The following is a 40439-nucleotide window of genomic DNA, read 5'->3' as shown; positions in this document are numbered from 1 at the left end:
GCAGCTTTTCATGGCCGCTTACATCGCTGCTCTCCGACGTCACCCGGGTCCTCTCCGAGAACCACGTGAACATCCTCTCGGCCTCCGTGAACACCACCCGCGACCGCGTGGCGATGAGCCGGTTCGTCTTCGAGATGGGCGACCCCCGGTTCCTCGGCCACGTGATCGACGCGGTGCGCCGCATCGACGGCGTCTTCGACGTGCACCGCACCTGAGCCTCCCGGCCTCAGTCGGGGACGTCCAGCGCCGCCAGCAGCGCGCCCAGCCGGCGCCGGGCCGCCACGACGCCGGCACGGCGGGTCCGGCGGGCCAGCCGCTCCCGCAGCCCGGCGGCGCCGTGGGCGCCGATCACGGCGGCCGCGCGCCGCGCCGCATCCGGGTCGGCGCTGAGCAGCAGGTCTTCGACTGTCCGGGCGGGCGTCGTGACCCGCACGGGGCCGAAGCGGAGCACGTCGTGCTCGGCGGGGGCGACGCCCGTGGCATCGGCCGCGACGTCCGACTGCGTGAGCGTCCAGGGCAGCAGGCCCCCGCCGGCGGGGCGCCGGTGGAAGTGCGGCACGGCCGCGTGCAGCCGCCCGGGCGCCGCGCCGCCGGCCAGGATCCAGGCCGCCGACGGGCCGATCGCGGTCCAGCCGGCGGCCAGGAGCGGGCCGCCGAGGGTCCACAGGGCAGCGGCCCGGACCGCGGGATCGTCCGCGGCGTCCGGCCGCGCCCACACCCCGGGCAGCAGCGGCCGCACGGCGCCCCGCGCGCCGAGCGCCTGCAGCTCCGGCTCCGTGAAGGGGTCGCCCGCCAGCACGAGTGCCCCGGTCGGGGCGGTCTCCTCGATCGTCACGGTCGTCATGCCCGGATCCTGCCAGAGACGGGGACGCCCCCGCGGCCGCCTGTGGACAGGCGGGCCGCGGGGGCGTGCTCGAGACGGGTGGGGCTCAGCGGAGCTCGGAGGCCGAGGCCTCGAGGGCCTGCTTCCACTGCAGGCGCGCGTCGAGCGCCTCCTGGGCCTTCTTGACGGCGCGCTGGTCGCCCCGGGCCTGGGCCCGGGCGAGATCCGCCTCGAGCCCCGCGATGGTCTCCTCGAGCTGCGTGAGGGCGGAGTTCGTGCGGGCCTTGGTCTCCGGGTCGGTGCGGCGCCAGTGCTCGTTCTCCGCCTGCTTGAGGGCGTCCTCGAGCTTGCGGAAGCCCTCCTCCATCCGGCGGACGTCCCCGCGGGGCACGCGGCCGGCATCCTCCCACCGCCCGCGCAGCTCGTTGAGCGCGCGCCGTCCGGCCTTGACGTCCGTGAACGGGAGCAGCTTCTGGCCGTCGGCGAGGATCTGCTCCTTCACCTTCAGGTTGGCCCCGTACTCGCGGTCGATCTCCTGGTTCGCGGCCTTGCGGGCGGCGAAGAAGACGTCCTGGGCGGCGCGGAAGCGGGCCCAGAGGGCGTCGTCCTCCTTGCGGGAGGCCCGGGGGGCGCGCTTCCACTCGTCCATCAGGTCGCGGTACTTGCCGGCGGTCACGCCCCAGTCGGTGGAGGTGGACAGCTCCTCGGCACGGGCGATGAGACGCTCCTTGACCTGCTTGGCCTCGGCCGAGGCGGCGTCCAGCCGGGAGAAGTGGGCGCGGCGGGTCTTGTCGAACGCGGTGCGGGCGCCGCGGAAGCGCTTCCACAGGTCGTCCTCGACCGACTTGGCCAGACGCGGACCGGCCTTCTGGGCGGCCTTCCACTCCTCGAACAGCTCCGTCATGCGCTTGGACGCGGTCTTCCAGGGCATCCGCTCGGCCGGGGTCTGGGCGAAGGTCTCGGCCTCGGCGACGATGGCCTCGCGGGTGGCCAGCTGCTCGGCCTGGGCGGCCTGCCGGGCCTCCTGTTCCGCGGCGCGGTAGTCGCCCAGGAGGGTCTCCAGGGCCGCCAGGCGGGTGCGGAGGGCGTCCATGTCGCCGACCATGTGGCGCTCGTTCACCGCGGTCGTCATCTGACCCAGCGCCCGGCCCAGCTCACCCGAGGGGGCGCCGGCGGCGATGCGCTGCTCGAACAGGGCCATCTGGGCGCGCACGTCGTCGTACTTGCGCACGAAGTACGCCAGCGCGTCCTCGGTGCTCGCGTCCGGCACCTGGCCGACCGCGTGCTCCTCCTGCCCGTCCAGCAGCGTGACGTGGCCGTCCTCGCTCACCCGGGCGAACCTGGCGGCCTCCTCCACCGGGGTGGGCGGCACGGTCGGGGCCACGACGGGGGCCGGGGCGACGGACGCGGCGGCGGGCGTCGCGGGGCGCACGGCGGCCGGGCTGGCCTTCTTCATCGCGGCCGGGGAGGGCACGGCGGGCGTCTCGGCGGGCTGGGAGGAATCACCGTGCGCCGGGGCGTCGGGGACGATCTCGGGGACGGGCCGGGCCTCGGCGGGCACGGTCGTATCGGCGGCCTCGGCCGACGCGGGGGTGGACTCGGTGGCGGGGGACTGCTGGTCGTCGGGCTGCATGTGATTGGTCACCGCTGGAACTCTCCCTGACTGCGCCGGCACGCAGTCGTCGAGGGATGCGGCCGGTCGGGATGGACACGAACAGGGCCAGCGTACCGGGCCGGACAGCGCCCGCGCCTAGAATGGGCCGGTGCGCCGGCGGGGGACCGTCGCGCGTCCCCGCCGTCGTCGTCTCGAAGGATCGCCATGTCCCGCAAGGCCTCCCTGTCCGGTTTCCACGAGTGGCTGCCCGCCGAGCGGCTCGTGGAGCAGCACGTGCTCGACACGCTGCGGCGGACCTTCGAGCTGCACGGGTTCGCCGGCATCGAGACCCGTGCCGTGGAGACCCTGGGCCAGCTGCTGCGCAAGGGCGAGGTGGACAAGGAGGTCTACGCGGTCTCGCGCCTGGCCGAGGACGAGGAGGTCGCCGCGGGCCTGCGCGATCCCAAGGACCCGGCCGACCCCAAGCGCCTGGCCCTGCACTTCGACCTCACCGTGCCGTTCGCCCGCTACGTCGTGGAGAACGCCGGCCACCTCGCCTTCCCCTTCCGTCGCTACCAGATGCAGAAGGTCTGGCGCGGGGAGCGCCCTCAGGAGGGCCGCGCCCGCGAGTTCACCCAGGCGGACATCGACGTCGTCGGCGACGGCGCCCTCTCGCCCCGGTACGACGCCGACGTCGCACTGGTGATGGCCGAGGCGCTCGGCGCCCTGCCGATCGGCGACTTCCTCATCCGCGTGAACAACCGCAAGCTCGCCGAGGGCTTCTACCGGGGCATCGGCCTGGAGGACACCGCCGGCGTGCTGCGCAGCATCGACAAGCTGGAGAAGGTCGGCCCGGAGGAGGTCGCGCGGCTGCTCCAGGAGGAGGTCGGCGCGAGCCCCGAGCAGGCTGCGCAGGCGCTGGCCCTGGCGGACATCCGCACGTCGGACACCTCGTTCGTCGAGCGGGTCCGCGCCCTGGGGGTGACCCACGAGCTGCTCGAGGAGGGGCTGACCGAGCTGGCCGACGTCGTCGCCACCCTGCACCGCCGCGCCCCCGGGCGCGCCGTGGCGGACCTGTCCATCGCGCGCGGCCTGGACTACTACACGGGCACCGTCTACGAGACCGTCCTGGTGGGCCACGAGCAGCTCGGCTCGATCTGCTCGGGCGGCCGCTACGACGCGCTCGCGTCCAAGGGGAACCGCGTGTTCCCCGGTGTCGGACTGTCCATCGGCGTGACGCGGCTGGTGATGCGCATGCTGTCCCAGCAGATGGCCGTGGCCTCCCGCTCCGTGCCGACCGCGGTGTACGTGGCGCTGACGGCGGACGAGGACTGGTCCGAGGCCCAGGACGTCGCGGCCCTGCTGCGGGAGCGCGGCATCCCCGCGGAGGTCGCGGTGTCCGCGGAGAAGTTCGGCAAGCAGATCAAGTATGCGGACCGCCGCGGCATCCCGTTCGTCTGGTTCATGGGTCGGGACGACGCCGGCGCGCGGGTCCACGAGGTGAAGGACATCCGCTCCGGCGAGCAGCACGCCGCGGACCCGGCCGACTGGACCCCGCCGGCCGAGGACCTGCTGCCGCAGGTCGCCCGCGCGCAGGACTGAGCGGACGCGGCCGCTATGCCGGCCCCGGTGTGCGGCGGCGGTGGGTGTCTGCGCGTCGGGTCACCGGCCCCGGCGCCCGGCCCGCACGAACGCGCGCCCGCCCACCCCGATCAGGAACACGCCCGCCATCGCGGCCACGGACATCGGCGGCAGGCTGAGGGCGAGCAGCAGGCACAGGGCCAGGCCGAGGACGTTGACGGCGCGGGGCACGCGCAGCGGGCGCGGCCGGGCCGGGCGGCGGCCGTCGTCGTCCCCGCGCAGGGTCAGGGCGGACAGGTTCGCCACCGCGTAGTAGACGAGCACGCCGAACGAGCTGAAGCCCACCACGGTGAGGATGTCCGTGGTGAGCAGGAGCAGGATCACGGCCGCGGCCACCGTCAGCTGAGCCGTCCACGGCGTGCCGGTCCCCGCATGGACCCGTGCCAGGGGGCGGGGCAGGTCGGACTCGCGGGCCATGGCCAGGGCGGTGCGGGAGATGCCCGTCAGCAGGTTGAGCATGGCCCCGGCCGCGGCGAGGGCGGCGCCGGCCACCGCCACCCAGCCCCAGCCGGAGCCCAGGGCGGTCTCGAGCAGGTCGCGCACGGGCGCCGGGGACCGGGCCAGCCCGGAGGTCCCGAGGCCCGAGATCAGCGCCGTGGCGAGCAGCAGGTACAACGCCACGGTCACGGCGAGGGCGATCAGGATGGCGCGCGGGATCGTGCGTGCGGGGTCGATGACCTCCTCACCCATGGTGGCCACGCGCGCGTAGCCGGCGAACGCGAAGAACAGGACGCCCGCGCCCATGAGCACGCCCTGCACGGGGGAGTCGACGCCGAGCGCCGCGGCCGAGCCCCCGGGGGCCTCGCGCGCCAGGCCTGCGCCGATGGCCAACACGAGCACGGCGAGCACGGGCACGAGGATCGCCAACGTCGCCTGCGCGGTCCGCGTCACGCCCGCCATCGCCACCCCGGTGAGCACGACGACGGCGGCCACGCCCGTCCACCGGGCCGCGGCGGCGTCGTCGGGGAAGAGGTACAGGCCGAGGGTGGCCGCCATCGCGGCCACCGACGCGGTCTTGCCCGTGACGAAGCCCCAGCCGGCGACGAAGCCGGCCCACGGGTGCAGCTGCCGCCGGCCGTAGACGTAGGCGCCGCCGGACTCGGGGTGGACGGTGGCCAGCTGCGCCGTGGACAGGGCGTTGCACAGGGCCGCGACGGCCGCGACCGCCAGGGCCCCGTACAGCAGGCCGGGGTGGCCGCCGGTGAGCGCGGCCGCCAGGCCGATCGCGGTGAACACGCCCGCGCCGATCATCGAGCCGAGGCCGATCGCGACGGCGTGGAGCAGGGTCAGGCGGCGCTGCAGGGCGGCGGTCATGACGGGGTCCTCCTGGGCTGGGGCAGTGTGGACGGGGCACTAGACTGACGGGAACGGCGCGCGCCCGCCCCGCAGGCGTATCACACGGCGTCGACCATCACATGAACCCCGCACATCGTCCGGCGACCGGACGGAGAGGATCCTCGTGCTGCGCACCCACTCCCTCGGCGAGCTCAACGCCTCGCTCATCGGCCAGACCGTCACCGTCACCGGCTGGGTGGCGCGGCGGCGAGACCACGGCGGCGTGGCCTTCGTGGACCTGCGCGACGCCTCGGGCTTCGCCCAGGTTGTGGTGCGGGACGAGGCGGACTTCGACCCGCTGCGCAACGAGTGGGTTCTGCAGGTCACCGGCACGGTCGAGCGCCGCCCCGAGGGCAACGAGAACCCGAACCTTCCCTCCGGTGAGATCGAGCTGATCGCGGAGACCGTGACGGTGCTCAACACCGCCGCCGCGCTGCCGTTCCAGGTGGACGAGCACGTGGAGGTCGGCGAGGAGGCCCGGCTGCGCCACCGCTACCTCGACCTGCGCCGCCCGCAGCCCTCGCGCATCATGCGCCTGCGCTCCGAGGTCAACCGGACGGCGCGCGAGCTGCTGCACGGCGAGGGCTTCGTGGAGGTCGAGACCCCGACCCTCACGCGCTCGACGCCGGAGGGCGCCCGCGACTTCCTCGTCCCGGCCCGCCTGGCTCCCGGCTCCTGGTACGCCCTGCCGCAGTCGCCGCAGCTGTTCAAGCAGCTGCTGCAGGTGGGCGGGATCGAGAAGTACTACCAGATCGCCCGCTGCTACCGGGACGAGGACTTCCGCGCGGACCGTCAGCCCGAGTTCACCCAGCTGGACATCGAGGCCTCCTTCGTGGAGCAGGATGACGTGATCGCCCTCGGCGAGAAGATCGTCAAGGCCCTGTGGGCCCTCGTGGGCGTGGACGTGCCGACGCCGATCCGCCGCATGACCTACGCCGAGGCCATGGAGAAGTACGGCTCGGACAAGCCGGACCTGCGCTTCGGCCTCGAGCTGACGGACCTGACCGAGTACTTCAAGGACACCCCGTTCCGCGTGTTCCAGAACGAGTACGTGGGCGCCGTCGTGATGCCGGGCGGCGCCTCCCAGGCCCGCCGCACCCTCGACGCGTGGCAGGAGTGGGCCAAGCAGCGCGGCGCCAAGGGCCTGGCCTACGTGCTCATCCAGGAGGACGGCGAGCTGACCGGTCCGGTGTCCAAGAACATCTCCGAGGAGGAGAAGGCCGGGCTGGCCGCCGCCGTGGGCGCGAACCCGGGCGACTGCGTGTTCTTCGCCGCCGGCAAGCCGAAGGAGTCCCGCGCGCTGCTGGGTGCGGCCCGCGTGGAGATCGGCCGTCGCTGCGGGCTGTTCACCGACGCCGGTGACGGCGTGGCCGCGAAGGACGCCGACTGGGCGTTCGTGTGGGTCGTGGACGCGCCGATGTTCGAGCCGGCGGCCGACGCCGTGGCCTCGGGCGACGTCGCCGTGGGCGCGGGCGCCTGGACCGCCGTGCACCACGCGTTCACCTCGCCCAAGCCGGAGTTCGCGGACACCTTCGACACCGACCCGGGCTCGGCCCTGGCCTACGCCTACGACATCGTGTGCAACGGCAACGAGATCGGCGGCGGTTCCATCCGCATCCACCGTCAGGACGTGCAGGAGCGCGTGTTCGAGGTCATGGGCCTGTCCCCGGAGGAGGCGAACGAGAAGTTCGGCTTCCTGCTCGAGGGCTTCAAGTACGGCGCCCCGCCGCACGGCGGCATCGCGTTCGGCTGGGACCGCGTGGTCGCCCTGCTGGCCGGCACCGACTCGATCCGCGAGGTCATCGCGTTCCCGAAGACCGGCGGCGGCTTCGACCCGCTGACGGCCGCACCGGCGCCCATCACCGCCCAGCAGCGCAAGGAGGCCGGCGTCGACGCGCAGCCGGAGCCGAAGCAGGCCGAGGCCGAGCCGGGAGCCTGATCCGGGCCCGCGGCGGGCCCGCCTCAGCCGCGCCGCGGACCGGCCAGCTCGTCCGAGTCCACGATCAGCGTGAACGGCCCGGAGTTGGTGAGGGAGACGTCCATCTTCGCGCCGAACACCCCGCGCTCCACGCGCACGCCGGCGGCCTCGAGCTCGGCCGTGAACCGCTCGTAGAGCGGCTCGGCCTGGTTGCCCTTCGCCGCGCGCGTCCAGGACGGCCGCCGGCCCTTCCGCACGTCGCCGTACAGCGTGAACTGGCTGACGACGAGCGCCGGGGCACCGGCGTCGGTGAGGGACCGCTCGCCGTCGAGCATGCGGAGCCCGGCCACCTTGCGGGCCACCTGGACGGCCTCGGCCTCGGTGTCGTCGACGGTCACGCCGAGCAGGATCACCAGCCCCTCGCCCTCGAAGGAGCCGACGACTTTGCCGTCGACGGTCACGGACGCGGAACGGGCGCGTTGCAGAACGGCTCTCATGCAGCCATTCTGCAACGCGCCCGGAACCGGTCCGCGTCAGCGGATCACTGACGACGGGTCGGATTCACCTCGTACACGGTGGTCGAGCCGGAGACCTCGTTGGCGACGATCAGCAGGGCGGTGCCGGAGGGGGACTCGTCGGCCGGCACGAAGGTCAGGCCCTCGGCGCCCATGTCACCCAGGCCGGCCGTGGCGTCGTCGCCCGCGGCATCCCAGTCACGGTCGTTGACGTAGTCCACGTAGGTGGCGTTCCGCGGGTCGGTGATGTCGAAGACCACCACGCCGCCGATGCGCTCGAGGCCCACGAACGCGTAGGTGCGGCCCTGGATCGTGCCCACCACTACGGACTCGGGCTCGGGGCCCTTGTCATCCGAACGGGAGTCCCCGGACGGGGTCTCGTCGTTGTTCGCGTTGAACGCGTGCTCCGGCAGCTCGCCGGCGGCCACGAGCCGGGCGATCTGCTCCTCGATCATGCCGGCGGAGTCGAACAGGCGGGTGCCGTCCGCGGTGTAGATGGAGAAGGACCGGCCGCCCAGTGTGGTCAGGGAGGAGTGGCACTCGCGCTCAGAGTCGTAGCCGAGGTCGGTGAGCACCTTCAGGCGGCCCAGGGCATCCTTCTTCTGCAGGGCCTTGGCCCCCGGGAACTCGGCGGCGCACAGGTCCAGGTCGCTGACGCGCTCGGAGTCGTTGAAGTCGCCCCACTCCCGCCCGTCACCCTCGTTGGCGGTGACGACCAGGTTCTGACCGCGCCAGCGGTACGTGTCGATGCCGTCGGGCATGGGCAGGCCGTCGACCGGCCAGTGGCCCAGCTCGATGCCGCCGTCCTTGTCCGAGGCGTCCAGCACGCCCTCGGTGGACCAATCGGTGGGCGTCAGCGCCCAGAGGTCCTCCAGCGTGGCGGACTTCAGGTCCACGACGGCGACGGCGTTGGCCTCCTGCACGGACACGTAGGCGGTGCGTCCGGTCGGGTCGACGGTGACGTACTCCGGCTCGAGGTTGCGAGCCACCCGACCGGCGGGCTCGTGACCGGCGGGCACCGCCATATCGGGGCCGGAGACGCGCACGCCGGCGGGCAGGGCGGTGCCGGCGTCGTAGGCACGGAAGTCCACGGTGCGCACCGCGTCCTGGGTCAGGCGGGAGAACTGCCGGGCGTTCTTCGGTACGGAGACCACGGAGATCGTGCCCTCCGGGTCGACGGAGAAGTCGTCGGCCGGTTCGCCCTCGTTGGCGACCACCACGTACGCCCCGTTCGGGGAGAAGGCCAGCGAGTCCGGCAGGGCACCCACCCGCACGCCGCCGAGGTAGCGCAGGGTGGTGGTGTCGAAGAACACGACCCAGCCGTGGTCGGTCTTCTCGGCGGCCTCGACGGCGACGGCCATCACACCGCCGGAGACAGCGACGGAGTTCACCGTGGCGCCCTTGTCCGTGACGGAGCCGTCCGCGGTGCGCAGGCCCTCGGCGGAGAGGGTCCGCTCGGCCACGGGGGCGGCGTCGGCGCCCAGGCGCATGACGTCGACGGCGCCGCGCTGCGCATTCACCACGAACAGGCGGCCGGAGACCGCGTCGAAGGCCGGGATCTCGGCGGCGGACTCGCCGAACACGCCGGTCTCGTGGGTGCCGGCGCGGGTGAGCTCGATGCTCTTGCCGGACGGGTTGGCGGCGATGGCGGCGCGCTGGGCCGTGGCCGAGTGCGGGGCGGGCGCGCTGAGGGAGGCCGGGGCGAGGAAGGCCGTGGACAGGGTCGCGGCGGTGACGGCCGTGGCGAGGCGTGCGAGGCGAGGCATGGATGCTCCAGTCAGGGCAGGGAGGCGGAGGACGGGGTCACCCCATCGCACGGATGTGAACGGTCCGTGACGTCCCGGCCAGCGCGCGGTGTCCCGCGGGTGTCGACGCCCCGGACGCCCCGCGTGCCGTCCGCCGAGGTCAGTCCTCGCTCGGCAGCCCCGCGAGCACCCGCACCGTCGTGAGGTTCCGGGCCGTGCCGCGCACCCCGAGCGCCCGGTCGAGGCGGGCCGGAGTGAGCGGGGAGTCGGCGACCCCCGCGGCGCAGCGCATCCACAGCAGCCGTCCCTCCAGGGCCGTGCGATCCGGCCCCGCGGGTCGGTCGTCCCCGTGGTCGAGCGCGGCCAGGGCGGCGGCCGCCTCGGGTGCGGGGTCGTCCTCGAGCACGGTGAGCTGCGTGCGTTTCGGCTCGCCGCCGGCCCAGGGGAGCGCGTCGTGCAGCTCCAGGGCGCGCCGGAGCGTGCCCACGTCCACGAGGACCACGGGGACGTCGAGGCCGCCCTCCTCACGCGCCCGTCGCGCGAACCCCTGCCGCACGCCCTCCGCGGCTGCGTCGGAGGACGCCCGGAACAGGACGTTGCCGCTGGCCAGGTGGGTGGTGACCGCCTCCCCGCCGGCGGCCTGGGCCCAGCGGATCAGCGTGTCCTTGCCGACACGGTTGCTCCGCCCCACGTTGATCCCGCGCAGCAGCAGGACGTGGGTGTGGTCGGTGCGCGGGGCGGCGGGGCTCATGCGGCCATGATGCCACCCACGCCCCCGCGGGCCGAGGACTACCCTGGACCCGATGGACGACCTCTTCAGCGCCGCCCACAACGGGGCCGACGACGACGGCCCGGCCGGCACCGTGGCCGCCCCGCACCCCGGCGCACCGCTGGCCGTGCGCATGCGCCCGCGCACGCTGGATGACGTGCTGGGCCAGCGGCACCTCATGCGGCCGGGCTCCCCGCTGCGCAAGCTCGCCGAGCCCGATCCGGACTCCGCCGCGGGACCGAGCTCGGTCATCCTCTACGGGCCTCCGGGCATCGGCAAGACGACGCTGGCCCACGTGATCGCCCGCGCCCCCGGGCGCACGTTCACGGAGCTGTCCGCGATCACGGCCGGTGTGAAGGACGTGCGGCAGGTGATGGAGCAGGCCCAGCGCGAACGGGACCTCTACGGGCGCACCACCGTCCTGTTCCTCGATGAGATCCACCGCTTCTCCAAGGCGCAGCAGGACGCGCTGCTGCCGGGCGTCGAGAACCGCTGGGTCGTGCTGGTGGCCGCGACCACGGAGAACCCGTCCTTCTCCGTGATCGCACCCCTGCTCTCCCGGTCGCTGCTGCTCACGCTGCGTCCCCTCACGGACGACGACATCGTCGGGCTGCTGGACCGTGCCGTGACCCAGGAGCGCGGGCTCAACGGCGCCGTGGTGCTCCAGGACGACGCGCGGGACTACCTGGTGCGGATGGCCGGCGGCGACGCGAGGCGGGCGCTCACGGTGCTGGAGGCCGCGGCCGGCGTCGCCCTGGACAAGGCGCGCGAGGCCGGCCGGGCGGGGGAGGGCGCCGTCGCGGTCACGGACGAGGACGCCGCGCAGGCGATGGACCACCACGTCCAGCGCTACGACAAGGACGGCGACCAGCACTACGACGTGATCAGTGCCTTCATCAAGTCCATCCGCGGCTCGGACGTGGACGCGTCGATGCACTACCTCGCCCGGATGCTGGAGGCGGGGGAGGACCCCCGGTTCATCGCCCGGCGGCTGATCATCTCCGCGTCCGAGGACGTGGGCATGGCCGACCCGACCGCGCTGCAGACCGCCGTGGCCGCCGCCCAGGCCGTGCAGCTGATCGGCATGCCGGAGGGACGCATCATCCTGGCGCAGGCCGTGACGCATCTGGCCACCGCGCCGAAGTCCAACGCGAGCTACACCGCCGTGAACGAGGCGATCGCGGACGTGCGGGCCGGCCACACGGGCGCGGTGCCGGCGCACCTGCGGGACGCGCACTACCCCGGCGCGGCGGCCCTCGGCCACGGCCAGGGCTACGTCTACAGCCACGACGAGCCGCACGCCGTCGCCCGTCAGCAGTACGCGCCGGACCCCCTGGTCGGGAGGGACTATTACCGGCCCAAGCCCATCGGACACGAGAAGCGGCTCACCGAGCAGGTGGCCGCGCTGCGCCGGATCATCCGCGGCGACTGAGCGCGCGCCGGGCCCGAGGGCGGACGCCTCGGGCGGCCGCGCGGAATAAAGACCCCGGATCACCGGTTGTCCAGGGATGAGCGGGGCGGTCGACGTCGGCCCGCCGACTCCTCGCCCGCTCGCGCCCCCATGCACCACCGACGCACAGAAGGAACAGAAGGAGCCGCCCCCATGACCCAGTCCACTCCGCAGCAGTCCACCCCCCAGCACACCGCCGCGCAGCAGCCGGCCCCGTACGGCCGCCCCGGCGCCGGCGGCCCCGCCCTCCCGCAGGCCGACTACCGCATCCTGCGCTCCGTCCCGGCCTACGCCGAGGCCCAGGCCCTCGTGGACCAGCTCTCCGACGCCGGGTTCCCCGTGGAGCGCGTGCGCATCGTGGGCACCGGGCTGCGCTCCGTGGAGCAGGTCCTGGGCCGGATGACCACCGGCAAGGCCGCCGTCCGCGGCGGGCTGCAGGGCCTGTGGTTCGGCCTCCTGCTCGGCCTGCTCTTCTCGATCTTCGCCCCCGGCTTCGGGTTCCTCTGGATCCTGCTGATCTCCCTGGGCCTGGGCGCCCTGTGGGGGGCCGTCTTCGGGGCGATCGGCCACGCGGCCACCGGCGGCAGGCGCGACTTCACGTCCCTGCAGACCATGGAGGCCGAGTCGTACGACGTGCTGGTCGAGGCCTCCCACCTGGACCAGGCCGGTCAGCTCCTCGGCGCGGACCCCGGCACCGCGGCCACGCCGCGCGCCTGAGCCCCGGCCCGCCCCGTCGTCGTCGCTCTGGTAAGGTGGACCGGTCTGGCAGGCGCTGCGCCCCGGACGCATCCCCCTCGAACGGTCCACGGGACACCCGCGTGCCCGGTCGAGGGACGCGCAGCGCATCAGTGGATGACGGGCGGCGGCACGCCCCTCAGCTCTCCTCAGGATCGCGGGGAGGCCAGGTTCGAGTCCCCTTGACCCGTGTGCCCCGGCGCGCGGACGAGACCTCGAGACAAACCCGAACCGTGCCGCACGTCAAGGAAAGGCAGGTCCACCATGAGTGGCAACCTTCGCACCCGCCGCACCGTGCGGCACTCCCGCGCCCTGGGCATCGCGCTGACCCCCAAGGCCGAGAAGTACATGGAGCGTCGTCCGTACGGCCCCGGCCAGCACGGCCGTGCCCGCCGCAAGCAGGACTCGGACTACGCGGTGCGCCTCAAGGAGAAGCAGCGTCTGCGCGCCCAGTACAACATCCGCGAGGCCCAGATGCGCCGCTACTTCGAGGAGGCCAAGCGCACCGCCGGCCTGACCGGTGAGAACCTGGTCGAGCTCCTCGAGCAGCGCCTCGACGCCCTCGTGCTGCGTGCCGGCTTCGCCCGCACCATCCAGCAGGCCCGTCAGCTCGTCGTGCACCGCCACATCCTGGTGGACGGCAAGCGCGTGGACGTCCCCTCGTTCCGCGTGAAGGAGGGCCAGATGATCCACGTGCACGAGCGCTCGGAGAAGATGGTCCCCTTCCAGCTGGCCGCCGCCGGCGCCCACCAGCAGGTCCTGCCCGCCACCCCGGGCTACCTGACCGTGGAGATCGACAAGCTGCGCGCCACCCTCACCCGTCGCCCGAAGCGCTCCGAGGTCCCCGTGACCTGCGAGGAGCAGCTCGTGGTCGAGTACTACGCGCGCTGATCCGCCGCGGCCGGGTCCGTCCCGGACGACGGCGCCCCGCGCGTCCCGCAGGCCCGGTCACCTCTCGGAGGTGACCGGGCCTGCGGCGTCCCCCGGGCCCGCCGCCGGGGATCGGCGCCGCGCCCGGTAAGGTGGGGCCGGAATCCCTGCCGTCCGAAGGAGGCCCCCGCCATGCTCCGCTCGCTGCTGCTCGTCGGCGCCGGCGCCGCATCCGGCTGGTTCGCACACCGCGCCCTCGGCGACCGTGCCCACCCGGCCACCGACGCGACCGACGCGCCGACGTCTGACCCTGGCTCCGCGGGGGGGCGCGCGGGGTTCTCCGCCCGCCTGGACCCGGAGCGTCTGGCCCGCCAGGCCGGTGAGGCCGCCGCCGACGCCGCGGCGGCCGCCCTGCAGGACGGTGCCCGGCGCCTGGCCGAGCGCGTCCGCGCCGAGGCCCCCTGGGCCGCGCCCTACCTGCCCCACACGGGGCCGATCATCTCCGGGGAGACCGTGGAGCCGCCGTCGCACGGCGCCGCCCGCCCCCAGACCACCACCACGCAGAAGGACACCCCCGCATGAAGTCCCAGGAGATCGCCCGCCGCTGGACCGCCTTCTTTGAGTCCAGGGGGCACCGCGTGGTGCCGTCGGCGTCGCTCGTCTCGCCGGATCCGTCGCTGCTGTTCACGGTGGCCGGCATGGTCCCGTTCATCCCGTACTTCCTGGGGGAGCAGACCCCGCCGAGCCCGCGCGTCGTCTCGGTGCAGAAGTGCATCCGCACCGCGGACATCGAGGAGGTCGGCAAGACCGTCCGCCACGGCACCTTCTTCCAGATGTGCGGCAACTTCTCCTTCGGCGACTACTTCAAGGAGACGGCCATCCCGATGGCCTGGGAGCTGCTGACGTCCTCGGTCGAGGACGGCGGCTTCGGCCTGGACCCCGAGCGCCTCTGGGTCACCGTGTACCGCGAGGACGACGAGGCCGAGCGCATCTGGCGCGAGGACGTGGGCGTCCGTCCCGAGCGCATCCAGCGCATGGGCAAGGACGACAACTACTGGAACACCGGCCAGCCCGGCCCGGGCGGCCCCTGCTCGGAGATCTTCTACGACCGCGGCCCCGCGTACGGCGTCGACGGCGGCCCGGCCGCGGACGACACCCGCTACATCGAGATCTGGAACCTCGTGTTCATGCAGTACCGCCTCTCCGCGGTGCGCTCGAAGGACGACTTCGACATCGCCGGCGAGCTCGAGCACAAGAACATCGACACCGGTCTCGGCCTCGAGCGGCTCGCCATGATCCTCCAGGGTGTGGAGAACATGTACGAGACGGACCAGGTCCGCCCCGTGCTCGACCGCGCCGCGCAGCTGGCCGGCCGCTCCTACACCTCCACCGAGGACCCGGCCGACCCGCACTACGACGACGACGTCCGCCTGCGCATGGTGGCCGACCACGTGCGCTCGGCCCTGATGCTGATCAGCGACGGCGTGCGCCCCGGCAACGAGGGCCGCGGCTACGTGCTGCGCCGCCTCATCCGCCGCGTCGTCCGCGCCCTGCGCCTGATGGGCGTCACCGAGCCCGTTTTCCCTGAGCTGCTGCCGGTCTCCCGGGACGCGATGAAGGGCACCTACCCGGTGGTCGCGGACGAGTTCGAGCGCATCTCCCGGATCGCCTACGCCGAGGAGAAGGCGTTCCTGCGGACCATCGCCGCGGGCACGGCCCGCCTCGACGCCGCGGTGGGCCAGGCCCGCTCGGCGGGCGGCGGCATCGCGGGCCCGGACGCGTTCGAGCTGCACGACACCTACGGCTTCCCGATCGAGCTGACGCTGGAGATCGCGGAGGAGGCCGGCGTCGCCGTGGACGAGGCCGGGTTCCGCGCCCTCATGGCCGAGCAGCGCGACCGCGCCCGCGCGGACGCCAAGGCCAAGAAGGCCGGCCACACGGACACCGCCGTGTACCAGCGCCTGCGCGCCGAGGGCCAGACCCACTTCACCGGCTACACCGAGCACACCACCGAGTCCGTGGTGCGCGGCCTGCTGCAGAACGGCGAGGAGGTCGCGTCCGCCGGCGCCGGCACGGAGCTCGAGCTCGTCCTGGACGCCACGCCGTTCTACGCGGAGTCCGGCGGCCAGGCCGCGGACACCGGCCTGATCACCGGCGACGGCTTCCGCCTCGAGGTGCTCGACGTGCAGGCCCCCGTGAAGGGGCTGTCCGTGCACAGGGTCAAGGTCCTCGACGGCGAGGTCGCCGCCGGTGCGCAGGCCCTCGGCGCGATCGACCTGCAGCGCCGCCTCGACGGCGAGAAGGCCCACTCCGGCACCCACCTGGTGCACGCCGCACTGCACCAGATCCTCGGCCCCGAGGCCACCCAGTCCGGCTCCTTCAACAAGGAGGGCTACCTGCGCTTCGACTTCCGCTGGGCCGAGGCGCTCTCGGCCGGGGCCCGCTCCGAGGTCGAGGACGTGGTGAACATCGCCATCCGCGACGACCACGCCGTGCTCACCCAGGAGATGAGCCTCGAGGAGGCGCGCGCACTCGGCGCGATGAGCCTGTTCGGCGAGAAGTACGGCGACCGGGTGCGCGTCGTGGAGATCGACGGCGCCTGGTCCCGCGAGCTGTGCGGCGGCACCCACGTGGGCCGCACCGCGCAGATCGGCTCGCTGACCCTGCTCGGCGAGCAGTCCGTGGGCTCGGGCAACCGCCGCGTCGAGGCGCTCGTCGGCCTGGACTCGTTCCGCCACCTCGCCGCGGAGCGCACCCTCGTCTCCGAGCTCTCGGAGATGTTCAAGGCCCCGGCCGAGGAGCTCAAGGACCGCATCGGCGCCACCCTGGACCGGCTCAAGGCGGCCGAGAAGCAGGTCGCGGAGCTGCGGGCCCAGGCGCTGCAGGCCCAGGCCGGGCAGCTCGTCGGGCAGGCCCAGGACGTCACGACGTCCGCCGGGACGTCGGTGCGGGTGCTGGCGCACCACGTCGGCGACGTGGCCGGGGACCAGCTGCGTTCCCTCGTGCTGGACCTGCGCGCCCGGATCGAGTCGGCCGGCGGCAACGCGGCGGGCACGCCCGTGCTCGTGGCCCTCACGGCCGAGGCCAAGGGCCGGCCCCTCGTGGTCGTGGCGACCAACGAGGCCGCCCGCGCGGCCGGCCTCAAGGCGGGCGCCATGGTCAAGACCGCCACCGGCGTGCTCGGCGGCGGGGGCGGAGGCAAGGACGACGTCGCCCAGGGCGGCGGCCAGGACGTCACGCGCGTCGGGGACGCGCTCGAGGCCGTCGTCGCCGCGGTGCGCGCGGCCTGAGGCGGACGTGAGCGCAGGTCAGGACGGGGCCGCCGTGGCGAGCGACGCCGTGCGCCGGGGGCGCACCCTCGGCGTCGACGTCGGACGTGCCCGCGTGGGCGTCGCGTCGGCCGACCCCGACGGCCTGATCGCCACCCCCGTGGCCACCCTGCGGCGGGATGCGCGTCGACGTCGTGACGTGGACGAGCTCGTCGCCCACGCACGCGAGCTCGACGTCGTCGCCGTGTACGTCGGCCTGCCGGTGAATCTGCGGGGCGAGCACACGCCGTCCACGCAGGACGCCCTCGACTACGCGGACGCCGTCGCCGCCGCCCTGGTCGAGGCGGGCCACCCCGTGCCGGTCCGGCTCGTCGACGAGCGGCTCAGCACGGTCTCCGCGCAGGCCGGACTGCGGGCCGCGGGCCGGTCCGTCAAGGACAGCCGCGGCGTGATCGACCAGGCGGCCGCCGTCGCGATCCTGCAGGCCGTCGTGGACGAGCAGCGCCGCACCGGCCGCTGGGCCGGCCAGGACCGGGAGCAGATCCGGTGACCGGCGACCACCAGCACGCGCGGCGTGAGGACCACTGGGACGATCTGCTCGGCGACGAGGCCGACGTCCACGACGACCTCGACGTGTTCGGCTTCGCCCACGGCGAGGCGGACGAGGCCGATCTCGGCGCCCCGTCCCAGCCGGTCGACGCGGCCGGCCCATGCCGGCCCCGCACGTTCCTGCGTCGCCGGGGCTCCGGGTCCCACCCGGCCCCGCGGGTCGATCGCGGCGCCGGCCGGCGGCGGACCGCGCTGGTGCTGGGCACGGTGCTCGTGGCGTTCGCCGTCGTGGTCGGGCTGATCGTGCGCGGGTTCCTGGGCGGCCCCGACCACACGGCCGTCGAGGGCGACGAGGTGACGTTCTCGGTGGAGCCGGGCGAGGACCTGGGCTCCGTGGCGGCCCGCCTGGACCGGGCCGGCATCGTGGCCTCCGCCCGTGCGTTCGAGCGCGCCGCCAGGGACACGGGCAGCGGTCTCGTGCGCTCGGGGGACTTCGTGCTGCGCGAGCGGATGCCCGCGGCCGAGGCCCTCGCGGTGCTCCAGGGCGCCGCGGACGGGGCCGTGCACTACGTGCTCGTGGAGCGCGGCCGGCGACTCACCGAGGTGCTGGACGCCGTCGCCGAGGCCACGGGGCTGCCCCGCAAGGAGCTCGAGGCCGCCGCCCACGACCCGACCCGCTACGGCGTCCCCGGGGAGGCGGGCACGCTCGAGGGCTGGCTCGACGCGGGGGAGTACCGCCTCCCCGTCGACGCCACCGCCGAGCAGGTGCTCGACTCCCTGATCCGGCCCACCCTCGCCGAGCTCGACGCCCTCGACGTCCGCGACCCGGCCGAGCAGCAGCGCCTGCTCACGATCGCCTCCATCCTCGAGGCGGAGGCCCTGCCCCAGGACTACCGGCAGGTCGCCGGCGCCATCGAGAACCGCCTCGCCCCGGACAACACCGAGACGCGCGGGCTCCTGCAGATCGACGCTACCGTCACGTACGGCCTCGGCGTGCGCAGCCTCAGCTTCACCTCGGGCCAGCGGCAGGACGCGTCGAACCCCTACAACACGTACGTGCACCCGGGCCTGCCGCCGGGTCCGATCGGCATGCCCTCCGACGCGGCCGTCGAGGCCGCCCTCGACCCGGCCGAGACGGACGCCTACTACTGGGTGACCACGGACATCGGCACCGGCCACACCGAGTTCTCCCGCACCTATGAGGAGCACCAGCAGCACGTGCGCACCCTGCAGCGCTACTGCGCCTCCAATCCGGGGGTGTGCTGATGCGCCCCACGCTGCGCGCGGCGGTCCTGGGCCGGCCGATCGCCCACTCGCTCTCCCCGGTGCTGCACGCGGCCGGCTACCGGGTCCTGGGCCTCGACGTCGACTACGGCCGACGTGACCTGGGCGAGGACGACGTGCTCGCCTTCGCGGCCGAGCACCTCGGCGCCCCGGGCGCGGCCGACGGCGGCGCGGCCGCGGCCCGCGGGCAGGACTGGCTCGGCTGCTCCGTCACCATGCCGCTGAAGCGGGCGGCCGTCGCCGCCGCCGGGCACGTCAGCGACCGCGTCCGGCTCCTGGGCACCGCGAACACCCTCGTGCGCGACCACCCCTCCGCGCCCGGGGTCGTCCACGCCGAGAACACGGACGTGGACGGCATCCTCGGCGCCCTCGCCGCGGCCGGCCTCGACCGTGCCGCCCGGGGCGGGACCGTCGGCGTCCTCGGGAACGGGGGGACCGCGACGGCGGCCGTCCTCGCCGCCACCACGCTCGGCGCGGACGCGGTGTTCTTCGGCGTCCGCGACGCCGCCCGCGCCGCCGAGGTGACGGCCCTGGCCGACGCGCTCGGGCTGCGCTGGGAGACCATCGGCCAGCCGGATCTGCTCCGGCGGGCACCGGGGCTGCGTGCCGTCGTCGCCACCCTGCCGCCGCGCGCCGCGGACGTCCTGGCCGCACACGTGCCGGCCGACGCCGCCCTGCCGCCCCTGCTGGACGCGGCCTACGACCCGTGGCCCTCCGTGCTGGCGTCCGCCTGGTCCCGGGAGGTCGGTCCGGTGGCGTCCGGGCTGTCCATGCTGCTGCACCAGGGCATCGAGCAGGTCCGGCTGTTCACGGCCCGGCCCCGCGCCGCAGCCGGGATGCCCGAGCCGGACTGGGCGGCGGTGACGCGCGCCGCGGCGGACGCCCTGGGACCGGCCGCCGGCTGAGCGTCGAACGCCGGATCCGGTGTGTCCCGTCCGGTCACACGTGACGGCGCGGCGCCCCGTGCGTGAGAGACTGCACGCCATGGTGCGCTGGTTGACAGCGGGGGAGTCTCACGGCCCCGCGCTCACAGGAATCGTAGAGGGACTGCCGGCCGGGATCCCGGTCACGACGCAGGACGTGCAGGACGCGCTCGCGCGCCGCCGCCTGGGGTACGGGCGCGGCGCGCGCATGAAGTTCGAGCAGGACGCGGTGACGATCCTCGGCGGCGTCCGCCACGGCCGCACCCTCGGCTCGCCTGTGGCGATCCAGGTGGGCAACACGGAATGGCCCAAGTGGGAGAAGGTGATGGCCGCCGATCCCGTCCCCGCGGAGGAGCTCGACGGTCTGGCCCGCAACGCGGCGCTCACCCGCCCGCGGCCCGGCCACGCCGACCTGACCGGCATGCAGAAGTACGGCTTCGACGAGGCCCGCCCCCTCCTCGAGCGCGCCTCCGCCCGTGAGACCGCCGCCCGTGTGGCCCTGGGCACCGTCGCCCGCGCCTTCCTCGGCGAGCTCGGCGTGCGGATCGTCTCCCACACCGTGGCCTTCGGGGAGGCCGCCCTGCCGGAGGGCCACCCGTTCCCCGTCCCCGAGGACGAGGCCCGCCTCGACGCCGACCCGGTCCGCTGCCTCGACCCGCAGACCTCCGCGGCGATGGTCGCCGAGGTCGACGACGCCCACCGCGCCGGGGAGACCCTCGGCGGCGTCGTGGAGGTGCTGGCGTACGGCGTGCCGATCGGCCTGGGCTCCCACGTCCACTGGGACCGCCGCCTCGACGCGCGGCTGGCGGGGGCGCTCATGGGCATCCAGGCGATCAAGGGCGTGCAGGTCGGCGACGGGTTCGCCACGGCCGCCCGACGCGGCACCGCCGCCCACGACGGGATCGCCCGCGGCGCGGACGGCCGCCCCCGGCGCACGACCGACCGGGCCGGCGGCATCGAGGCCGGCATGTCGACGGGCGAGCTGCTGCGCGTGAGCGCCGCGATGAAGCCGATCGCCACGGTGCCGCGCGCACTGCCCACGGTCGACGTCGCCACGGGCGCGGAGACCACGGCCCACCATCAGCGCTCCGACGTGGCGGCCGTGCCCGCCGCGGGCATCGTCGCCGAGGCCATGGTCGCCCTCGTCCTGGCCGACGCGATGCTCGAGAAGTTCGGCGGCGACTCCGTGGCCGAGACGCGCCGCAACCTCGAAGCGTTCCAGGCCGCGGTCCCCGCCCTGCCGGAGCCGGGCGCCGACGTCGTGGCGGACGGCCCGATGGGCGACCCCCTGCCGTGACCGACACCCCCGGGACCGCGCCGGCCCCGGGACCGGACCCGAGCACGCGTCCCGTCCCCGGGCCCGTCACCGTGTGCCCGTGGGAGGGCATGATCGGTGCCCTCGAGGCGCGCCTGACGGCCGCGGCCACGGTGGCCGCCGCGGCCGACGAGGACCCGGCCGCGCGCCCGGCCCGCCGGATCGTCCTCGTCGGCCCGATGGGGGCCGGGAAGACGACGGTCGGCCGGGCCCTGGCCGCCGTGACCGGGCTGCCCTTCGTGGACTCCGACGAGCTGTTCACCCAGGTGCACGGCCCGATCCCGGAGTTCTTCGCCGAGCACGGCGAGGCCGCGTTCCGGGCGGAGGAGGCGCGCGTCATCGGCCATGTGCTCGGCCGACCCGCCCCGTGCGTCCTCTCGTGCGGCGGCGGCGCCGTCCTGCATCCGGGCACCCGCCGCGCGCTGGCCGGGCCGGACTCCGACGTCGTCTACCTCGCGGTCGGAGAGGAGGAGGCGCTGCGCCGCGTGGGCGGCGGCGCGGGCCGCCCCGTCCTGGCCGGAGACCCCGCCGGGACCTGGCGGCGCATCCTCGCCGAACGCGAGGGGCTGTACCGCGAGGTCGCCGACCTCGTGCTCGACACCACAGGCCTGACGGCCGCCGAGGCGGCCTGGCGTATCGTGGGGGACGCCCACCGCCCCCGAAGGAGTGAGTCACACCCATGACCGACCGTGAGCCGGACATCACCGAGCAGGAGACCCCGGGGGCGGCGCCCGCGGCCGCTCCGGCCGCACCCGAGGACGTGACGGTCATCCCCGTGGCCGGCGGCCACGAGGCGACCGTGCACGGCGGCTACGACGTGGTGGTGGGCCGGGGCCTGCTCGCGCGCCTGCCGGACATGCTCGGCCCGACCGTCCGACGCGTGCTGGTCATCCATCCGCGCGCCCTCCGGGCCACCGGCGACGTCGTCAAGAACGACCTCGAGGCCGTGGGCCTGACCGCACTGACCGCCGAGATCCCGGACGCCGAGGAGGGCAAGCACCTGCAGGTGGCCGGGTTCTGCTGGCAGGTGCTCGGCCAGAACGACTTCACCCGGTCGGACGCGATCGTCTCCGTGGGCGGCGGCGCCGTGTCCGACCTGGCCGGCTTCGTGGCGGCCACGTGGCTGCGCGGCGTCCGCGTCGTGCACATGCCCACCACCCTGCTGGGCATGGTGGACGCGGCGGTGGGCGGCAAGACCGGCATCAACACCGCCGAGGGCAAGAACCTGGTGGGGGCGTTCCACAATCCGGCCGGCGTGCTGGCGGACCTGGACACGCTGCTCACCCTGCCGGCCAACGAGCTGATCTCCGGCCTGGCCGAGGTCGTGAAGTGCGGCTTCATCGCCGACCCCGCGATCCTCGACCTCATCGAGGAGGACCCGGCCCAGGCCCAGAACCCGCACTCCGCGCGGCTGCGCGAGCTGATCGAGCGTTCGATCCGGGTCAAGGCGGACGTCGTCTCCCGCGACCCCCGCGAGTCGGGCGCCCGCGAGGCGCTGAACTACGGCCACACGATGGGGCACGCGATCGAGCTCGCCGAGCGCTACCAGTGGCGCCACGGCGCCGCGGTGTCCGTGGGGCTGGTCTTCGCGGCCGAGCTGGCCCGCTCCCTCGGCCGGCTCGACGACGCCACCGCGGACCGCCACTGGTCGGTGCTGACGGCCCTGGGCCTGCCCGTCTCCTACCGCGGGGACCGGTGGCAGACCCTGCTCGAGGGCATCCGCCGGGACAAGAAGAACCGCGGCGACCAGCTGCGCTTCGTCCTGCTGGACGGGCTCGCGCAGCCCACCACCGTGGACATCCCGGACGCGTCCCTGCTCTTCGCGGCGTACCAGGAGATCGCAGAGTGAGCCGCCGCTGACCCCGGCCCCGCGCGGGGCCTCCCGTAGACTGGCCCGCGCACATCCAAGACCCCACCCACTGCAGGCGGACCCGTGACGGTCCGCGAGACCGATCGGGAGCACACACACGTGGCAACGAGCAACGACATCAAGAACGGCGCCGTCCTGAAGCTGGAGGGCCAGCTCTGGAACGTCACCGAGTTCCAGCACGTCAAGCCGGGCAAGGGCGGCGCGTTCGTCCGCACCAAGATGAAGAACATCACCACGGGCAAGGTCGTGGACAAGACCTTCAACGCCGGCGCCAAGGTCGAGTTCGCCACCGTGGACCGCTCCGACTACCAGTACCTCTACCAGGACGGCGCGGACTACGTGTTCATGGACGTCAAGGACTACGACCAGATCACCGTGCCCGGGGCCGTGGTCGGCGACGCCGCGAAGTACATGCTCGAGAACACCCAGGTGGTCATCGCCCTGCACGAGGGCACGCCGCTGTACCTCGAGATGCCGGCGTCCGTGGTCCTGGAGATCACCTACACCGAGCCGGGCCTGCAGGGGGACCGCTCGTCCGCCGGCACCAAGCCCGCCACCGTGGAGACCGGCGCCGAGATCCAGGTGCCGCTCTTCGTCGAGCAGGGCACCCGCGTCAAGGTCGACACCCGCACCGGCGACTACCTCGGCCGCGTCAATGACTGAGCGGGCCTCCGCCGGCTCCGCTGCCAAGCGGGGGACCACGGCGCGCAGCCGCTCCCGGCAGCGTGCGGTGGAGATCCTGTTCGAGGCCGAGCAGCGGGGCTCCAGCGCGCTGGAGGGCATCCGCACCCGCCGCGAGAGCACCGATCTGCAGGTGAACGCCTACACCCAGCGGCTCGTGGAAGGCGTCATCGCGGACCAGGAGCGGCTCGACGAGGCCCTGAGCTCCTACTCCCGCGGCTGGTCCCTGGACCGCATGCCCGCCGTCGACCGGGCGATCCTGCGCGTGGGGGCCTGGGAGCTGCTGTTCCAGGACGACGTGCCGGACGCCGTCGCCATCTCCGAGGCCGTCGCCCTGGCCGCCCAGCTGTCCACGGACGACTCGCCCGAGTTCGTCAACGGTCTGCTCGGCCGCCTGCAGCAGGTCAAGCCGACGCTGCTCGCCTGAGCCGCCGAGAGCTCCGTCACGAGGCCCGTCCCGCACCGCGTCATCCGCGCCGTGGGGCGGGCCTCGCTGGTAGAGTCGGCGACGTCCCGCGCGGGGGCCCACCGGCGCCCCGGGACGGACCACGCATCCTTTAAGAGCCGTCCTGTGAGGCGGGGAAGGAGGCGCCGGCATGGGAACTGACCCCGCCGCACCTCGTGCTGCCCGGACCGTGCTGTCCACGTCCGAGATCGACCGGGCGCTGACCCGGATCGCCCACGAGATCCTCGAGTCCAACAAGGGCGCCGAGGGTCTCGTCCTGATGGGGATCCCGCGCCGCGGGGCCCCCCTGGCCCGGCGGCTCGGCGCCCTGCTGGCCCGCATCGAGCCGGCCTTCGACCCCACCGCCGCCGTCGGTGAGGTGGACGTGACGCTCTACCGGGACGACCTCCGCCGCGGCACGGCCCGCACCCCGATGCCCACCCGCCTGCCCGAGGTCCCCCTCGACGGCGCCGTCGTCGTGCTCGTGGACGACGTCCTCTTCTCCGGCCGCACCGTCCGGGCCGCCCTCGACGCGATCGCCGACCTGGGCCGCCCCGCCGCCGTGCGCCTGGCCGTCCTCGTGGACCGCGGGCACCGCGAGCTGCCCGTCCGGGCCGACTTCGTGGGCAAGAACCTGCCGACCTCCACCGCCGAGCGCGTCCAGGTCCGGCTCATGGAGGTCGACGGCCCCGAGGGCACCGGCGAGGTCACTGAGGACGCCGTGAGCATCGTCGACCGTGTCGCGACCCGGGAGGGTTGAGCCGTGCGCCACCTGCTGTCCACCGCCGACCTCTCCCGCGCCGACGCCCTCGCCGTCCTCGACACCGCCGAGGAGATGGCCGCCGTCAACCAGCGCGAGGTCAAGAAGCTGCCCGCCCTGCGCGGCCGCACCGTGGTGAACCTCTTCCTCGAGGACTCCACCCGCACCCGCATCTCCTTCGAGGCCGCCGCCAAGCGGCTCTCCGCGGACGTGATCAACTTCTCCGCGAAGGGGTCGTCCGTCTCCAAGGGGGAGTCGCTCAAGGACACCGTCCAGACGCTCGAGGCCATCGGCGCGGACGCCATCGTGATGCGCCACTGGTCCTCGGGCGCGGCCCGCCAGCTGGCCGACTCCGGCTGGGTGCGCTCCGCCGTCGTGAACGCCGGCGACGGCACCCACGAGCACCCCACCCAGGCCCTCCTGGACGCCTTCACCCTGCGCCGGCGCCTCGCCGCGGCGACGGGAGAGGACCTGGTCGGCCGGGACCTGACCGGCATGCGCGTGGTGATCGTGGGGGACATCCTGCACTCGCGCGTGGCCCGGTCCAACGTGTGGCTGCTCAGCACGCTGGGCGCACAGGTCACCCTGGCCGCCCCGCCCACCCTGCTGCCCGTGGGCGTGGCCGCGTGGCCGTGCCAGGTCACCTACTCGCTGGACGAGGCCCTCGACGCCGGCCCCGACGCCGTCATGATGCTCCGCGTCCAGGCCGAGCGAATGGGCGGCGCCTTCTTCCCGTCCGCAGGGGAGTACACCCGGACCTGGGGGCTGACCGACGACCGCTTCGCCCGCCTCACCGCCGGCCGGGGCGCCCTGCTCGACGAGCCCGTGGTCATGCACCCCGGCCCGATGAACCGCGGCCTGGAGATCAGCCCGGCGGCGGCGGACTCGCCCCGCAACACCGCCCTCGAGCAGGTCGCCAACGGCGTGTCCGTCCGCATGGCGGTCCTGCACCTCGTCCTCAACCACGACCAGGAGGTCCGCCCGTGAGCGCCCCCAGCCCCGCCCCCCTGCTGCTGCGCAGCGCGCGCCTGACCACGGGCGAGACCGCCGACGTGCTCGTCGCCGAGGGCCGGATCGCCGCCCTCGGCCCGGACGCCGCGACCCACGCCGCCGGCCTCGACCCGGCCCCCGAGGAGGTCGACTGCGCCGGCCTGGTGCTGCTGCCCGGGCTCGTCGACCTGCACACCCATCTGCGCCAGCCCGGCAAGGAGGACGCGGAGACGGTCGAGACCGGCACCCGCGCCGCCGCGATGGGCGGCTTCACCTCGGTCCACGCGATGGCCAACTCGACGCCGACGGCCGACACCGCCGGCGTGGTGGAGCAGGTGTGGCGGCTGGGCCGGGACGCGGGCTGGTGCGATGTGCACCCCGTGGGCGCGGTGACCGTGGGCCTGGCCGGCGAGGCCCTGGCCGACCTCGGCGCGATGGCCGACTCGCAGGCCCGCGTGCGGATGTTCTCCGACGACGGCATGTGCGTCCACGACGCCGTGCTGATGCGCCGTGCGCTCGAGTACGTGAAGTCCTTCGGCGGCTTCGTGGCCCAGCACGCGCAGGAGCCGAACCTCACCGCCGGCGCCCAGATGAACGAGTCCGAGCTCTCCGGCGTCCTCGGCCTGGCCGGCTGGCCCGCCGTGGCGGAGGAGGCCATCATCGCCCGTGACGTGCTGCTGGCCCAGCACGTGGACTCCCGCCTGCACGTGTGCCACGTCTCCACGGCCGGCTCCGTCGAGCTGATCCGCTGGGCCAAGGCCCAGGGCGTGGCCGTGACCGCCGAGGTCACCCCGCACCACCTGCTGCTCACCGAGGAGCTCGTCCGCTCCTACGACCCCGTGTTCAAGGTCAACCCGCCGCTGCGCCGCGAGTCCGACGTGATGGCCCTGCGCGCCGGGCTGGCCGACGGCACCATCGACACCGTGGGCACCGACCACGCCCCACACACCGCCGAGACCAAGCAGTGCGAGTGGACGGTCGCGGCGATGGGCATGACGGGCCTCGAGACCGCCCTGTCCGTGGTGCAGCAGGCGATGGTGGACACCGGCCTGATGGACTGGGCCGGCGTCGCCCGCGTGATGTCCACGGCGCCGGCCCGGATCGCCGGCCTGACCGACCAGGGCCAGGCCGACGAGCGCGGCGTCCCGCGCGTCGGCGCCGTGGCCAACCTCGTGCTCGTGGACCCGCAGGCCCGCCGCACCGTGGACCCCGAGCAGCACCTGACCAAGTCCCGCAACAGCCCGTACCGGGGCATGGAGCTGCCGGGCGCGGTACGCCACACGGTCTACCGCGGCGCCCGCGTCGTCGCCGACGGCGCCCCCGCCCGGCCGTACCGCCACCCGGCCCTGACGGAGACGGGGGAGCGCGCGTGAGCATCACCTCCCTGGCCGCCGCCCTGGCGGCCCGTCCCGTCCCGCCGCGGACCCCGACGAAGGACTACGCGGACGTGTGGCTGCCGGTGACCCTGGGCACCCTGGCCGTCGTCCTCGTGCTGCTCGGCCTGCTGGCCCTCGGGTGGCGGGCCCGCCGCCGGGCGCAGGCCGGGATCCCGGCCCCGGCCCCCGTGCCGACGGCCCTCTACGACGCCGAGCCGACGCTGTCCGCGGAGGGCATGCACGTGGGCACGGTGCGCGGCGAGGACCGACTGGACCGCGTGGCGGTGCACGGCCTGGGCCTGCGCTCGCGCGCCGTCCTCGAGGTCCACGACGCCGGCACCCACCGCGGCCTGCTCGTGCTCCGCCCCGGGGCCGCCAACCTGTTCATCCCCGCGGACGACCTCGTCGAGGCCGGCCTGTCCGGCGGGATCGCCGGCAAGTTCGTCGAGCCGGGCGGGCTCGTCGCCTGGGGCTGGCGCCTCGGCGACGTCGAACTCACCTCCGCCTTCCGCCCCGACCGCCCCGAGGACCGCGACCGGCTCCTCGCCGCCCTGCAGACCATCATCGACCCCGCCCCGGCCGACCCGGCCGGCCGCGCAGGAGAAGGAGACCCCCGATGAGCACCCCCACCGACGACCTGGCCCTGCTCGTCCTCGAGGACGGCACCGTCCACCGCGGCCGGGCCTACGGCGCCCGCGGCCGCACCCTGGGCGAGGCCGTGTTCACCACGGGCATGACCGGCTACCAGGAGACCCTCACCGACCCGTCCTACGCGGGGCAGATCATCGTGCAGACCTCCCCGCACATCGGCAACACCGGGGTCAACGACGCCGACCGCGAGTCGCGGGCGATCTTCGCCGCCGGCTACGTGGTCCGCGACGCGGCCCGGCGTCCGTCCAACTGGCGCGCCGAGCGCACCCTCGACGAGGAGCTCGAGACGTTCGGCGTCGTCGGGATCCGCGAGGTCGACACCCGGGCCATCACCCGCCGCCTGCGCACCGAGGGCTCGATGCGCGCCGGCGTGTTCTCCGGCGAGCACGCCGCCCGCCCGGAGGCCGAGCTGCTGGCGGAGGTGCGCGCCCAGCCGTCGATGGCCGGCGCCCGCCTCGCGGAGTCCGTCACCACGGAGCAGCCGTACGTCATCGAGCCGGCCGAGCACGGCTGGGAGGGCGAGCCGATCGCCGAGATCGCCGCCCTCGACCTCGGCATCAAGGCCGCCACGCCGCGGCACCTGGCCTCCCGCGGCATCCGCGTGCACGTGCTGCCCGCGGCCACGGACCTGGCCGGCATCCGCGCCGTGGACCCGGACGGCGTCTTCCTGTCCAACGGCCCCGGCGACCCGGCCACGGCAGACGCCCAGGTGGAGCTGCTGCGCGAGGTCCTCGACGCCGGCCTGCCGTTCTTCGGCATCTGCTTCGGCAACCAGATCTTCGGCCGCGCGCTCGGCTTCGACACCTACAAGCTGAAGTTCGGCCACCGCGGCCCGAACCAGCCGGTGCTGGACAAGGCCACGGGCCGCGTGGCCATCACCTCCCAGAACCACGGCTTCGCCGTGGACGCCCCCCTCGGCGAGCCGATCGAGGCGCCGGAGTCGCGCTTCGGCCGCGTCGAGGTCTCCCACTGGTCCCTGAACGACCAGGTCGTCGAGGGCCTGCGCCTGCTCGACCGGCCCGCCTTCTCCGTGCAGTTCCACCCGGAGTCCGCGGCCGGCCCCAACGACACCCTCGACCTGTTCGACCGCTTCGTGCAGCTGCTCACCGAGCACCGCGCCGCCACCACCCCCGCCACCGAAGGAGCCTGATCCATGCCCAAGCGCACCGACCTGAAGTCCGTCCTGGTCATCGGCTCCGGCCCCATCGTGATCGGCCAGGCCGCCGAGTTCGACTACTCGGGCACCCAGGCCATCCGCGTCCTCAAGGAGGAGGGCGTCCGCGTCGTCCTCGTCAACTCCAACCCGGCCACGATCATGACCGACCCGGAGCTGGCCGACGCCACCTACGTCGAGCCCATCACCCCGGCCGTGGTCGCCAAGATCATCGAGAAGGAGCGCCCGGACGCCCTGCTGCCCACCCTGGGCGGCCAGACGGCGCTGAACACCGCCATCGCCCTCGACAAGGACGGGGTGCTCGAGCGCTTCGGCGTCGAGCTGATCGGCGCGAACATCGAGGCCATCGAGCTCGGCGAGAACCGCGAGCTGTTCAAGGGCGTCGTGGAGCGTGCCGGCGGCGAGTCCGCCCGGTCCCACATCGTGCACACGATGGAGGAGGCCCTGGCCGCCGTCGAGGACCTGAAGTACCCCGTGGTGGTGCGCCCCTCGTTCACGATGGGCGGCCTCGGCTCCGGCATGGCCTACGACGAGGCCGACCTGTACCGCATCTGCGGCGCCGGCCTGCAGTACAGCCCGACCTCCGAGGTCCTGCTCGAGGAGTCCATCCTCGGCTGGAAGGAGTACGAGCTGGAGATGATGCGGGACAAGAACGACAACGTCGTCGTCGTCTGCTCCATCGAGAACGTGGACCCCGTGGGCGTGCACACCGGCGACTCCATCACCGTGGCCCCGGCCATGACGCTGACGGACCGCGAGTACCAGAAGCTGCGGGACATCTCGATCAACGTCATCCGCGAGGTCGGCGTGGACACCGGCGGCTGCAACATCCAGTTCGCGGTGAACCCCGTGGACGGGCGCGTCGTCGTCATCGAGATGAACCCGCGCGTCTCCCGCTCCTCGGCGCTGGCCTCGAAGGCCACCGGCTTCGCGATCGCCAAGATCGCCACCAAGCTGGCCCTGGGCTACACGATGGACGAGATCCCCAACGACATCACCCAGAAGACCCCGGCGTCCTTCGAGCCGGTCCTGGACTACGTGGTCGTGAAGGTCCCGCGCTTCGCGTTCGAGAAGTTCCCGGCGGCGGATCCCACGCTGACCACCACCATGAAGTCGGTCGGCGAGGCCATGGCCATCGGCCGCAACTTCACGGAGGCCCTGCAGAAGGCCCTGCGCTCGCTCGAGCAGAAGGGCTCGGAGCTCGCGTTCCCGCAGGACGCCGACCCGCAGGCCCTGCTCGCGGCGGCGAGCACGGCCACCACCGACCGGCTCTCCCAGACCCAGCAGGCGCTCTACGCCGGCGCCACGATCGAGGAGGCCTTCGAGGCCACCGCGATCGACCCGTGGTTCCTGGACCAGTTCGTGCTCATCAACGAGGTCGCGGACGAGATCCGCGACGCCGAGGTCCTCGACGAGGCCCTGCTGCGCCGCGCCAAGCGGCACGGGTTCTCCGACGCCCAGATCGGCTCGCTGCGGCACATGGACGCCGCGGTCGTGCGCGGCGTGCGTCACGCCCTGGGCGTGCGCCCCGTCTACAAGACCGTGGACACCTGTGCCGCCGAGTTCGAGGCCTTCACCCCGTACCGGTACTCCAGCTACGACCTCGAGACCGAGGTCGCCCCGCACGAGGGCGAGTCGGTGATCATCCTCGGCTCGGGCCCGAACCGGATCGGCCAGGGCATCGAGTTCGACTACTCGTGCGTGCACGCCACCATGGCGCTGCGCGAGGCCGGCTACGAGACCGTGATGGTCAACTGCAACCCGGAGACGGTATCCACGGACTACGACATCTCCGATCGCCTCTACTTCGAGCCGCTCACGCTCGAGGACGTCCTGGAGGTCATCGCGGCAGAGGAGGCCTCCGGCGGCGTGCGCGGCGTCTTCGTGCAGCTCGGCGGCCAGACCCCGCTCAAGCTGGCCCAGCAGCTCGCCGACGCCGGCGTGCCGATCCTGGGCACCTCGCCCGCGGCCATCGACCTGGCCGAGCACCGCGGTGAGTTCGCGCTCGTGCTCGAGCGCGCGGGCCTGGTGGCGCCGAAGAACGGCACGGCCGTCTCCTTCGACGACGCCAAGCGCGTGGCGGACGAGATCGGCTACCCCGTGCTCGTGCGCCCCTCCTACGTGCTCGGCGGCCGCGGCATGGAGATCGTGTACTCCGAGGAGGCGCTGGCCCACTACGTGGCGCACGCGACGGAGATCACCCCCGACCAGCCGATGCTCGTGGACCGCTTCCTCGAGGACGCGATCGAGATCGACGTCGACGCCCTCTACGACGGCACCGAGCTGTACCTCGGCGGCGTCATGGAGCACATCGAGGAGGCGGGCATCCACTCGGGCGACTCCGCGTGCGTGCTGCCCCCCGTCACCCTGGGCCCGGACGTGCTCGAGCGCGTGCACCGCGCCACCGAGCGGATCGCGGCCGGCGTCGGCGTGCGCGGCCTGATCAACATCCAGTTCGCGCTCGCCTCGGACGTGCTGTACGTGATCGAGGCGAACCCGCGCGCCTCGCGGACCGTGCCGTTCGTCTCGAAGGCCACGGGCGTCCAGCTGGCCAAGGCGGCCGCGCGGATCGGCGTCGGCGAGAGCATCGCCGACCTGCGCGCGGCCGGCATGCTGCCCACGGCGTACGACGGCGGCACCCTGCCGATCGGCGCGCCCGTGGCGGTCAAGGAGGCGGTGCTGCCGTTCACCCGCTTCCGCACCGCGGAGGGCCGCGTGGTCGACTCGCTGCTGGGCCCGGAGATGCGCTCGACGGGCGAGGTCATGGGCATCGACAAGCACTTCGACACCGCGTTCGCCAAGTCCCAGTCCGCCGCCGGCGGCCCGCTGCCCACCTCGGGGCGCGTGTTCGTGTCGGTCGCGAACCGGGACAAGCGCACCCTCGTGGGCCAGGCCAAGCGCCTCGTCGACCTCGGCTTCCAGGTGGTCTCCACCGGCGGCACCGCCGAGGTGCTGCGGCGCAACGGCATCCCCGCGGAGGTCGTGGCGAAGATCGCCGACGCCGGGCACGAGGACGGCGCGGGCACCGTGCTGGAGCAGCTGCACGCCGGCACCGTCGATCTCGTGCTGAACACGCCCTCCGGCGGCGACGCCCGCACGGACGGCTACGAGATCCGCGCGGCCGCGACGTCGCTCGGCGTGCCGGTGATCACGACCACGGCCGAGTTCGGGGCGTGCCTGCAGGCCATCGAGGCCATGCGGTCCTACGAGTGGTCCGTCACCTCACTGCAGGAGCACGACGCGCGCCTGCAGCAGGCTGTCGCCGGTCCGGAGGCCGCGGCGTGACCACGACGGCGACGGGCGGCGCGGGGCCCCGCGCCCCCTTCGGGCGGCGGCTGGCCCAGGCCATGGAGACGGCCGGTCCGCTGTGCCTCGGCGTGGACCCCCATCCGGGCCTGCTGCGGCAGTGGGGCCTGAGCGACACCCCGGCGGGCCTCGAGGCGTTCTCCCTGACCGCCCTCGAGGCGGCGGTGGGTCCCGAGGGGCCCCGCGTGGCGGCGATCAAGCCCCAGGTGGCGCTGTACGAGCGCCACGGATCGGCCGGCCTGGCGGCCCTGGAGCGGCTGCTCGCGGCCGCCCGAGACGCCGGGGTGCTCACGATCGCGGACGCCAAGCGCGGTGACATCGGCTCCACCATGGACGGCTACGCCGCCGCGTGGATCGCCGATGCCTCGCCCCTGGCCGCGGATGCGGTGACGCTCAGCCCGTACCTGGGTTTCGGCACCCTCGTGCCGACCATCCGCGCCGCCCACGAGGCCGGCCGCGGCGTGTTCGTCCTCGCGCTGACCTCCAATCCGGAGGGCCGCGAGGTCCAGCACGTGGGCGAGGGGTCGGCCGAGGGATCGGTCGCCCGGCGCATCGCCGCGGCGGCGGCCGCCGAGAACGCGGCCCTGCGCGGCGACGACGCGTGGGGGCCGGTGGGACTCGTCTTGGGCGCCACGGTGGCCGCCGAGGCGGACCGCCTCGGCCTGGACCTGCCGGCCCTCGGCGGGCCCCTGCTGGCGCCCGGGTTCGGTGCCCAGGGCGCCACGGCCCGGGGCATGCGGGCCGACTTCGGGACGGCCTGGCCGCAGGTCTTGGCGACCTCGTCCCGCGGCATCCTGAGCGCGGGCCCGTCGGTGGCCTCGCTGGTGGACACGATCGAGGAGAATCGCGCCGCCCTGCGGTGACGCCCGCGTCCTCCCGGCGCGCCCGTGCCGTGTGGACGGGATGGTATCTTCCCTTTCGATCGGCTGTGCTCGTCGTCCTTGACGGTGGAAGGGTCTCGACGGGGCCGGTGAGGAATGAGAGGCATCGAGGTCAGACCATGGCGTTGCGGCAGCTCAGTGTGCAGGAGCGGGCGGAGGCCCGGAGGAAGGCCCTCCAGGCCCGCCAGGCGCGGGCGGAGCTCAAGGCGGCCTTCGCCGCCGGTGCGGTCGGCCTGGCCGACGTGTTCGCGCGCGCGGACACCGAGGACGCCGTCGCCCGCCTGCGGACCGTGGACCTGCTGCTGGCCCTGCCGGGCGTGGGCGAGGTCCGGGCCCGGGAGACGATGGCGGGGTGCGGCATCTCGCCGCGGCGTCGGCTGGGCGGCCTGGGCCGTCGTCAGCGCGAGGCGTTGATCGCCTATATTGGCCGGTGACCCCCACACCCCGGCGGGTCGGCGCCGGCCCGGGTGAAGGGCCTGCGAGGCCCGTCCCACCAGGAGGATGCGTGACCGACACGTTCGACCCCGGACCCGCCCCCGCCGTCCCGGTGGCCCGCACCGCCGTCCAGGAACGCCCCCCGGGCCCGGGCGTCACCGTCCTGGCCGGCCCCACCGCCGTCGGCAAGGGCACCGTGTCGGCCTACGTCCGCGAGCACTACCCCGAGGCCTGGCTGTCCGTCTCCGCCACCACCCGCCCGGCGCGCCCGGGCGAGGAGGACGGGGTGCACTACTACTTCACGACGCCGGAGGAGTTCGACTCCCTCGTCGAGGCGGACGAGATGCTGGAATGGGCCGTCGTGCACGGCGTCCACCGCTACGGCACGCGGCGCGACCGCGTGATGGAGGCCGTGGCGCAGGGCCGCCACGTCCTGCTGGAGATCGACCTGCAGGGAGCGCGCCAGGTCCGCCGTGCGCTGCCGGAGGCCACCTTCGTGTTCCTGGCGCCGCCGAGCTGGGAGGAACTCGTGTCCCGGCTGCTCGGCCGCGGCACCGAGAGCCCGGAGGAACAGCGCCGCCGGCTCGAAACGGCTAGACTGGAACTCGCCGCGGAACCCGAGTTCGACGCCGTCGTCGTGAACGACCGCGTGGAGCGGGCCGCCGAGGAACTGGTGAGACTCATGGGGCTGGACCCCGAGCGCCGTCCGACCGAGGCCTGAGGACCGGCCGCACCGACGCCGCACCCGGCGCCGACGTGACAGTGAGATGAAGACTTTGGAGACCCCGTGACCGAACAGTACGAAGGCATCGTCAACCCGCCCATCGACTCCCTGCTGGAGCGGGTCGACTCGAAGTACGCCCTGGTGCTCTTCGCCGCCAAGCGGGCCCGGCAGATCAACGCCTACTACTCGCAGCTGCACGAGGGGCTGTTCGAGTACGTCGGCCCGCTCGTGGACACCCAGCTGAACGAGAAGCCGCTGTCCATCGCCCTGCGCGAGATCGAGGCCGACCTGCTCGTGTCCCGCGAGGCCGTCGAGGCCACCCCGGAGGCCGACCTGGCCGCCGAGGACTTCGGCGACTTCTCCCTGCCGGGCGAGGACGACCCGTTCGCCACCCTCGAGTCGGCCGACGCCCACCAGCCGATGGGCGATCCCGCCGCCATCGAGGAGGCCGCCGAGACGGTGCGCGCCGAGGAGGGCACCTCCGAGGACGCCCCGGAGGCCTGAACCCGTCATGGAGATCGTCCTCGGGGTCGGCGGCGGCATCGCGGCCTACAAGGCGGCGCTGCTGCTGCGCCTGATGACCGAGGCCGGCCACGGCGTGACCGTGGTGCCCACCGCCAACGCCCTCGAGTTCGTGGGCGCGGCGACGTGGGAGGCCCTCTCCGGTCGCCCGGTCCGCACGGACACGTTCGAGGCGGTCGACGAGGTGAACCACGTCCGGCTCGGCCGGCGTGCGGACCTCGTGGTGGTCGCGCCGGCCACCGCCGATCTGCTCGCGCGCACCGCCGCGGGGATGGCGCCCGACCTGCTGGGCAACGTGCTGCTCACCGCCACGTGCCCCGTCGTCCTGGCCCCCGCCATGCACACCGAGATGTGGCACCACCCCGCCACGGTCGCCAACGTCGCCCTCCTGCGCGAGCGCGGCGTCACGGTCGTGGACCCCGCCGTGGGCCGGCTCACCGGGGCCGACTCCGGCGCCGGGCGGCTGCCCGAGCCCGCCGAGATCTGGGAGCGTGCGCAGGCCGCCGCGGCCGCGGGCGCCCCGCGCCGTCCCCGGGCCTCCGGGTCCGACGCCGAGCCGACACCCGGCCCGCTGGCCGGTCGCACCGTGGTGATCACGGCCGGGGGCACCCGCGAGGCGCTGGACCCGGTCCGCTACCTGGGGAACCGCTCCTCCGGCAAGCAGGGGGCCGCCCTGGCGCGCGCGGCCCTCGAGGCCGGCGCCACCGTGCGGTTCGTCGCCGGGTCCATGTCCGTCCCGACGCCCGAGGGCGTCGAGCGCGTCGTGCCCGTGGAGTCCACGCAGGACCTGCTCGAGGCCGTGCTGGCGGAGGCCGCCGACGCCGACGTCCTCGTGATGGCGGCGGCCGTCGCGGACTTCCGACCGGCCGAGGTCTCCGACGCCAAGATGAAGAAGGGCGACGACGGCGGCGCGCCCGTCATCGTGCTCGAGCGCACCCCGGACGTGCTCGCCACGGCCGTGCGGACCCGCTCCGAGGGCGGGCCCATGGCCCCGCTCATCGTCGGCTTCGCCGCGGAGACCGGCGACGCGACGTCCTCCGTGCTCGAGTACGGCCGGGCCAAACTGGCGCGCAAGGGCTGCGAGATGCTCGTGGTCAACGAGGTCGGCACGGACAAGGTGTTCGGCCGGGACGAGACCGCCGTGACCATCCTGTTCGCCGACGGCCGCCCCGCCGTGGAGACCGTGGGCTCCAAGGACCAGGCGGCGGCCGCCGTCGTGCAGGCGATCGTGGATGACCTCGCCGGTCGCGACCCCGCCGGCGCGTCGGGCCGCTGACCTAGACTGTGCGGCATGACCGATGCCGCCTCGCTGAGCCCCGCCCGCCACGCCGACCCGTATTCGGGGGTGGGCGGCGGAGAGCTCCGCCTCTTCACCTCCGAGTCCGTCACGGCGGGCCACCCCGACAAGATCTGCGACCAGATCTCCGACGCCATCCTGGACGCGATCCTCGCCGCCGACCCGTCGGCGAAGGTGGCCGTGGAGACCCTGACCACCACCGGCCTGGTGCAGGTGGCCGGCGAGGTGAACACCTCGGCGTACGTGGAGATCCCCAAGATCGTGCGCGAGACCATCCTGGACATCGGCTACGACTCCTCGGCCAACGGCTTCGACGGCGCCCAGTGCGGCGTGAACATCTCCATCGGCCAGCAGTCCTCGGACATCTTCGCCGGCGTCTCCCGGTCCCTCGAGGCCCGCGAGTACGGCTCGGCGGACGAGGTGGACGAGCAGGGCGCGGGGGACCAGGGCATCATGTTCGGCTACGCCACGGACGAGACCCCGGCGTACATGCCCATGCCCATCTACCTCGCGCACCGGCTCTCCGAGCGGCTCACCGCGGTGCGCCGGGCGGAGAACACGCCCATGCCGTACCTGCTGCCGGACGGCAAGACGCAGGTCACCATCGGCTACGCGCCCGGCCACGTGCCCACCACGGTCGAGGCCGTGGTGGTCTCCACGCAGCATCACGAGTGGGTCACGCAGGAGCAGCTGCGGGCGGACGTGGAGGAGCACGTGATCCGGCCCGTCATCGAGCGCTCCGGCCTCGACACCTCCGGCATGCGGATCATCATCAACCCGGGCGGCAAGTTCGTCATCGGCGGCCCCGTGGGCGACGCCGGCCTCACCGGTCGCAAGATCATCGTGGACACCTACGGTGGCATGGCCCGGCACGGCGGCGGCGCCTTCTCCGGCAAGGACCCGTCCAAGGTGGACCGCTCCGCCGCCTACATGCTCCGCTGGGTCGCGAAGAACGTGGTGGCCGCCGGCCTCGCCTCGCGCGCCGAGTTCCAGGTGGCCTACGCGATCGGCTCGGCCCGGCCCGTGGGCCTGTACGTGGACACCTTCGGGACGGCCACGGTGCCGGAGGAGAAGATCATCGAGGCCGTGAACGCGGTGTTCGACCTGCGTCCGGCCGCCATCGTGAAGGAGCTGAACCTCCTGCGGCCCATCTACCGACGGACCGCCGCGAACGGCCACTTCGGCCGGGACGACGCCGACTTCACGTGGGAGCGCACGGACCGCGTCGAGCAGCTGCGCGCTGCCGCCGGCCTCTGATCCGGAGGCGGGCATCACGGACACGCTGTTCGCCCTCCCGGAGCCGGAGGACGCGCCCCGACTGCCGGAGCGGGCCGAGGGGTGGCCGGAGCGGCCGATCGCCCGCGTCCTGCTGGACTCGCCCGTGCCGCACCTGGACCGCGAGTTCGACTATCTCGTGCCCGTGGCCCTGGACGACCGGGCGGTCCCCGGCTCCCGCGTGTCCGTCCGCTTCGGCGGACGGGCCATGACGGGCTGGCTCGTCTCGCGGGAGCAGGAGCCGGCCACCGGCGCCCAGCTCACCGAGCTCACCGGCGTGCTCACCGCCATCCCGCCGCTGACGGAGGAGGTCCTGGCGACGGCTCGCGCGGTGGCCCGCCGCCAGGCCGGCGTCGTCACGGACGTGCTGCGGGCCGCGGTGCCCCCGCGCGTTGCGCAGGTCGAGAAGGCCGCCCTGGCGGAGGACGCGGAAACCGCCGCGGACCACCCTGTGACGCTGACCGGCACGGACGCCGAGCGCCCGGAGCCTCCCGCGGCGGAGGAGGGCCTCGTGCCCACGGTGTGGGAGTCCCTCGAGGGGGGCACCGCGTTCGTGTCCGCCGTGCTGGCCGGGGACGCCGCGCGGGCGGCCGCCGTCGTGCCCTCGCGCCTGTTCGAATGGGACGAGGCGGGCGCGCTGGCCGCTCTGGCGCGCACGGTGGCCGCCTCGGACGGCGGCGTCCTGCTGCTGGTGCCCGACCACCGCGACCTCGACCGGCTCTGCGCCGCCCTCGACGAGCACGTGGGGGAGGACGCCTACGCGCGGATCGGCTCCGAGGACGGCAACACGCCCCGGTACCGCGCCCACCTGGCCGCGCTGCGCGGCACCCGGCGCATCGTGGCCGGCACCCGGGCCGCCGTGTGGTCGCCCGTGCGCGACCTGAGGCTGGTGGTGCTCTGGGACGACGGCGACGACGCGTGGGCAGAACCCCGCGCGCCCTACTTCCACGCCCGAGAGGTCGTGTTGGAGCGGGCCCGCGCGACCGGCGCGGCGCTGCTCTTCGCCGGGCCCTCCCGGTCCGTCCCGGTGCAACGGCTCGTCGAGTCGGGCTGGCTGCTGCACCTGGGCCCCTCCCGCGCGACCCAGCGCGAGCTCGGGCCACGGGTCGTCTCCACCGCCGACGCCTGGGAGACGGCGCGCGACCCGTTCGCGCAGCGGGCGCGGCTGCCGCAGGCCGCCTGGGCCGCCGCCCGCGCCGCGCTGCTCGGGCCACGGCCGGGCCCGGTGCTCGTGCAGGTGGCCCGGGCCGGCTTCATCCCCGCCCTCGTGTGCGAACGGTGCCGCACGCCCGCCCGCTGCCGCGTCTGCGCGGGGCCGCTGGGCTTCCGCGACGCGCGGGCCGCCCGGCACGGGGAGGTGGCCTGCCGGTGGTGCGGCACCCGGGAGCGCGGCTTCCGGTGCACCGAGTGCGGCGGCACGACGCTGCGGGCCGGCGCCCGCGGCGTGGACCGCACGGCCGAGGAGCTGGGCCGGGCGTTCCCGCGCGTGCCCGTGCACGCCTCCTCGGCGCAGCACATGCTCGGCTCGGTGCCGCCCGGGCCCTCCCTGGTGGTGGCGACCGTGGGGGCCGAGCCGGCGACGCCCGACGGCTACGCGGCCGCCCTGCTGCTCGACGGGGACAGCCAGCTCCAGCGCGAGGGCCTCGACGTGCCGGGCCGCGTGCTCGCCCGCTGGCTCGCGGCCGCCTGCCTGGTCCGCCCCGCCTCCGACGGGGGCGTCGTGGTGGTCACCGCGGACGCGGGGGAGGCGGTGAACGCGCTCGTCCGACGGGACCCCGACGGCTTCGCCGCGCGCCAGGTCGCCGAGCGGCGCGAGCTGCACCTGCCTCCCGCCGGCCGCCTCGCAGAGGTCACGGGGGAGGCCGCCGCCGTCGCGGAGTACCTCGAGCTCGTGGAGGCCGCCCGCCGGGAACGGCCGGACGAGGACGTCCACGAGGATCCGCACTCGGCCCCGCTCGATGGCGGCCCGGCGCGGCTGCCCTGGATTGGGCCGGTGCCGGACCCCGCCGACGAGACCCGCTCCCGCGCCCTGCTGATCTTCCCCTACGCGGCGGCCGAGGCCACCGTCGGCGCCCTGCGCGCCGCCCGGTCCGCAGCGAGCGCTCGGCGGGAGACCGCCCCGGTGCGGGTGCGGCTCGACCCGGCCGGGGTGCTCTGAGGGGGCGGCCGGACCGACCCGCAGCCCGAGGGGCCGGAGCGCGGCGACGCCGGGGCGATGACGGTGTCAGCGGCCGGCGCGGCGGAGCCAGTCGCGGATCAACGCCGCACAGGCGGCCGGCCGCTCGTAGTGCAGCAGATGCCCGACGCCGTCGAGGACGTGCAGCTCCGCCGTGCCGCCCGCGTCGTCGATCGCCGCGGCGAGCGCCTCCTGTGCCGGCACCGAGCCCAGCGGATCCTCCCGCCCCGCGACCAGCAGCACCGGCAGGCTGAGGCGGGCGGCGACGTCGGCCACGGAGCCCGTGCTCGAGGCGCGGTACGCCTCGGAGAGCATGCGTGCGGAGGCGAAGTCCGAGAAGTGGCGCCGGTGCTGGTCATGGGTGTACGCGAGGACATCCCTGTCCCTGGTGTGGGTCATGGCGAGCGTGGTCACCCACACGACCGGCGGCGCGCCCAGCAGCAGCCGCGCCGGGCGCTCGGGCAGGCGGGCGGCGACCTCGTAGTACCCCTCGGCGACGGCCGCCAGCACCCGACTCGACACGGACGCCGACGCCTCCAGCGCGGGTTCGGCGATGGGGTTGAGCAGGACCAGCCGTCCCCACCGGGACGGGTCCCGCGCGACCAGCTCGGCCGCCACCGTCGTCCCGTAGGAGTGCGCGACCAGCACGGGGGTCGCCCGCAGACCCAGGGCGGCGACGACGGTGGCCACCGCGTCCGCGTGATGGGCCACGGTGTGCTCGGCGTGGGGGAAGGGCTCCGAAGCCCCGAAGCCGGGCAGCTCGATCGAGTGGATCGGATGCTCCGGGAGCGCGTCGGCCAGCAGGGCGAGGCCGTGGTGGTCCCCGCGGAAGCCGTGCACGAACACGAGCGGGGCAGCGGCCGCGTCCCCCTCGGGTGCGCCGGGCGATCCCGGCGCGGCCACCGGAACGGGGGTGTACTCCCACACGGCCACGGACGACCGGATCCCGCTGACGGGGTCCGGGACGGCCAGGGTGTGCCGGCGGGGCGTCCGGGCCGGGTGGCCCGTGAGCACGCGGGGATCGGCGGGCGCCGCGGGCGGGCGCAGCAGATCGCGCAGGCGGACGGGCGGGCCCGGGGCGGCGGACGGCGTCGGGACAGGCACGTCCCCACCCTAGCTGTAGGAGGGCATGACGTTGTTG

General features: G+C 74.5%; 36 protein-coding genes. 29 read left to right on the top strand and 7 right to left on the bottom strand.

What is annotated here, in order from left to right:
- A partial coding sequence (locus SJ20_RS11800) for an ACT domain-containing protein (RefSeq protein ID WP_131661511.1) occupies positions 1 to 215 on the top strand: 215 nt, incomplete at its 5' end.
- Between the two features lie 11 nt (positions 216 to 226).
- Here SJ20_RS11800 and SJ20_RS10120 read toward each other — a convergent pair.
- Together SJ20_RS10120 and SJ20_RS10115 are read right to left on the bottom strand one after the other, a co-directional pair.
- Positions 227 to 844 (bottom strand): hypothetical protein, encoded by a 618-nt coding sequence (locus tag SJ20_RS10120; protein WP_036380977.1) that lies wholly within the window; start codon positions 842 to 844, stop codon positions 227 to 229.
- Between the two features lie 85 nt (positions 845 to 929).
- Positions 930 to 2468 carry a DUF349 domain-containing protein gene (locus tag SJ20_RS10115; RefSeq protein WP_044659821.1) on the bottom strand — a complete coding sequence of 513 codons (1539 nt, stop codon included), beginning with the start codon at positions 2466 to 2468 and terminating at the stop codon, positions 930 to 932.
- 174 nt (positions 2469 to 2642) lie between these two features.
- Here SJ20_RS10115 and hisS point away from each other — a divergent pair, with 174 nt between their 5' ends.
- Positions 2643 to 4019 (top strand): histidine--tRNA ligase, encoded by a 1377-nt coding sequence (hisS, locus tag SJ20_RS10110; protein WP_036313678.1) that lies wholly within the window; start codon positions 2643 to 2645, stop codon positions 4017 to 4019.
- A 60-nt stretch (positions 4020 to 4079) separates the two neighbouring features.
- Here the strand turns inward: hisS and SJ20_RS10105 are convergent, their stop codons facing one another.
- The gene (locus SJ20_RS10105; protein ID WP_044659820.1) at positions 4080 to 5372 is read right to left on the bottom strand and encodes an APC family permease; all 1293 of its coding nucleotides are present in this window, start codon (positions 5370 to 5372) and stop codon (positions 4080 to 4082) included.
- A gap of 145 nt (positions 5373 to 5517) precedes the next feature.
- Between SJ20_RS10105 and aspS the strand changes: the two genes are divergently transcribed.
- Positions 5518 to 7332, top strand: coding sequence for an aspartate--tRNA ligase (gene aspS / locus SJ20_RS10100; protein ID WP_044659819.1), 1815 nt, complete (start codon positions 5518 to 5520; stop codon positions 7330 to 7332).
- A 23-nt stretch (positions 7333 to 7355) separates the two neighbouring features.
- Here aspS and dtd read toward each other — a convergent pair whose 3' ends face one another.
- The 3 genes from dtd to SJ20_RS10085 form a co-directional block, all read right to left on the bottom strand.
- A complete protein-coding gene (dtd, locus tag SJ20_RS10095) occupies positions 7356 to 7808 on the bottom strand; it encodes a D-aminoacyl-tRNA deacylase (RefSeq protein WP_044659818.1) in 453 nt (150 codons plus the stop codon).
- 44 nt (positions 7809 to 7852) lie between these two features.
- Positions 7853 to 9592 (bottom strand): choice-of-anchor I family protein, encoded by a 1740-nt coding sequence (locus tag SJ20_RS10090; protein WP_044659817.1) that lies wholly within the window; start codon positions 9590 to 9592, stop codon positions 7853 to 7855.
- Positions 9593 to 9731: 139 nt separating this feature from the next.
- Positions 9732 to 10322 (bottom strand): DUF1697 domain-containing protein, encoded by a 591-nt coding sequence (locus SJ20_RS10085; RefSeq protein ID WP_044659816.1) that lies wholly within the window; start codon positions 10320 to 10322, stop codon positions 9732 to 9734.
- A gap of 52 nt (positions 10323 to 10374) precedes the next feature.
- On the opposite strand from SJ20_RS10085, the gene SJ20_RS10080 reads away from it, so the two are divergent.
- The 26 genes from SJ20_RS10080 (at position 10375) to SJ20_RS12310 (ending at position 39280) form a co-directional block, all read left to right on the top strand.
- Complete coding sequence (locus tag SJ20_RS10080) at positions 10375 to 11772, top strand: replication-associated recombination protein A (RefSeq protein ID WP_044659815.1); 1398 nt, start codon at positions 10375 to 10377, stop codon at positions 11770 to 11772.
- Between the two features lie 171 nt (positions 11773 to 11943).
- On the top strand, positions 11944 to 12507 hold the full coding sequence (locus tag SJ20_RS10075; RefSeq protein ID WP_020621560.1) for a general stress protein: 564 nt from the start codon (positions 11944 to 11946) through the stop codon (positions 12505 to 12507).
- A 282-nt stretch (positions 12508 to 12789) separates the two neighbouring features.
- Entirely contained in the window at positions 12790 to 13416 is a 627-nt protein-coding gene (gene rpsD, locus SJ20_RS10070; protein ID WP_020621561.1) for a 30S ribosomal protein S4, read from the top strand.
- A gap of 171 nt (positions 13417 to 13587) precedes the next feature.
- Positions 13588 to 13977, top strand: a complete 390-nt coding sequence (locus SJ20_RS10065; RefSeq protein ID WP_020621562.1) for a hypothetical protein — start codon at positions 13588 to 13590, stop codon at positions 13975 to 13977.
- Positions 13974 to 16685 carry an alanine--tRNA ligase gene (alaS, locus tag SJ20_RS10060; protein ID WP_036380962.1) on the top strand — a complete coding sequence of 904 codons (2712 nt, stop codon included), beginning with the start codon at positions 13974 to 13976 and terminating at the stop codon, positions 16683 to 16685. The genes SJ20_RS10065 and alaS overlap by 4 nt, the downstream gene beginning before the upstream one ends.
- Positions 16686 to 16692: 7 nt before the next feature.
- The gene (ruvX, locus tag SJ20_RS10055; protein ID WP_044659814.1) at positions 16693 to 17214 is read left to right on the top strand and encodes a Holliday junction resolvase RuvX; all 522 of its coding nucleotides are present in this window, start codon (positions 16693 to 16695) and stop codon (positions 17212 to 17214) included.
- Positions 17211 to 18479 carry an endolytic transglycosylase MltG gene (gene mltG, locus SJ20_RS10050; protein WP_044659813.1) on the top strand — a complete coding sequence of 423 codons (1269 nt, stop codon included), beginning with the start codon at positions 17211 to 17213 and terminating at the stop codon, positions 18477 to 18479. The genes ruvX and mltG overlap by 4 nt, the downstream gene beginning before the upstream one ends.
- Positions 18479 to 19402 (top strand): shikimate dehydrogenase, encoded by a 924-nt coding sequence (locus tag SJ20_RS10045; RefSeq protein ID WP_044659823.1) that lies wholly within the window; start codon positions 18479 to 18481, stop codon positions 19400 to 19402. The genes mltG and SJ20_RS10045 overlap by 1 nt, the downstream gene beginning before the upstream one ends.
- Before the next feature lie 79 nt (positions 19403 to 19481).
- On the top strand, positions 19482 to 20717 hold the full coding sequence (aroC, locus tag SJ20_RS10040) for a chorismate synthase (RefSeq protein ID WP_036336604.1): 1236 nt from the start codon (positions 19482 to 19484) through the stop codon (positions 20715 to 20717).
- Entirely contained in the window at positions 20714 to 21418 is a 705-nt protein-coding gene (locus tag SJ20_RS10035) for a shikimate kinase (protein ID WP_044659812.1), read from the top strand. The genes aroC and SJ20_RS10035 overlap by 4 nt, the downstream gene beginning before the upstream one ends.
- The gene (aroB, locus tag SJ20_RS10030) at positions 21415 to 22584 is read left to right on the top strand and encodes a 3-dehydroquinate synthase (RefSeq protein ID WP_082067642.1); all 1170 of its coding nucleotides are present in this window, start codon (positions 21415 to 21417) and stop codon (positions 22582 to 22584) included. The genes SJ20_RS10035 and aroB overlap by 4 nt, the downstream gene beginning before the upstream one ends.
- Positions 22585 to 22704: 120 nt before the next feature.
- Positions 22705 to 23268 carry an elongation factor P gene (efp, locus tag SJ20_RS10025; RefSeq protein ID WP_002857030.1) on the top strand — a complete coding sequence of 188 codons (564 nt, stop codon included), beginning with the start codon at positions 22705 to 22707 and terminating at the stop codon, positions 23266 to 23268.
- Positions 23261 to 23713, top strand: coding sequence for a transcription antitermination factor NusB (gene nusB, locus SJ20_RS10020; RefSeq protein WP_044659811.1), 453 nt, complete (start codon positions 23261 to 23263; stop codon positions 23711 to 23713). The genes efp and nusB overlap by 8 nt, the downstream gene beginning before the upstream one ends.
- A 169-nt stretch (positions 23714 to 23882) precedes the next feature.
- Complete coding sequence (pyrR, locus tag SJ20_RS10015) at positions 23883 to 24491, top strand: bifunctional pyr operon transcriptional regulator/uracil phosphoribosyltransferase PyrR (RefSeq protein WP_036313707.1); 609 nt, start codon at positions 23883 to 23885, stop codon at positions 24489 to 24491.
- 3 nt (positions 24492 to 24494) lie between these two features.
- Complete coding sequence (locus SJ20_RS10010; RefSeq protein WP_036313715.1) at positions 24495 to 25478, top strand: aspartate carbamoyltransferase catalytic subunit; 984 nt, start codon at positions 24495 to 24497, stop codon at positions 25476 to 25478.
- A complete protein-coding gene (locus tag SJ20_RS10005; protein ID WP_036313718.1) occupies positions 25475 to 26854 on the top strand; it encodes a dihydroorotase in 1380 nt (459 codons plus the stop codon). The genes SJ20_RS10010 and SJ20_RS10005 overlap by 4 nt, the downstream gene beginning before the upstream one ends.
- Positions 26851 to 27477 carry a hypothetical protein gene (locus SJ20_RS10000; protein WP_012750893.1) on the top strand — a complete coding sequence of 209 codons (627 nt, stop codon included), beginning with the start codon at positions 26851 to 26853 and terminating at the stop codon, positions 27475 to 27477. The genes SJ20_RS10005 and SJ20_RS10000 overlap by 4 nt, the downstream gene beginning before the upstream one ends.
- Positions 27474 to 28658, top strand: a complete 1185-nt coding sequence (gene carA, locus SJ20_RS09995) for a glutamine-hydrolyzing carbamoyl-phosphate synthase small subunit (protein WP_036313720.1) — start codon at positions 27474 to 27476, stop codon at positions 28656 to 28658. Before SJ20_RS10000 ends, carA begins: the two co-directional genes overlap by 4 nt.
- Positions 28659 to 28661: 3 nt before the next feature.
- Positions 28662 to 31967: a carbamoyl-phosphate synthase large subunit gene (carB, locus tag SJ20_RS09990; RefSeq protein WP_010078599.1), complete on the top strand. Its 3306-nt coding sequence runs from the start codon at positions 28662 to 28664 to the stop codon at positions 31965 to 31967.
- Complete coding sequence (pyrF, locus tag SJ20_RS09985; RefSeq protein ID WP_036313723.1) at positions 31964 to 32851, top strand: orotidine-5'-phosphate decarboxylase; 888 nt, start codon at positions 31964 to 31966, stop codon at positions 32849 to 32851. The genes carB and pyrF overlap by 4 nt, the downstream gene beginning before the upstream one ends.
- 137 nt (positions 32852 to 32988) lie before the next feature.
- Complete coding sequence (gene mihF, locus SJ20_RS09980) at positions 32989 to 33303, top strand: integration host factor, actinobacterial type (protein WP_036313727.1); 315 nt, start codon at positions 32989 to 32991, stop codon at positions 33301 to 33303.
- Positions 33304 to 33374: 71 nt separating this feature from the next.
- Positions 33375 to 34025, top strand: coding sequence for a guanylate kinase (gmk, locus tag SJ20_RS09975; protein ID WP_010078602.1), 651 nt, complete (start codon positions 33375 to 33377; stop codon positions 34023 to 34025).
- A 66-nt stretch (positions 34026 to 34091) separates the two neighbouring features.
- The gene (gene rpoZ, locus SJ20_RS12315; protein ID WP_010078603.1) at positions 34092 to 34532 is read left to right on the top strand and encodes a DNA-directed RNA polymerase subunit omega; all 441 of its coding nucleotides are present in this window, start codon (positions 34092 to 34094) and stop codon (positions 34530 to 34532) included.
- A 7-nt stretch (positions 34533 to 34539) separates the two neighbouring features.
- Positions 34540 to 35826 (top strand): bifunctional phosphopantothenoylcysteine decarboxylase/phosphopantothenate--cysteine ligase CoaBC, encoded by a 1287-nt coding sequence (gene coaBC, locus SJ20_RS09965; protein WP_044659810.1) that lies wholly within the window; start codon positions 34540 to 34542, stop codon positions 35824 to 35826.
- A gap of 15 nt (positions 35827 to 35841) precedes the next feature.
- Positions 35842 to 37104 carry a methionine adenosyltransferase gene (gene metK / locus SJ20_RS09960; protein WP_010078605.1) on the top strand — a complete coding sequence of 421 codons (1263 nt, stop codon included), beginning with the start codon at positions 35842 to 35844 and terminating at the stop codon, positions 37102 to 37104.
- 13 nt (positions 37105 to 37117) lie between these two features.
- Positions 37118 to 39280, top strand: a complete 2163-nt coding sequence (locus tag SJ20_RS12310) for a primosomal protein N' (protein ID WP_309225964.1) — start codon at positions 37118 to 37120, stop codon at positions 39278 to 39280.
- A gap of 66 nt (positions 39281 to 39346) precedes the next feature.
- Here SJ20_RS12310 and SJ20_RS09950 read toward each other — a convergent pair whose 3' ends face one another.
- Entirely contained in the window at positions 39347 to 40402 is a 1056-nt protein-coding gene (locus tag SJ20_RS09950) for an alpha/beta fold hydrolase (protein WP_044659808.1), read from the bottom strand.
- Positions 40403 to 40439 lie beyond the last annotated feature (37 nt).

Source organism: Micrococcus sp. MS-ASIII-49, assembly GCF_000946635.1.
Classification (GTDB): Bacteria; Actinomycetota; Actinomycetes; order Actinomycetales; family Micrococcaceae; genus Micrococcus; species Micrococcus luteus.
The sequence above is the reverse complement of the archived record's forward strand: the minus strand, read 5'-3'. Positions and strand labels throughout refer to the sequence as shown.

Coding starts and splice junctions, on each gene's coding strand:
- SJ20_RS10120 (WP_036380977.1), bottom strand. CDS start 844: ATGACGACCGTGACGATCGAGGAGACCGCCCCGACCGGGGCACTCGTG.
- hisS (WP_036313678.1), top strand. CDS start 2,643: ATGTCCCGCAAGGCCTCCCTGTCCGGTTTCCACGAGTGGCTGCCCGCC.
- SJ20_RS10105 (WP_044659820.1), bottom strand. CDS start 5,372: ATGACCGCCGCCCTGCAGCGCCGCCTGACCCTGCTCCACGCCGTCGCG.
- dtd (WP_044659818.1), bottom strand. CDS start 7,808: ATGAGAGCCGTTCTGCAACGCGCCCGTTCCGCGTCCGTGACCGTCGAC.
- SJ20_RS10090 (WP_044659817.1), bottom strand. CDS start 9,592: ATGCCTCGCCTCGCACGCCTCGCCACGGCCGTCACCGCCGCGACCCTG.
- SJ20_RS10085 (WP_044659816.1), bottom strand. CDS start 10,322: ATGAGCCCCGCCGCCCCGCGCACCGACCACACCCACGTCCTGCTGCTG.
- SJ20_RS10080 (WP_044659815.1), top strand. CDS start 10,375: ATGGACGACCTCTTCAGCGCCGCCCACAACGGGGCCGACGACGACGGC.
- SJ20_RS10075 (WP_020621560.1), top strand. CDS start 11,944: ATGACCCAGTCCACTCCGCAGCAGTCCACCCCCCAGCACACCGCCGCG.
- rpsD (WP_020621561.1), top strand. CDS start 12,790: ATGAGTGGCAACCTTCGCACCCGCCGCACCGTGCGGCACTCCCGCGCC.
- SJ20_RS10065 (WP_020621562.1), top strand. CDS start 13,588: ATGCTCCGCTCGCTGCTGCTCGTCGGCGCCGGCGCCGCATCCGGCTGG.
- alaS (WP_036380962.1), top strand. CDS start 13,974: ATGAAGTCCCAGGAGATCGCCCGCCGCTGGACCGCCTTCTTTGAGTCC.
- SJ20_RS10045 (WP_044659823.1), top strand. CDS start 18,479: ATGCGCCCCACGCTGCGCGCGGCGGTCCTGGGCCGGCCGATCGCCCAC.
- aroC (WP_036336604.1), top strand. CDS start 19,482: ATGGTGCGCTGGTTGACAGCGGGGGAGTCTCACGGCCCCGCGCTCACA.
- aroB (WP_082067642.1), top strand. CDS start 21,415: ATGACCGACCGTGAGCCGGACATCACCGAGCAGGAGACCCCGGGGGCG.
- nusB (WP_044659811.1), top strand. CDS start 23,261: ATGACTGAGCGGGCCTCCGCCGGCTCCGCTGCCAAGCGGGGGACCACG.
- pyrR (WP_036313707.1), top strand. CDS start 23,883: ATGGGAACTGACCCCGCCGCACCTCGTGCTGCCCGGACCGTGCTGTCC.
- carA (WP_036313720.1), top strand. CDS start 27,474: ATGAGCACCCCCACCGACGACCTGGCCCTGCTCGTCCTCGAGGACGGC.
- carB (WP_010078599.1), top strand. CDS start 28,662: ATGCCCAAGCGCACCGACCTGAAGTCCGTCCTGGTCATCGGCTCCGGC.
- mihF (WP_036313727.1), top strand. CDS start 32,989: ATGGCGTTGCGGCAGCTCAGTGTGCAGGAGCGGGCGGAGGCCCGGAGG.
- coaBC (WP_044659810.1), top strand. CDS start 34,540: ATGGAGATCGTCCTCGGGGTCGGCGGCGGCATCGCGGCCTACAAGGCG.
- metK (WP_010078605.1), top strand. CDS start 35,842: ATGACCGATGCCGCCTCGCTGAGCCCCGCCCGCCACGCCGACCCGTAT.